The sequence below is a fragment of the Pseudoalteromonas sp. ND6B genome, assembly GCF_000764215.1.
Classification (GTDB): domain Bacteria; phylum Pseudomonadota; class Gammaproteobacteria; order Enterobacterales; family Alteromonadaceae; genus Pseudoalteromonas; species Pseudoalteromonas tetraodonis.
In genome coordinates this window covers 115,344-172,415 of record NZ_JQFL01000028.1, presented here as the reverse complement: position 1 = coordinate 172,415, position 57,072 = coordinate 115,344, and the positions used below count along the sequence as shown (strand labels likewise).

The 57,072-nt window shown below is 39.3% G+C and carries 58 protein-coding genes and 1 pseudogene (2 of these 59 running past the window's edge); 28 read left to right on the top strand and 31 right to left on the bottom strand.

What is annotated here, in order from left to right; translation table 11 throughout:
* A protein-coding gene (locus ND6B_RS11565) for a class I SAM-dependent methyltransferase (RefSeq protein WP_033103220.1) crosses the window boundary here: on the top strand, positions 1-253 show its 3' end. The gene continues 404 nt to the left of window position 1, outside the view; only the last 253 of its 657 coding nucleotides appear in the window; its start codon lies off the left edge, out of view; its stop codon occupies positions 251-253.
* Between the two features lie 102 nt (positions 254-355).
* Here the strand turns inward: ND6B_RS11565 and ND6B_RS11570 are convergent, their stop codons facing one another.
* The 3 genes from ND6B_RS11570 to ND6B_RS11580 all read right to left on the bottom strand — a co-directional run bounded on the left by ND6B_RS11570 (position 356) and on the right by ND6B_RS11580 (position 1,701).
* Complete coding sequence (locus ND6B_RS11570) at positions 356-565, bottom strand: cold-shock protein (RefSeq protein WP_007377377.1); 210 nt, start codon at positions 563-565, stop codon at positions 356-358.
* Positions 566-749: 184 nt separating this feature from the next.
* The gene (locus ND6B_RS11575) at positions 750-959 is read right to left on the bottom strand and encodes a cold-shock protein (RefSeq protein WP_008463923.1); all 210 of its coding nucleotides are present in this window, start codon (positions 957-959) and stop codon (positions 750-752) included.
* Between the two features lie 289 nt (positions 960-1,248).
* A complete protein-coding gene (locus ND6B_RS11580) occupies positions 1,249-1,701 on the bottom strand; it encodes an Lrp/AsnC family transcriptional regulator (RefSeq protein ID WP_013462814.1) in 453 nt (150 codons plus the stop codon).
* A gap of 114 nt (positions 1,702-1,815) precedes the next feature.
* Here ND6B_RS11580 and ND6B_RS11585 point away from each other — a divergent pair, with 114 nt between their 5' ends.
* Positions 1,816-2,460 (top strand): LysE family translocator, encoded by a 645-nt coding sequence (locus tag ND6B_RS11585; RefSeq protein WP_033103219.1) that lies wholly within the window; start codon positions 1,816-1,818, stop codon positions 2,458-2,460.
* Positions 2,461-2,474: 14 nt separating this feature from the next.
* Here the strand turns inward: ND6B_RS11585 and ND6B_RS11590 are convergent, their stop codons facing one another.
* Together ND6B_RS11590 and ND6B_RS11595 are read right to left on the bottom strand one after the other, a co-directional pair.
* On the bottom strand, positions 2,475-3,011 hold the full coding sequence (locus tag ND6B_RS11590; protein WP_033103218.1) for a DUF6942 family protein: 537 nt from the start codon (positions 3,009-3,011) through the stop codon (positions 2,475-2,477).
* 1 nt (position 3,012) lies between these two features.
* On the bottom strand, positions 3,013-3,468 hold the full coding sequence (locus ND6B_RS11595; protein ID WP_028834651.1) for a YaiI/YqxD family protein: 456 nt from the start codon (positions 3,466-3,468) through the stop codon (positions 3,013-3,015).
* Positions 3,469-3,536: 68 nt separating this feature from the next.
* Between ND6B_RS11595 and ND6B_RS11600 the strand changes: the two genes are divergently transcribed.
* Positions 3,537-4,070 carry a lipocalin family protein gene (locus tag ND6B_RS11600; protein WP_033103217.1) on the top strand — a complete coding sequence of 178 codons (534 nt, stop codon included), beginning with the start codon at positions 3,537-3,539 and terminating at the stop codon, positions 4,068-4,070.
* Positions 4,071-4,277: 207 nt separating this feature from the next.
* On the opposite strand, the gene ND6B_RS11605 is transcribed toward ND6B_RS11600, so the two are convergent.
* From ND6B_RS11605 to ND6B_RS11615, 3 genes are read right to left on the bottom strand one after another with little or no spacing between them, the layout of a single operon-like run.
* Positions 4,278-4,619, bottom strand: coding sequence for a DUF3325 domain-containing protein (locus ND6B_RS11605; RefSeq protein WP_016899981.1), 342 nt, complete (start codon positions 4,617-4,619; stop codon positions 4,278-4,280).
* Complete coding sequence (locus tag ND6B_RS11610; protein ID WP_033103216.1) at positions 4,616-6,205, bottom strand: PepSY-associated TM helix domain-containing protein; 1,590 nt, start codon at positions 6,203-6,205, stop codon at positions 4,616-4,618. Before ND6B_RS11610 ends, ND6B_RS11605 begins: the two co-directional genes overlap by 4 nt.
* Complete coding sequence (locus ND6B_RS11615) at positions 6,202-6,546, bottom strand: hypothetical protein (RefSeq protein WP_033103215.1); 345 nt, start codon at positions 6,544-6,546, stop codon at positions 6,202-6,204. Before ND6B_RS11615 ends, ND6B_RS11610 begins: the two co-directional genes overlap by 4 nt.
* A gap of 1,012 nt (positions 6,547-7,558) precedes the next feature.
* Here ND6B_RS11615 and ND6B_RS11620 point away from each other — a divergent pair.
* The 3 genes from ND6B_RS11620 (at position 7,559) to ND6B_RS11630 (ending at position 12,185) form a co-directional block, all read left to right on the top strand.
* Positions 7,559-8,068, top strand: coding sequence for a hypothetical protein (locus ND6B_RS11620; RefSeq protein ID WP_028834648.1), 510 nt, complete (start codon positions 7,559-7,561; stop codon positions 8,066-8,068).
* A 127-nt stretch (positions 8,069-8,195) separates the two neighbouring features.
* Positions 8,196-8,963: a hypothetical protein gene (locus tag ND6B_RS11625; protein ID WP_232311369.1), complete on the top strand. Its 768-nt coding sequence runs from the start codon at positions 8,196-8,198 to the stop codon at positions 8,961-8,963.
* 141 nt (positions 8,964-9,104) lie between these two features.
* Positions 9,105-12,185, top strand: a complete 3,081-nt coding sequence (locus tag ND6B_RS11630; protein ID WP_235420466.1) for an SdrD B-like domain-containing protein — start codon at positions 9,105-9,107, stop codon at positions 12,183-12,185.
* Here the strand turns inward: ND6B_RS11630 and ND6B_RS11635 are convergent.
* A complete protein-coding gene (locus ND6B_RS11635) occupies positions 12,172-12,465 on the bottom strand; it encodes a hypothetical protein (RefSeq protein WP_235420465.1) in 294 nt (97 codons plus the stop codon). The genes ND6B_RS11630 and ND6B_RS11635 overlap by 14 nt on opposite strands.
* A 199-nt stretch (positions 12,466-12,664) precedes the next feature.
* On the opposite strand from ND6B_RS11635, the gene arfB reads away from it, so the two are divergent.
* Positions 12,665-13,078, top strand: a complete 414-nt coding sequence (gene arfB, locus ND6B_RS11640; RefSeq protein ID WP_033103213.1) for an alternative ribosome rescue aminoacyl-tRNA hydrolase ArfB — start codon at positions 12,665-12,667, stop codon at positions 13,076-13,078.
* 58 nt (positions 13,079-13,136) lie between these two features.
* On the opposite strand, the gene ND6B_RS11645 is transcribed toward arfB, so the two are convergent.
* The 6 genes from ND6B_RS11645 to ND6B_RS11670 all read right to left on the bottom strand — a co-directional run bounded on the left by ND6B_RS11645 (position 13,137) and on the right by ND6B_RS11670 (position 18,126).
* Entirely contained in the window at positions 13,137-14,186 is a 1,050-nt protein-coding gene (locus tag ND6B_RS11645) for a DUF2955 domain-containing protein (protein ID WP_033103212.1), read from the bottom strand.
* Between the two features lie 11 nt (positions 14,187-14,197).
* Positions 14,198-15,262 (bottom strand): HlyD family secretion protein, encoded by a 1,065-nt coding sequence (locus tag ND6B_RS11650; RefSeq protein ID WP_033103211.1) that lies wholly within the window; start codon positions 15,260-15,262, stop codon positions 14,198-14,200.
* Between the two features lie 2 nt (positions 15,263-15,264).
* Positions 15,265-15,741, bottom strand: a complete 477-nt coding sequence (locus ND6B_RS11655; protein ID WP_008110790.1) for a MarR family winged helix-turn-helix transcriptional regulator — start codon at positions 15,739-15,741, stop codon at positions 15,265-15,267.
* 90 nt (positions 15,742-15,831) lie between these two features.
* Positions 15,832-16,545: a type 1 glutamine amidotransferase gene (locus ND6B_RS11660; protein WP_033103210.1), complete on the bottom strand. Its 714-nt coding sequence runs from the start codon at positions 16,543-16,545 to the stop codon at positions 15,832-15,834.
* A gap of 71 nt (positions 16,546-16,616) precedes the next feature.
* Positions 16,617-17,513, bottom strand: a complete 897-nt coding sequence (locus ND6B_RS11665) for a spermidine synthase (protein ID WP_033103209.1) — start codon at positions 17,511-17,513, stop codon at positions 16,617-16,619.
* Positions 17,506-18,126, bottom strand: coding sequence for a fused MFS/spermidine synthase (locus ND6B_RS11670; protein WP_024602440.1), 621 nt, complete (start codon positions 18,124-18,126; stop codon positions 17,506-17,508). Before ND6B_RS11670 ends, ND6B_RS11665 begins: the two co-directional genes overlap by 8 nt.
* Positions 18,127-18,288: 162 nt before the next feature.
* Between ND6B_RS11670 and ND6B_RS11675 the strand changes: the two genes are divergently transcribed.
* Both ND6B_RS11675 and ND6B_RS11680 read left to right on the top strand, forming a co-directional pair.
* Positions 18,289-20,364 carry a TonB-dependent siderophore receptor gene (locus ND6B_RS11675; RefSeq protein ID WP_033103208.1) on the top strand — a complete coding sequence of 692 codons (2,076 nt, stop codon included), beginning with the start codon at positions 18,289-18,291 and terminating at the stop codon, positions 20,362-20,364.
* A 260-nt stretch (positions 20,365-20,624) separates the two neighbouring features.
* Positions 20,625-21,233, top strand: a complete 609-nt coding sequence (locus ND6B_RS11680) for a hypothetical protein (RefSeq protein ID WP_033103207.1) — start codon at positions 20,625-20,627, stop codon at positions 21,231-21,233.
* Between the two features lie 293 nt (positions 21,234-21,526).
* Here the strand turns inward: ND6B_RS11680 and ND6B_RS11685 are convergent, their stop codons facing one another.
* On the bottom strand, positions 21,527-23,608 hold the full coding sequence (locus ND6B_RS11685; protein ID WP_033103206.1) for a TonB-dependent hemoglobin/transferrin/lactoferrin family receptor: 2,082 nt from the start codon (positions 23,606-23,608) through the stop codon (positions 21,527-21,529).
* 137 nt (positions 23,609-23,745) lie between these two features.
* Here ND6B_RS11685 and ND6B_RS11690 point away from each other — a divergent pair, with 137 nt between their 5' ends.
* The 6 genes and pseudogenes from ND6B_RS11690 to ND6B_RS19905 form a co-directional block, all read left to right on the top strand.
* On the top strand, positions 23,746-24,555 hold the full coding sequence (locus tag ND6B_RS11690; RefSeq protein WP_033103205.1) for a heme/hemin ABC transporter substrate-binding protein: 810 nt from the start codon (positions 23,746-23,748) through the stop codon (positions 24,553-24,555).
* A complete protein-coding gene (locus tag ND6B_RS11695; RefSeq protein WP_024602445.1) occupies positions 24,552-25,604 on the top strand; it encodes a FecCD family ABC transporter permease in 1,053 nt (350 codons plus the stop codon). Before ND6B_RS11690 ends, ND6B_RS11695 begins: the two co-directional genes overlap by 4 nt.
* Positions 25,601-26,389 carry a heme ABC transporter ATP-binding protein gene (locus ND6B_RS11700; RefSeq protein ID WP_051440314.1) on the top strand — a complete coding sequence of 263 codons (789 nt, stop codon included), beginning with the start codon at positions 25,601-25,603 and terminating at the stop codon, positions 26,387-26,389. Before ND6B_RS11695 ends, ND6B_RS11700 begins: the two co-directional genes overlap by 4 nt.
* Positions 26,386-27,129 carry a HugZ family pyridoxamine 5'-phosphate oxidase gene (locus ND6B_RS11705; protein WP_028834635.1) on the top strand — a complete coding sequence of 248 codons (744 nt, stop codon included), beginning with the start codon at positions 26,386-26,388 and terminating at the stop codon, positions 27,127-27,129. The genes ND6B_RS11700 and ND6B_RS11705 overlap by 4 nt, the downstream gene beginning before the upstream one ends.
* Entirely contained in the window at positions 27,126-27,299 is a 174-nt protein-coding gene (locus ND6B_RS11710) for a hypothetical protein (protein WP_235420464.1), read from the top strand. Before ND6B_RS11705 ends, ND6B_RS11710 begins: the two co-directional genes overlap by 4 nt.
* A gap of 197 nt (positions 27,300-27,496) precedes the next feature.
* Positions 27,497-27,837: pseudogene (locus tag ND6B_RS19905) on the top strand (hypothetical protein); the annotation flags it as partial.
* 42 nt (positions 27,838-27,879) lie between these two features.
* On the opposite strand, the gene ND6B_RS11715 reads toward ND6B_RS19905, so the two are convergent.
* On the bottom strand, positions 27,880-28,812 hold the full coding sequence (locus ND6B_RS11715; protein WP_033103242.1) for a ChaN family lipoprotein: 933 nt from the start codon (positions 28,810-28,812) through the stop codon (positions 27,880-27,882).
* Between the two features lie 153 nt (positions 28,813-28,965).
* On the opposite strand from ND6B_RS11715, the gene ND6B_RS11720 reads away from it, so the two are divergent.
* Positions 28,966-29,385 (top strand): hypothetical protein, encoded by a 420-nt coding sequence (locus ND6B_RS11720; RefSeq protein ID WP_033103203.1) that lies wholly within the window; start codon positions 28,966-28,968, stop codon positions 29,383-29,385.
* Between the two features lie 38 nt (positions 29,386-29,423).
* Here ND6B_RS11720 and ND6B_RS11725 read toward each other — a convergent pair whose 3' ends face one another.
* A complete protein-coding gene (locus tag ND6B_RS11725; RefSeq protein ID WP_033103202.1) occupies positions 29,424-29,867 on the bottom strand; it encodes a GNAT family N-acetyltransferase in 444 nt (147 codons plus the stop codon).
* A gap of 267 nt (positions 29,868-30,134) precedes the next feature.
* Between ND6B_RS11725 and ND6B_RS11730 the strand changes: the two genes are divergently transcribed.
* Both ND6B_RS11730 and ND6B_RS11735 read left to right on the top strand, forming a co-directional pair.
* Positions 30,135-30,968 carry a hypothetical protein gene (locus tag ND6B_RS11730; RefSeq protein ID WP_010388758.1) on the top strand — a complete coding sequence of 278 codons (834 nt, stop codon included), beginning with the start codon at positions 30,135-30,137 and terminating at the stop codon, positions 30,966-30,968.
* A gap of 12 nt (positions 30,969-30,980) precedes the next feature.
* Complete coding sequence (locus ND6B_RS11735; RefSeq protein ID WP_033103201.1) at positions 30,981-31,556, top strand: DUF6843 domain-containing protein; 576 nt, start codon at positions 30,981-30,983, stop codon at positions 31,554-31,556.
* A 138-nt stretch (positions 31,557-31,694) separates the two neighbouring features.
* Here the strand turns inward: ND6B_RS11735 and ND6B_RS11740 are convergent, their stop codons facing one another.
* Positions 31,695-32,195, bottom strand: a complete 501-nt coding sequence (locus ND6B_RS11740) for a lactoylglutathione lyase family protein (protein WP_008130525.1) — start codon at positions 32,193-32,195, stop codon at positions 31,695-31,697.
* Between the two features lie 104 nt (positions 32,196-32,299).
* On the opposite strand from ND6B_RS11740, the gene ND6B_RS11745 reads away from it, so the two are divergent.
* Entirely contained in the window at positions 32,300-33,166 is an 867-nt protein-coding gene (locus tag ND6B_RS11745; protein WP_033103200.1) for a LysR family transcriptional regulator, read from the top strand.
* A 37-nt stretch (positions 33,167-33,203) separates the two neighbouring features.
* Here the strand turns inward: ND6B_RS11745 and ND6B_RS11750 are convergent, their stop codons facing one another.
* From ND6B_RS11750 to ND6B_RS11775, 6 genes are read right to left on the bottom strand one after another with little or no spacing between them, the layout of a single operon-like run.
* Positions 33,204-34,283, bottom strand: coding sequence for a heparan-alpha-glucosaminide N-acetyltransferase domain-containing protein (locus tag ND6B_RS11750; protein WP_033103199.1), 1,080 nt, complete (start codon positions 34,281-34,283; stop codon positions 33,204-33,206).
* Complete coding sequence (locus ND6B_RS11755) at positions 34,267-34,905, bottom strand: hypothetical protein (RefSeq protein ID WP_033103198.1); 639 nt, start codon at positions 34,903-34,905, stop codon at positions 34,267-34,269. The genes ND6B_RS11750 and ND6B_RS11755 overlap by 17 nt, the downstream gene beginning before the upstream one ends.
* Positions 34,898-37,246 (bottom strand): GNAT family N-acetyltransferase, encoded by a 2,349-nt coding sequence (locus tag ND6B_RS11760; protein ID WP_033103197.1) that lies wholly within the window; start codon positions 37,244-37,246, stop codon positions 34,898-34,900. The genes ND6B_RS11755 and ND6B_RS11760 overlap by 8 nt, the downstream gene beginning before the upstream one ends.
* A 24-nt stretch (positions 37,247-37,270) precedes the next feature.
* Entirely contained in the window at positions 37,271-38,449 is a 1,179-nt protein-coding gene (locus tag ND6B_RS11765) for an MFS transporter (RefSeq protein ID WP_033103196.1), read from the bottom strand.
* Positions 38,446-39,765: a lysine N(6)-hydroxylase/L-ornithine N(5)-oxygenase family protein gene (locus ND6B_RS11770; RefSeq protein WP_033103195.1), complete on the bottom strand. Its 1,320-nt coding sequence runs from the start codon at positions 39,763-39,765 to the stop codon at positions 38,446-38,448. Before ND6B_RS11770 ends, ND6B_RS11765 begins: the two co-directional genes overlap by 4 nt.
* Positions 39,765-41,303, bottom strand: coding sequence for a pyridoxal phosphate-dependent decarboxylase family protein (locus ND6B_RS11775; protein WP_033103194.1), 1,539 nt, complete (start codon positions 41,301-41,303; stop codon positions 39,765-39,767). Before ND6B_RS11775 ends, ND6B_RS11770 begins: the two co-directional genes overlap by 1 nt.
* Positions 41,304-41,685: 382 nt before the next feature.
* On the opposite strand from ND6B_RS11775, the gene ND6B_RS11780 reads away from it, so the two are divergent.
* Complete coding sequence (locus tag ND6B_RS11780) at positions 41,686-42,135, top strand: GyrI-like domain-containing protein (protein ID WP_033103193.1); 450 nt, start codon at positions 41,686-41,688, stop codon at positions 42,133-42,135.
* 331 nt (positions 42,136-42,466) lie between these two features.
* On the opposite strand, the gene ND6B_RS11785 is transcribed toward ND6B_RS11780, so the two are convergent.
* Entirely contained in the window at positions 42,467-43,147 is a 681-nt protein-coding gene (locus tag ND6B_RS11785) for a haloacid dehalogenase type II (protein WP_033103192.1), read from the bottom strand.
* A gap of 455 nt (positions 43,148-43,602) precedes the next feature.
* Here ND6B_RS11785 and ND6B_RS11790 point away from each other — a divergent pair, with 455 nt between their 5' ends.
* The 4 genes from ND6B_RS11790 to ND6B_RS11805 all read left to right on the top strand — a co-directional run bounded on the left by ND6B_RS11790 (position 43,603) and on the right by ND6B_RS11805 (position 47,152).
* Entirely contained in the window at positions 43,603-44,466 is an 864-nt protein-coding gene (locus ND6B_RS11790) for a hypothetical protein (protein WP_033103191.1), read from the top strand.
* An 887-nt stretch (positions 44,467-45,353) separates the two neighbouring features.
* Positions 45,354-45,770, top strand: coding sequence for a hypothetical protein (locus tag ND6B_RS11795; protein WP_033103190.1), 417 nt, complete (start codon positions 45,354-45,356; stop codon positions 45,768-45,770).
* 117 nt (positions 45,771-45,887) lie between these two features.
* A complete protein-coding gene (locus tag ND6B_RS11800; protein WP_033103189.1) occupies positions 45,888-46,886 on the top strand; it encodes a hypothetical protein in 999 nt (332 codons plus the stop codon).
* Positions 46,887-46,912: 26 nt separating this feature from the next.
* Positions 46,913-47,152, top strand: a complete 240-nt coding sequence (locus ND6B_RS11805) for a hypothetical protein (RefSeq protein ID WP_033103188.1) — start codon at positions 46,913-46,915, stop codon at positions 47,150-47,152.
* 341 nt (positions 47,153-47,493) lie between these two features.
* On the opposite strand, the gene ND6B_RS11810 is transcribed toward ND6B_RS11805, so the two are convergent.
* Positions 47,494-48,531 (bottom strand): methionine synthase, encoded by a 1,038-nt coding sequence (locus tag ND6B_RS11810; RefSeq protein WP_033103187.1) that lies wholly within the window; start codon positions 48,529-48,531, stop codon positions 47,494-47,496.
* Between the two features lie 31 nt (positions 48,532-48,562).
* Positions 48,563-49,537, bottom strand: a complete 975-nt coding sequence (locus ND6B_RS11815) for a DUF1852 domain-containing protein (RefSeq protein ID WP_033103186.1) — start codon at positions 49,535-49,537, stop codon at positions 48,563-48,565.
* A gap of 463 nt (positions 49,538-50,000) precedes the next feature.
* Between ND6B_RS11815 and ND6B_RS11820 the strand changes: the two genes are divergently transcribed.
* Complete coding sequence (locus tag ND6B_RS11820) at positions 50,001-50,810, top strand: sulfite exporter TauE/SafE family protein (RefSeq protein WP_033103185.1); 810 nt, start codon at positions 50,001-50,003, stop codon at positions 50,808-50,810.
* A 65-nt stretch (positions 50,811-50,875) separates the two neighbouring features.
* Positions 50,876-51,250: a hypothetical protein gene (locus tag ND6B_RS11825; protein ID WP_033103184.1), complete on the top strand. Its 375-nt coding sequence runs from the start codon at positions 50,876-50,878 to the stop codon at positions 51,248-51,250.
* Between the two features lie 69 nt (positions 51,251-51,319).
* On the opposite strand, the gene nhaR is transcribed toward ND6B_RS11825, so the two are convergent.
* Positions 51,320-52,213, bottom strand: a complete 894-nt coding sequence (gene nhaR / locus ND6B_RS11830) for a transcriptional activator NhaR (protein ID WP_033103183.1) — start codon at positions 52,211-52,213, stop codon at positions 51,320-51,322.
* A gap of 109 nt (positions 52,214-52,322) precedes the next feature.
* Here nhaR and ND6B_RS11835 point away from each other — a divergent pair, with 109 nt between their 5' ends.
* Positions 52,323-52,634 (top strand): hypothetical protein, encoded by a 312-nt coding sequence (locus ND6B_RS11835; RefSeq protein WP_008110823.1) that lies wholly within the window; start codon positions 52,323-52,325, stop codon positions 52,632-52,634.
* 450 nt (positions 52,635-53,084) lie between these two features.
* Complete coding sequence (locus ND6B_RS11840) at positions 53,085-54,059, top strand: alpha/beta hydrolase (protein ID WP_013462777.1); 975 nt, start codon at positions 53,085-53,087, stop codon at positions 54,057-54,059.
* A 169-nt stretch (positions 54,060-54,228) separates the two neighbouring features.
* Here the strand turns inward: ND6B_RS11840 and ND6B_RS11845 are convergent, their stop codons facing one another.
* Together ND6B_RS11845 and ND6B_RS11850 are read right to left on the bottom strand one after the other, a co-directional pair.
* Complete coding sequence (locus ND6B_RS11845; RefSeq protein WP_033103182.1) at positions 54,229-56,565, bottom strand: S9 family peptidase; 2,337 nt, start codon at positions 56,563-56,565, stop codon at positions 54,229-54,231.
* Positions 56,566-56,699: 134 nt separating this feature from the next.
* Positions 56,700-57,072, bottom strand: partial view of a LysR family transcriptional regulator gene (locus tag ND6B_RS11850; protein ID WP_033103181.1) — the 3' end only. The gene runs 515 nt beyond the window's last position; 373 of the gene's 888 nt are visible here — the last part of the coding sequence; its start codon lies beyond the right edge, outside the window; it ends in the stop codon at positions 56,700-56,702.

Sequence of the window (57,072 nt, the reverse complement as noted above, 5' to 3'; positions counted from 1 at the left end):
CCTTAAAAAAGGAGCGAATCTTTACATTGCTGATTTAATGCGCCCAGAAACAACATTTGAGCGTGAGTCACAATTAAACACCTGTGCTCAATTAGGCTTAACTGAAGCTGGCAAAACTCAAATGGGGCATAACCTCGAAAGAGAGTTTTACCCCCTAGATCGTATGCGCTTTAGTGAACTACTGAATGAATGTGGATTTGGTATTCCAAAGCTTTATTTTAAAGCACTTGGCTTTAGCGGTTACGTTGTATAAATTTTTGTCAAAAAAAAAGCTAATATCATAATGATATTAGCTTTATTGCTTAACACTAGTTTAAGCGGAGTGAGTGCGCTTTAAAGCCCACTCCCTCTATAATTAGATGCAAACGATGTTTTCAGCTTGCGGGCCTTTTTGACCTTGAGTAACAGTAAACTGTACACGTTGGCCTTCAGCTAATGTTTTAAAACCGTCGCCAGAGATAGCACTGAAATGTGCGAAAACGTCTGCGCCAGATTCTTGCTCGATAAAACCAAAACCTTTTGCTTCGTTAAACCATTTTACTGAACCAGTAGTTGTATTAGACATAATATGTATCCTAAAAATTAATTAAAGTGTGCCTGAAAAGAGGCGATTGAGCCGAAAAAATAGTTAACTTGAGGATATCGCGTAGGATTATTACTAAAACAACGGGGTACTAACAAATAAAACAAAACTTCTTTCAAACTTATAAATATTGATGGGTTAACACTAACCCATCAATTAAAACTATTTAGATGCAAACGATGTTTTCAGCTTGCGGGCCTTTTTGACCTTGCGTTACAGTAAACTGTACTTTTTGGCCTTCGGCTAATGTTTTGAAACCGTCGCCAGAGATAGCACTGAAATGTGCGAAAACGTCTGCGCCAGATTCTTGCTCAATAAAACCAAAACCTTTTGCTTCATTGAAAAATTTTACTGTACCAGTAGTTGTATTAGACATAATAATATCCTAAAAAAATAATAAAAAATTTGCCTTAAAATAGGCGTTTAACAGGAAGAAAACAAACATTTAACTTGAGGATATCGCGAAGGATTATTACTAATAACAACGAGGTACTTACAAATAAACAGGGCTTTCTATCAACCCGATGGCAAGCAGAATAACAGCAATACACTTTATAACAAGCTTTATTTACACTTTATTTTTACCTATTTAGGCAAAGCGCGCTGCCATGGGCTTTGCAGCGTCATCGCCTTAACTTTTTAAAGTTCGTGTAAAACATAACCTGTTAAAAGTGCAAGTTACGCGCTCTTACAATATCTTTCATCACAATGGTTGAGGTTAAACGTTGTACACCCGGTAAGGCTGATAGCTTGTCATCGTAGAGTTGCTGAAACGCGGCTAAATCTTTAGTTACAACATGTAACAGGTAATCAGGGGTGCCAAATAAGCGTTGTGCATTGGTGATCTGAGGGATAGCATCGACTGCTTGCTCTAATTTGCTTAATGACGCTTTATCACCTTCTTTAATAGTAATAAATACTAACGCAGAAAAGTTTAAACCCACTTTTTCAGGTGATATTTCAGTTCTGTAGCCAACAATTGCTTTGCTTTTCTCAAGCTCTTTTACACGACGATGACAAGGTGACACGCTTAGCCCAACACGATCAGCCAATTCAGAAAGGGTGAGCCTGCCATCAACTTGCAACTCAGCAAGAATTTTCCTATCTATGGTATCCATAGTTGATTATTTCCTAAAATGAACGCTTATGTCAGTAAAATACAGTAACTTTTACTCATCAGAAAGAAATAAAATAGCAGCTCACTTATTTTGGGTTTTAGCGCATGGATACGTATGGATATTAATATTATTTTTTCTTTTTGGCTGGTATCAATCTTGTTTGTACTTACCCCCGGTGCCGATTGGGCTTATACAATCAGTGCAGGTATAGCGGGTGATAAAATCATTCCTGCGGTGTCAGGATTAATACTTGGGCATTTAATGGCTAGTTTGATTGTGGTGATAGGGTTAGGCGCGTTATTAGCGTCGCATGCCATTTTTATAAAGCTGTTAACCTTATTTGGTGCTTTGTACATAATTTGGATTGCCGTATCACTGTACCGATTTCCTCCAATGCCTGCAGCATATAACGATGGCCAAGAACACACCTCAGACACGCCCCTAAAGTGGATGAGAAAGGGCTTTATAATTAGTGGCTTGAATCCCAAAGTGATGCTGTTATTTTTAGCCTTATTGCCGCAGTTTGTTTTACCAACACTGTCATTTTCTATTACTGAACAATTGCTGGTACTTAGCATTATTCATTTAGTTGGCTGTGCGCTGGTATATTGGTTAATAGGGCTAAGTGCCAGAAAAATCCTCAGCAATAATCCGGCGCTCTCACTAAAATTTGGCCGTGCATCGGCCTGCATCCTATTTATTTTGGGCTCGCTCATGCTAGTTGATAGCGCTAACACACTGAGCGTAACACTTACCTAAAAAACGAAAGTGGCTTAGATTATTCGCAACTGAGCCACTAATTCACTCAAACGGGCAATTTTAATATTACTCAGCTGCCTATAATCAAAATAGGGGCATACAATAATATTCTGGCTTTTATCTATAGCAAACTCATCATCAAGCCAATCAAGTTGGGCGTTTAACTTACCTTGTTGTATCAAGTTTTTAGCGTGAGTTCTTCCTGCAATAATGTGCAATTGATTTTTATGCTCAGTAAGCACCGGCGCACTAAAGAGTAATGCAGTCCCGCTATGCTGCTGTAACAACAGCTCATCTCGATATGCTTGCCAGCTCTCTGCTTGTTTAGCAAATGAGTAATACTCGCTTGGCAGCGCAAATAACACCTTGGCGTACACATTAAAGACTTTTCGCCAGCCATTGCCACAGTGCTGATTTATACTGTTTATTTGCCCACTAACCACAGGATCTAGCTGCGCAAGTGTTTCAAAGTAAGGCATAGGGGGCGCTTTTGCTACATACACAGCAACACTGAATGAATTATCACCTAACCCTATTAACTGGCTGCTCACCTTAATTGCTCTTATTTTGCGCTAAAATACGATCAAGATTATTAGCAAAGTTTTGTCTGTCACTTTGGCTTAATGGAGGCGGCCCACCACTCATTTCTACACCACTTGAGCGCATAGTATCCATAAAATCGCGTACATTTAGTAATGAACGAATGTTTTCAGTGGTGTAAAGCTCACCGCGCGGATTAAGCGCTTGGCCGCCATTATCAATCACTTCACTTGCCAGTGGAATATCTCCAGTGATCACTAAATCGCCTTTTTCTATTCGTTTTACTATTTCATCATCAGCCACATCAAAGCCCGATGACACTTGTAGTCGGCTAATAAATTTTGACGGTGGGATGCGCATGGCATGATTTGCAACCAGTATAGTTTCTGTTTGCGTACGCTCTGCGGCTCTAAATAAAATTTCTTTTATTACCACCGGACAAGCGTCAGCATCAACCCAAATTTTCATGCTAAGTTCTTTAAATTGCTTTAGTATTAAAGCGATCCTATAGCAATTTCTAAAGAAAAGGAAACAACATGAAACTCGCTTTTAAAACCGCATTATTTATTACCACCGTGTTTTTACTCAGTGCCTGTACCAGCGCACCCGAAGGAATAACTCCTGTTAAAAACTTTGATTTAGAGAATTACCAAGGCAAGTGGTATGAAATAGCACGATTAGACCACTCTTTTGAACAAGGGATGGAGCAAGTAACAGCCACTTATTCAATTAACGATGATGGAACGGTAAAGGTATTAAACAAAGGGTTTATTAGTAAAGAACAAAAATGGGACGAAGCTGAAGGCTTAGCTAAATTTGTAGAAAACGCCGATACAGGGCATTTTAAAGTGTCATTTTTTGGCCCGTTTTATGGTGCCTATATTATTTTTGAGCTCGACCAACCTGATTATCAATATGCCTTTATTACCAGTTATAGCAAAGATTACTTATGGTTTTTATCGAGAACACCTACAGTGAGTAAAGAGCTCAAGCAGCACTTTTTAAGCCAAGTAAAAACGCTTGGTTTTGCAACAGATGAGATTATTTGGGTAAATCAAAAATCGCTGTAAAGGGGGTTTACATGCCCCTAGGTTGTAATAAAACGTTCACCTTACTGTAAGGTAAACTAAATAAAGAGGGGCTATATTAGCCTCACTTGCAAAGAGACAGGCAAGTACAAGACATAATGACAATCCCCCTTTTTTATTGGCAAGCCTGATGGCTTGCCATTTTTTTACCTCAATTTAGCCTATTCTTTGGGATCAGGTTTTTACTAACTAAAGCCCATTTAAACCAAAAAATAACGTACTCGTGGCTAATATCAATAATACAAGCAAGTTAAAAAGCTTAGTTAAATTGACTAAAAAACTATAAAAAATCATTATAATTAAAGCACTTAACGACATAAACCCGCAAAACTGTAGAGCGCCATAGCCGTGTAATTCGCTAACACAAAGCAGTAAACTTAGTAAAATACTGATCCAAGCAACACTCAATAAAATTAAACGCTGCTGATCAGTAGGGCGCTTGTTAAAAACATCCTTAAAATGATTAAACTTAGCCAGTGCAAAGCAGTTAAAAGCCACCAAACATAAACTAAAAGGGAGCAATGCCATCATACTTTTTGCTCCTGAGTGTTTATCGGACTAGGTTTTTTAGCTTGCAGCGTAGTACGTAATTTTTCGGTTTGTAACAAAAACAGCAAACCAAACAGTAAAAAGAGACTATCAAACATAAATAAAGCCCACTGTTCATTACGTAAATAACTGATTATATTCCCTTGTGTTGTTAGCGCATTAACCACAGGCACACTAAAACAAGCAATGCTGTTTATGGCAGCCATAACACACCACTGCAACTTGTCACGCTTTACAAAAGCGATAATAAGTACACACAGCCAAGTTAAAAAGAAGGCAAGTATCTCTTTATCCGCGCGCTCCATTGCGCGTGTGCTGATTAATCGGTTTGCTAAAAAGAACGCAGACGTTGCCAAGGGTAACCCCATTAAAGTTCCTAAATTAAGCGCTTCGACGAGTTTTAAACCCCATGATGGCTGGGCATTTTTTTTCATTCGCTCCCGAATACGCTTCGCCCACATAATACAGCCCGTGGCTATCATTATGCAGCCAGCAATGCCGCCTAAAAAGTATAAAACACGTAATAATGGCTCTGCTAAACGCCCAGTGTGCATTGAATTTAGTGACTCATACAGCGCTTTACTGCCGGTGAGTTCATCATCAGTTTGAGCAACAAGCTCACCACTCGCTCCACTAAATATCAAACGCGGTGCTTGATCCCTTAATGTTTTTCCAGGACTGACCAAAACCATAATAGTCGCAGCGGCCTTATTCGGCTTATTTATAATCACCCGAGTTATATCAGCCTCTGGCCACTTAGTATAAACCTGATCCAAAACAGTATTGATAGGCACTAACGGTGCAGTGCCTTGCAACGACTCTGTTGCAGAACTACTTGGCGAAACATCATTAAAAAAGCCTCGTATTCCATCCTCATAAACGGTTTGCGCGGGGTAGGGGAAAATCATAAATATCAGGGTAATAATGCCCGTATAAGTAATCATTAAATGAAACGGTAAGGCAAATACCGAACTTAAATTATGCACATCTAACCAGCTACGGCTGCCTTTATTAGCTCTAAAAACAAACATATCTTTAAAAATACGTTTGTGAATAACGACGCCAGATATCAGCGCAATGAGCATAAATAAACTAGCAAAGCAGACAATCCAACGCGCCGTTTTTACATCAATATAATGCAAATCAAAATGCAGGCGATAAAAGAAATTCCCCCCTCGAGTATCTACAAAGGGTGCTAAAGGCTGCATATTATTTGGATCTAAACGGGTATTTTCGAACTGCGCTCTGCGCTGTCCAGGCTCTTTTGGTTTTGCATAACCATACGTTAAATAAGGTATACGCTCCTCAGGAAGCGTTATACGCCAATTAGGCGCATTAGGTGCTTGCGCATTTAAGTACTCAACACCCGACACGATTTGTTGCTTTTGCGCGCCAATACGATCTGCCTGCTGCTCAATATTATGGACACTTGGCTGATTCCATAAGCTCACTTCATCTCTAAAAAAGCTAATAGTGCCTGCAAAAAATATTAAATACAGTAACCAACACACGAGCAAACCCACCCATGTATGTAACCACGTCATTGAACGAAAAAAACTCCCTTTCATAACCATCCCTTCAATAGCGATAACACGACAAGTTGCGCTGCAATACTTAGTAAAATACTGATCCAAACAGTTTTTAATGAATGAATATAAAAGCTATAAATAAACACCAGGGCATAAATTAAAATACTCGCAGACACACTAAGCAAAACCGCGTCAACTTTAGGCACAGGCACTACTGCACTTAATAGCGACACACTTACGGCTGTAAAAAAATACCCGCCAACAATGGCAATAAAAAAACGCGATAAAACCGCTAATTCATAGCTAAAGCGTTGCATAAATTGCCATAACATAGAAAAAACGGGTTTGGGAAAGTCTAAAAGACGGTTGGAGGCCTGCATAAACTGCAAATTCCTTTTAAACATAGCTAAAAAAGATGGCGATATTATAACGCCAACAAATACAAAAGATAGTAATTCTTATTTGTATTTGAATGCAGTAATAGGCATTTAATTGAGTTAGTTAAATAGTGATCTATATAAAGATTAAAAGTCAGCTATAAAATAACCTATCTAAGTGAATGCTTACTCTGGATGCGTTGCTGTTACCGGCTAAATACATAAAGACACAGTAAACACACGTCCGTGTATGAAATTAAAAGTTAAATAAAGCACTCTATTTAATAAGTTTTTCCATAGCCTTAACAGGTAATTTTGATATAAGAAGCTAATAATTAGAGACCTTTTAAGCTATAAATTTCTCTCAAATAACACTGGATCAGTATTTTACCAACAAGGCATAAAATACCGCTGGCATAAACCGATTTTTTACTAACTTATTACCAAAGAAAGCTAAAAAACAACCAAAACGATGAAAAAACAGGCTTGAAAAATTAAATTTTATACTTTTAAACCGACATGTTAGTAAAAATCTGATCTTTGATAAATGCAGTTTAATCCGTAATGATTTTAACTGGGAAGGTAACAATAGAGATACAACGCGTAAATTATGCTCAAAAAATAAACATTTCGCATAGATGTTGCAGTCACTTTATTTCACCGCTTAAGCACAGAGCGACTGCCATAAAAAACTACAAAGTGGTTATGAAAGATTAAAAATAGTTTATAAACATTCATATAGGCTCAACATCAATTAAGTCGCTTTGACTATGCCTTAAAATAACTCCCTCTAGCGTTAAAAAATAATTAACATCGGTGCTATTTTTCTTGTTGCATTTTGCTGGTCAAAATTAATAACTTCATACTAATTATCTCTTTTAAAAAGCCTTAATGTTAACAAAAGATTTCATTTTGATAACAATTGTGTTTAAATCCGAAACAATGGACTGAGATAACCCTCAAAACTAATTTGCACGGAAGTAAAAAAATAATAATTTTTAAAAATGGAAAAACTATGAATAAAAAAATCTTTGCTGCTTCCGCTTTGCTAGCAATTTCATCAACTTCTTTACTTGCATCTAACCAAACATTTCAAGCAAGTGTAAATGGTTGGACTGAGCCTACTTTTGCAGAAGATAGCCCACTGCACTTTGGTAAAATTCGCTTATCTACAAGCTCAACCTGTACGATGGATAATGCTGGCGTTGTATCGGGTGACTGTGATGCGTCAGATGCAAACATTCAATTAGGTGGAATTACTGTATCTGGTTTAGCGCCAAATTCAGCAATGAATATTACTGTATCTGGAAGCACAGGCACTAACTTAACTTTTGTTCCAGTAACAACGGCTACAGATGGCACAACCAGTGTAACAACTGCTGACAATGTTGCGTCTGCTTTCACTACTGATGCAAGTGCAACCGATATTACTGTTAGTGTATATGGTGATATGACAGTTGATTCTACACTGACAGCGGGCGCTGCTTACACTGTAGATTACACTGTAGATGTGTCTTTCCAATAAGACTATGAAAGCTGAGGCTAACTTACTAAGTTAGCCTCAGTTTATTTTTTTGCGCAATTGCGCATTAAAAATAAAATGTGTGGAGCAACGCGCTCCACTTTTTATTATCATGTTGTTGAGTTGTCCCATGATTCTTAAACTTTTTTGTTGGGCCGCCCTTTGCCTAACTCTTTTACTACCTGAAATTTGTAGTGCCAACCTTGCGCTGTCTGAATACCGTTTATACTTTGATGGACGTACTAAAAATAATTCACTACTTATCAGAAATACCTCTAATAAAAATCTCGATTTTAAACTTGTTGTTACCCATAAAGATATGACCGAAGAAGGAGCACTTATAGATGTTACTCCGCAACAAGTTGAAGGACGCTCTGCCAAAAACATGCTACGGTTTTCTCCACGTCGCGGCACTATTGCCCCAAAAGGGATGCAAGCTATCAGAATGACCGTTCGCAAAAAAGCTGAGCTTGCTGTAGGCGAATACAGGGCGGTGCTTAAAATCATAGCCTCTGAGTCACAAAACCCCGACATTGATGGAATAAGCATTAGACCTAAAGTTGCTTACAGTGTGCCTGTTATTGTTCGTCATGGCCAATTAGAGGCTGACTCAGAATTAATAAACCCGCAATTAATTACTCAAAATGGGCGTCCGACTCTAACATTTTGGCAAACACTCACAGGGAATCGCTCTGTGTATGGAAACTTTGAATTAGTCGATGAGAATAATGTAATGATTGGTGAAATAGCCAATGTGGCCGTTTATACCCCTTTATCACGTCGCAAGGTATACATCACTTTACAAGCCCCTGTGACAGGGCCTGTGACACTCAATTACAAAGAAAACGAGCTTTACGGCGGTAAAATCGAGTTAGCGATCCCTATTAATATCAAATAACAAATGCTACACATTAATGCCTTATACTATGGTATAACGGCTCGCTTGTTACTTTGTACATTACTGTTAATTGTACCCAAAGCAATCATCGCAAAGCAGTTACCGACTCTTTATCAATGGCCTATTGATGAGGAGTCTTTTGTGATTATAAATGTAAGAGTTAATGGCCGTTCTGTTGTCTCCGACTTAGAAGCTTACTACTCAAAATCAAATAAGTTGCTACTTCCCATAAGCGCCCTGAAATCGACCATGGGAATTAGCTTAAACGTGTCACAAAATACACTGTCTGCTAACGTTGACTCAAGTGAGCAGGTGCTGAATGCTGAGCTTTCCTCAACTTTAGCCCCCTCAGAAAATGTTTCATTGTGGGCTATCGATGACTACGACCACTATGTTGATTTATCTGTTATAAATACACTTTTAAATACCGACTCGCGCTTTGATTACTCACTGATGCAGGTTTCATTTTCTAGTAACTTGCTTACTTATAATAACAACCAAGTAACGAGTGGTATTACAAAAAAAATTAAGTACAAAGCACTGCAATACGACCACTTTATAGACGACCAATACCAAGCGCTAACCTACCCCGTGTCTGAATATTCGCTATCAGCAAGCTATAAATCGTCTAATAATCGTTATAAGGGACTACTCAGGCTTAATAGCTACTTTGACTTATTTCATCATCGAGCTGAACTACGATTCAACAAAAACGAAAACACCACTAATACCTTTTTAAAAATAACTAAAGACTTTAACTTAAGTGAACAAGATCACTCACTGGCACGCATTCACTACCAATTGGGAGATATTCAATCTCAGTCAGATCAGCTTATTACTAGCTCAAACCAAGGCCGGGGATTTTATATTTCAAATGCTAACCCGCATTCGGCACAAAATTTTTCAACTATCACCATTGAAGAACCGGCACTACCGGGCTGGCAAGCAGAGCTGCATCGAAATGGCCAATTTATTGCCACGACTCAAGCTAACGACGAAAATTTGGTTCGATTTACCGATGTTGAAACTTTTTACGGCAACAATATCTTTGAAATTAAACTTTTTGGCTCACAGGGTGAGCAAATTACACGCACTCAAAAATATACAATAGGGCAAGACGCACTATCGCACGGAAAAATAAGCTATCAGGTGGAGTTTTTAGAAACAGATAAAAGCTTTTTTAATCAATCCAGTAACTCCTCAACGGCGATGAGTAATGCCTTTAAAAGTAATCTCTCTTATGGCATTAGTGAGTTTATTACTTATGACGCTCAAATTACTCATTTGCAAACTGAACAAAATAACAGCAGCTACCTATCATCTGGGCTAAACACACTTACAGATCACGGCAGTTACCGTTTTTTAGCCACAAAACAACTCGATGCTGGCTATGCTTATTTTGCCGGTTTTAGAGGCCTACTTTCTGATACACTTTTTAACGACATCAGTGTTAATGTTGAATACAGTGCCCTTAATGACTTTTCTAGCGCTTTATTTGTAGCACAAGAGAACTCACTCAAAAATAGGCTGTTATTGAGCCTAAATGGTCGGACTGATTTCTTTAACTCCCTTAACTGGAATATGAGATGGAGCAATGAAGTACGTGAAAATACCAACACTAAAAACCGACTCTCATTAGGTATCAATAAAAGTTATGTCGCAGGAACATGGTCAAGCCAACTATTTTATGATGACGATACGAATAACCTAATAAACCGGCTTTATTCTTCAATGGATATTGCCTCTTGGAAATGGACCAACACCTTAGATTGGCAGACTAATAATGGCGCAGAACTTACTCGTTTGAGAAGTAGTTTACGTTGGCCACAAACACAAAGCACCTTCAATCAAACACAGCTGACTTATCAGTCTAACTCTGCAGCAAATACGCTTTTAAGTCATCAGTATACATACCGCCATGAGATATTTAATATACAAGTATCAGGGCAAGTCGATAATCAAGGTGATTGGCGCTTTTCTTTAGGTTTAAATGGCACATTTAGTTTTGATCATTTAGAAGCAAACTTTAACTTTGACACTCCTCGCTCATTAAATTCCGGGCAAATAGAAGTTAGTTCGTTCATAGATTGGAATGAAAATGAAATCTTTGACCAAGGCGATGAGCCAATTCAAGACGTTAATTTTACTGGCAACTACCTATGGCGAGATAAATACACCAATAATGACGGAAAGGTCTTGCTACCAAGCAGTTACGGTGGCCAGGTTTTAGATGTTAATTTACGCTCGTTGTCTAATCCTTACTTGCAGCCCTCTTTAGGAAAAATTAAAACATTGGCTCATAGAGGCGGACAAACTAAAGTAAATATTCCTTTAGTGGTCTACAACGAGGTTGAGGGGACTATTTATCTATCGAGCAATGAAAAGAGTAAACCTATCGCAGGACTCACGGTTGTACTTAAAGAAAAAGACGGCGAAAAGCATTATTCAACGGTCACTGAATATGATGGTTATTATTATTTCCCCAATGTTTCTCAAGGAAATTATATGCTTGAAATAGAAAAAAATGAGCAACTCTCAGAAAACATAACTATAAAAAATCTTCCTGAGCAGGTCATCACTGAAAAAAGCGGCGATACCATAATATTGCAAGATATTATTGTATACACAAATAACGCTGATACCTTAACTGAACGAGCTACAATAGCGGCTGAATCAAACCAACAAACACCTTATTTTGTGCAATTAGGCGTATTCAAAAAGTTTCAATCGGCACTTACTGTTGCGAATAAAATTGATAAAGCCGCCTATGCTTTGCAGTTATATAAGCATGAACGTCGTGATAGCTATTACCTCGTTGCAGGCCCATATAACAATGCAGCTAAAGCACAACAAACCATTAATGATGTTTATTCAATACCAGCGCTTCATGGTAGCTTTATGGTTGATGCAAGGCGATATGCCTCACCACAGTGGCGAAAAATAGGGGAGTGGAGCGATATGCAAACCAAAAATACTGAGACTTATTTTTGCCAGTATGGTGCATATACCTCTAAAAAATCCGTTAACAAAAAACTGCTAAGGGAAAACCCATCACTGTTCATAGCAGAACGAGCAATAAAAGGTAAAGCCCACTATTTGATGCTGTCAGGACCTCATAATGCAAAGCAAACAGCTTGTGATACGCAAGTGATTAAACAAATAAAAGGGCTCACCACCGCGATAAAGAAACCTTGGCACAGCATTTTTACTATAAATCAGTAGTAAAGTACTGCGCCTGTGTTTTGCCATCACTGTTTAAATGCGACTCACATTTTATTTCACAACGCGCTCCCGCAGATTCAGCAACCCAAATCGATTGCGCGCTCTTTTTGATATAACACGCAGAATACAGAGCATCTTCTTTTTGCGCAGCAACAACAAAGCAACGCTGAAAATCACCCAAAGCTAATACTTTGATTGGATAAACTTGTTCTTGTGCAATTACACCAGCACTAAATGTTTGTGATGATTTAGCATAAACAGCATATGAAATAGCGAGCATACACACCAAAAACATTAAAATAGATATTTGTTTCATATAATTAAAGCGAATTAAAAAGCAATATAGTAAGTGTAGAATAAATTAGTTTTTATGTGTTTATTTAACAAATATTAGACTGTAAATAGCAATGACCGCTTGATTCACCACAAGTCAATGTACTGATGATATAATACATTTTTTGCAAAAAGAGCGGGGCACTATGTTAACTATTTCAAACAGCGTAACCATTGATGAATGGGAAGTAGAGCTCAGCGCTATTCGCTCGCAAGGCGCAGGCGGGCAAAATGTTAATAAAGTAGCCAGTGCTATACATTTACGCTTTGATATTAATCGCTCTAAATTACCTGACTTTTATAAAGAACGATTACTTGCTTTAAAAGATTCAAGGATCACCAAAGAAGGGGTATTGGTTATTAAAGCGCAAAGCCATCGCACCCAAGAGCTCAACAGGGAAGATGCATTAAAACGGCTAAAAGATTTAATTTTAAGCGCGACTAAAGTTAATAAAGCACGCCGTGCCACCAAACCTAGCCGTAACTCACAGCGTAAACGCATGGACAAAAAAACCAAACACGGCCAAACCAAAGCCCTACGCGGTAATATTAAGCTATAACTTAAGTAACCTGTACTGTGGTTAAGTATATAAAAAGGCTGCGGATGCAGCCTTTAATTTAATCATAAGTATGATGGCGGGTGACGCTAAATCGGTTTAGGATTCGATGCACTACATACACTGCACTTAAGCTTACTGTTACTGCAACAGCCACCGAGCTAAATCGATACATGGCGCTGTATATTAAATCTTGCCCTGGGCCTAACGACTGACCAAATAAAATGCCAAACGTGGTCAATACCCCAAACCCAACCCCCGGTGGACCACCGCCTAAAATATGAAAACGACTGAATATAAAAGACAAAATCCATAATATAGCCACCGGAAAAAGCAAAACGTCAGTATGGTTATACAAAAACAATTGCGCAACTAAAGCAGCATTACAGCCTATCAGTGTACCAATAATACGTTGCCAACTTGCGGTGCCCGCAGCCTTAAAACACAACGAAAACAAAATTAAAATAGACGCCGCTTGCGCCGAAATTGAATCTTGTAAATCAAGTACCTGAAAAACCACAAACGACAAAGTCGCAACGCTAGCGCATAACAACACCTCGTGACGAATACTTTCTTTATCCTTGTGCGGTACAGCGCGCATGGGTCGCGCTGTCACATCAGGAAACAAGCCATGCATCAAGAGCGCAATAATAATAGTAATAAAAATAGCCACACCATTACTTAAAATAAGCGGGTAAATGCTGCTTCCTTGATCAACATGGCTGGCAAAGTGCAACTGAATCGATAAACTCACCGCCCCCAAAGCACCAAATAAAAATGCGCCACCAGAGCTCATTAAGTAAAACAATATACAAAAGCTGGCAAAAATAATGAGCGTCATTAACACCGGCAAGTGTGAAAATAAGCCCTGTAAAATAAGCACTATAAACGCACTGTAGGCAGCACTGGCAACAAATTGACGGATCACGCCTTTGTTAATACTTGGCACTAAACCGAGTAATAACATAGGGTAAACTGTAAAAAATATTCCATTGGGCCAATTCATTAACTTGCACAAAGTAAAACCAATAGTGCAGCCGCCAGCAATCCGTAGCGCTTGGCGTAAACCATTTGAATCGAGTTGTGGCGCTTGGCTAACATGTTGTGTCATTACTCGCCCCACTAATAAATGTAATGTAACCAACTAATAAAGCGGATCTGTACTGATCCCAACCATTGACCTATAGCCGATTGTGGAAGTAACTGCACAGTGGCACGCGCACCACTGGGCATATTATTTATAAGCTGAGTGTTATTTGGCAGCACTAAATGAATACGTTGACGCTGCGCGTCACGAACCCAGCGGTTGCTGGTTTCGGTGGTGCTAAGTAATCCATTCGCACTAAGTTGCCCGTCACTAACACCTGCTTCGAAGGTTTCAATTTTAGCGTCGAATACTTCACCTGGTCGGCTGTCAAACACTACTTTTGCTAAACTGCCTGGCTGCATATTTAATAGTGACTTTTCACGAAAATCAGCCACTAAATCTGCTTTTCTTGCCACAATAGCAAGTAATGGCTTACCCGCAACAGCATAGGAACCCTCAAGTAACTGTAAATTAGCCACTACACCATCACTTAAAGCACGCACTTGCGTATAGGATAAGTTAAGCTCGGCTTGCGCTAACTGATTGGCCGCATGGCGCAGCGCTAAATTATTTTGCCCCGAGTCGCCTCGCGCCAAAACAGCTTCTGCCAACTGTGCTTCAAAGGCGGCTAAATTAGATTGGCTTGCTGCAAAATTTGCACGAATGCTTTCAAGCTCTTGTTCCGAAATAGAGTTTTGTTTATAAAGCGTTTCGCCACGCTTTTTTAATAGCTGCTGCTCATGCAATTTAGCGTTAGCTGCACTTATTTGTGCCTCAAGCGCTTTTACATTGGTATCAAGGCGTTTATTTTGCAGTTTAGCATCGTCAAGGGCAAGCTGTGCTTGCTCAAGTGCTAGTTGGTAAGTATTTTTATCTATCTCAAATAATACATCACCCGCTTTAACCGCTTGGTTATTACTGACCAATACATCGGTAACACGGCCATTTATTTGCGGTGATATTTGCACAACCGGATGATAAACCCGTGCTTGTGGCGTAACCGGCAACCACACATCGGCAACAATATAATAAAAAAAGACAACAATAAAACCAACAAGCGAAACTTTAACGTAGCGGGAAAATTTTTGATCAGGTGTCATACTTATTTATCTCCAGATAAGCTTGCAATACAACGCCGCGCGTTTTCTTCCATTTGCACTAAACTGTGCGCCATACCATCAAGTTGCTCAGTACTTAAACCGGCATATAAACGCTGTTTAATATCGCTTGTTAGCTCTTTTAAGTGTTCTAATAACTTTATACCCTCATCGGTAAAGTACAATTTTTTACTGCGTTTATCGTGTTCATCAACTTGTCGAATAACCAGATTTTGCTGCTCTAATTGCTTAATGGTGCGCGTTAATGAGGGCATTTCAATACCTAAACTGGTCGCCAATGCTTGCTGTGTTGCCCCTAAAGGTAAATGATGTAAGTGAATCATTGCCGTCCAGCGCGACTGAGTTAAACCTAAGGGTTCAACCGCCAGTGTCACCGCTTCTCGACATAAGCGGTGCACTCGGCCCATATTGCCGCATAAGGTTAAATCGAGTGTTTCATGAAAAGGAATAGTGCTACTCATAGGAACTCTTACTTGTGAATATCAGCAAATTTTAGCATTAGTTAGCAGGCTAAGTAAATATTTGGTATTTTAACTTCACGTAAATAAGTATTATTTAGATAAATAGTGTACGGCAAGCTTATCTAAGAAAGTATAAAGCTTATTGTTCATTTCACTATAGTCGTGACTTAAGAGCTTTTCGGGATTTTCTACAAAGCGATGGTTTTGGGCATTGCTTAAATCATCGTTGGCAATGAGGAGGGTAACCACCTCGGTGGTCAATTCCATGTGGCATTGAAAACCAAATACTAAATCGCTATAAGCGACTATTTGCCTTGGACAACCTTCGCTATAGGCAATAATACTGGCTGTAGTAGTCAGCCCTGGCATATCGTTATGCCAATGCCCCACATTAAGCTCACTGCCAAAATGGCTAAATAACGGATGATTCAAACCTGCATCAGTGAGGGTAATAGCAAACTTACCAATTTCCTTTTCTGGACTAGGTTGATAAGCCGCGCCTAACGCTTCACCAATTAATTGCGACCCCAAACAAACGCCCAACACTACTTTGTTTGCCGTGATCGCACTGGCAATAAAGGCTTGTTCTTTTTTGCTATCAAAATAAGCGCATTCTGCAAGCGATGTAGCGGGCGATTGTGGCCCACCCATTACGATTAAAAAGTCTATATCATCAGCATGTTGCGGTAAGTTTCCAGCTAAATAAATACGGGTATAAGACAGCGTATGACCATTCATTTTAGCCCAGGTTTCATAAGCGCCTGGCGCTTCAAAATGTTCATGAATAATAAAGTGAATGTGCATTATCGCTTCCTTAAAATATTATCTTTTTAATAAGTAATGGTCACCGGATATAAGTGACCATGTAACAGCTACTAAAAGTTAAGTAAATTTGCTGGAGAGTATTGATCGGTTAGCACCTTAGTATCACTTGGCCAATCTTGGCCATCTTTAGTGAAAAACATACGCTGGCTAATTGCCTTTATATCTACGTCATAAGGGGCAAGTAACGGAGCTAGCTGCGTCACCCGCTGCGCTATTTGTTGCTCTGTAGGGATATTGCTATAACCAGCTAAAATAATACGATTACTATTATTATTGGCTGTTACATTAATAAAATCGCCAAATACCGCATGATAGGTTGCCGACTCATGCTCATAGAGTTTACTTGATGAAAACGTGTTAGCAGCCACAATTCCGCCTTCTGCTAATACGCTTTTTATCTCTTCAAAAAACTCTTTTGTGAGTAAGTGCTCAGGAATGTAATCGCCATTAAACGCATCTAAAATAATCCAATCAAATTGCTGTTTTTTAAGCGCCGCACGTTTAATAAAAATACGCCCATCTTGCACTTTAGCAGTTACGTTATCGGTTTCTATAAAGTTAAAATAATCGCGCGCCACTTTAATTACCGCAGGATCTATTTCTACATTTTCAATATGCGCACTCGGGTATAGCTCGTGAATCATATTAGAAAGCGTACCGCCACCTAAACCAATAATGAGCACATTTTTAGGGTTATCAATCAGTAACAAACTAGAAAAAGCCAGCTTAGTGTAGTTAAACACGAGTTTTTTAGGGTCGCTAATGTACATGCAACTTTGGCTGCTTTGTCGGTTTTTTTCATCAAACTTTAAACAGCGTAAATCGCCAGTTTCTTCAACGAGTAGATTTCGATACAAGGAGCGCTCTTTATGCACAACATTAGCTGCACTGTATGATGAAAGCAGTAGCGCCGTAATACAAACAAACAGGGATTTAAACTTAAGCATAAACGGCCTCTCGTACTTTAAGTTTGTCAAAGGTAATAGCAATTAGCCCAAGCGTGCCCAATACACCAGCAAAACCTAAAATAATCGCGTTAACATCAAACGCCAGTACCATATAAAAAGAGGTAATAATGGTGCCCAGTGCGCTGCCTAAGGTACTTACAAAATAAAGGCCACCTGCTACTTGGCCGCTGCGCTCACTATTTGTGACCAGTAAACGTACGGAGTAGGGCGAGATCATGCCTAAAATAATGGTGGGTATAAAAAATAACGCGGTTGAGGCGAGTAACGAGCCATAGCGACTGTCTTCAATATGCGAAAAAATAAATGCCATAATTGGCTCAGCAAACAAAGCAATGGGTAGTACCATAATACTGGCAACTAAAAAGATTAACCCATATTTGGTCAACGAAGGATGACGAATAGACAGCTTACCCCCCAGTAAATACCCAAATGATAAGCTAAGCATAAATACCGTAATAATACTGCCCCAGATATGCACACTACTGCCAAAGTAAGGCGCTAAAATTCGCCCACCTAATAGCTCTATTCCCATAATACTAAAGCCACTACTAAACGCTAAAAAGTAAATTAATGCATTTGTTTTTGTTAACATTATATTGTTCTTATTGTGTTATTTTTATCCATCTTAACGTGATAGCTGCATAGTCGCTAGTGTAAAAATTAGACGCACACATAGAGCGCAAAAAAACATTTTGTTATAAAGTAACACATGCTATAGTTTTGGTTATAATATAACGTTACTAAAAAGCATTTTATGAAGTACTCATTAATTTACTTAGCCTGCTTAAGTGCAAGCGCACAAAGCCTTGCCCAAAGTCAACCAATAGAGAAAATTGCGGTTACATATAAACAAGCTTACCGAGGCGATATTCCTCAAAAGCAAATGCCACAATCAATCGAAACCCTCGATAACGCGATACTTGATCAAAAAGGAATAACTCAATTACAAGATGCGCTGGATTTTTCTGCCAGTATTTCACGTAAAAATAACAGTGGCGCATTATGGGATAGCTTTTCGATTCGTGGATTATCGGGTAACGAAAACATGCCATCGGGTTACTTAATTAATGGTTTTAGCGGTGGGCGCGGATTCAGCGGCCCTCGTGATGTATCAAACATTGAGTACATTGAAGTATTAAAAGGCCCAGGCTCCGCACTTTATGGCCGCTCAGAGCCCGGCGGTACAGTTAATATCGTGACCAAAAAACCTCAGTTTGAGCAACAGGGTGAGCTAAAGCTCAGCTTAGGTAGTGATAATTTTAATCGCGTTGAAGGTGACTATACAAACGGCATTAACGATAACACTGCATTTAGAATAAATGGCGCATGGCAAGATAGCGACAGCTACCGCGATGACGTGTACACCCATAAAAAGGTGGTTACACCATCGATTTATCATCAAATAAACGCTTCAACCAGCATCACTTATGAATTTGAATACGTTGATTTAGCCCAGCTATTTGACCGTGGGGTTGTTGTACTTAATGATAATTTTAATACTGTCCCTAACTCGCGCTATTTAGGTAATCCAAACGATGGTGACACGCAAGTATATTCTCGTGGTCACCAAGTGACTTTAAATCATGATATAAACAATGAATGGTCACTCGTTGTAGGCGCAAACTACCGCAGCTCTACACTAACTGGGTTTTCGTCTGATGCTGAACTTGCACCCTCGCGCCAATCATTATTCGATGATGGCCGCACACTTACCCGCCAACAGCGCTACCGCGATTATGAAGTTGATGATACCAGCCTTAAATTTGAGCTAAGCGGGCATTTTGATACCGCAGGCATTACCCATCATTTATTAATGGGAGCCGATGCATACAAATACGACTTACGCACTGGACTTTATCGTTATCGCGGCGGTAACGGCACCTACACAATTGATATTTATCAACCTAATTATAACGTTGCGCGTCCTGAAGTAGGTTTACTCTACGAAAACAACGAACAACAAGATGCTTATGGTATATACGTTCAAGATCAAATGGATCTGACTGATAAATTTAAGCTATTAGTTGGCCTTAGGTTCGATAGCGTAGATCAAGACATTTTAGAAACCAAAAGTGCTGTGCTTTCAAGCAGTTCACAAAGCCAGGTAAGTCCACGAATAGGCTTAGTATACGAGCTAAACAACGCTGTAACCTTATACAGCAGTTACTCTGAAGGCTTTTTACCATTAAGTGGCACAGATGCAAGTGGCGACCCATTTGGCTTTGAATACAGTGACTCAATTGAAGTAGGCGCTAAATTTAGCTACCAAGGCATAGCGGGTACCCTGGCATTATTTGATGCCACTAAAAGTAATATGTTAGTAGCCGACCCTGTAAACGTTGGCTTTTCAGCGCCTATTGGTAAAGCAAACAGTAAAGGTGTTGAACTCGATTTAAGTACTTACATTACTGATGATACAAAGTTTAATTTATCTTACGCTTATATAGATGCCAGTACGGCAAACGACATAATAAATGCTGATTGGGGCGTGCCAATCAAAAAAGGCAGCCCATTAGTCAATGTGCCTAAAAATAACTTAAACCTAACGCTTAGCCATCAAACGGTCGTTCTTGGCAAAGAGCTAGAACTAGGTGCCAGTTATCAGTACACCAGTGAACGATTAGGCGATGCCGCCGATTTAAAATTTAACTTACCGAGCTATCAACTAGTTGGTATTTTTGGGCAGGTAAACTTAACCGAGCACACCAAGTTAAATATCAGTGTTAACAATATTTTTGATGAAGAATATGCTCAAAGTAGCTACAACGCATTATGGGTTTACCCAGGTGCGCCTACTCAATTTAAGATGTCACTGGCCTATCAATTCTAACAATTTCATAGTCCCGATTAGCTATTTTAACGTCTAGTTATTTATAGTTTTTCATCCAAAGCGTCTTAATGTAGTGGTTAAGGCGCTTTTTTTATTTTTTTGTATAATACATAGCCTCTGTTAACCCCCTTTACAATCACTTTCATCTTATAAAATAGCTGTCTGCATTATGACATTTTAGGTACGCTGTATTTTAAAACATGTTATAAATATCACACTAAAATACAGCGACTCCGGTTAGATTTAAAGGACAAGAATAAATGGATACAAGCAGCAATAATAGCTCGTTAATTATTTTTCTTATTTCAGTATGTTTATTGTTACCATTCCTAGAAAGCATGCACGGGGGAACGCTATGGGGTTTAAATTGGCACTCACCACGGCTTATGGATACATTAAGCCATAATCTACTTTATATAAAATTAGTGTTGGTAATTACGGGTTTAATACTGCTTTTCACCAAACCTAAAAAAATTAAAAGCATAATTAAAAATAAAATAGCCCAGTGGTTGTTCTATATCATTCTTACATTAGTCGGTGTAATACAAATTCCTTTTTTGTGTTTAGGGATTTTAGTCAATGGTTCTTCATTATCAACGCCTGATTATATTCACAAACAAAGCACGTTTACTGATCGTACTATTTATATTTATACCGCAGACCCTGGGGCAATGGGGAAAGCCTATCATTATGCGTATTTAAATTGCCCGCTAGCATTTGGCCGTTATGAGCTAAAGCGAATTGCTAAACTCAATTGGATGCGCGAATACACGTTTTACATTGAAAAGAATAATCTGATAGTAATTGATAAAAATTCTGATGGTTTAACGCATACTTTTGATATGAGTGATGTAACCTGTTCGAGCTGATACCTCCTTTTTATAATTAGCTTAAGTTTCTGGTGTTGAATACGCATGCCATAAGTGCCTTTAGTAAACCAATATTGATTTAAACGCACTCTTTTGAAAATGTATGCATAGTGCTATTGAAATATATGAGCAGTACAAAAATTATAGAGACGTAAACCCCCTTTACACTATGGTGCAATACGCAGTGTTTTCTAGTGCTTTATATACCAATCAGCTTAGACATAAAAAAATTCAATCCGTTAAATTATTCAGATATTTATGCCGATTGGTATATATACAACTTTTAATATTAATTAAAACTGATAGCTTATCCGAGCCGAAACATTACGTCCTGGTTGGCTATATTGGCTAAAATCAGTACCTTTGGATTGACCAGCAATAAGTTCAAACGGTACGTACTCTTTATCGAGTAGGTTAAGTAAACCTACATTCATTTGCCATGCTTGCCACTGATAATTTGCATATAAATCAACAACACCATAACCGTTACCTTGTGTTGTTTTATTACCATTAGTATCAAGTACTACATCAGACTGCGCCTTAGCTAAACGCCAAGCAGCGGTCCAATTAACATTGCCAAACTCAGTGCTTACTAATATAGAACCATTTAACGGGCTAATACTAGTGAGTGGCTGGTCAGAGTCTTTGTTTTCACCATCTACGTAAGCAACATTGGCTTCTAATAAAATATCGTCGGTAACATACATAGCAATACCAGCTTCTACACCGCTGATCTGGGTTTCGCTAATATTTTGATATTGGTAAAATGTTTTATTTACATTAGGAATATAAGTTGGTTCAACACCCGCGATTGTTGTTTCGATAAAGTCATCATAGGCAGCATAAAAAGTACTTAGATTTACACTAATATCGCTACTTGCGTATCTTAATCCGATCTCGAATGAGTCACTGCTTTCAGGGTCTAAATCTGCGTTTGGTAATATTTGATAAAATGGCTCAACACCATGGCTTTGATAAGCTTGGTCATGTGGCGGTATTTTAAAGCCTCGAACATATTGCCCATACCAAGATAAATTATCGTCTACCTGATAAATCACACCCAGCTTTGGTGAAAACGCAGACTCGGTAATATCATCAAGCTCGATGTCAGCGTATAGCGCATCTTTTTTTGCTTCAAGTGCATAATAATCGTAACGAATACCCGCAACTAACGACCAATCAGTCTCATTAAATTTAATACTGTCTTGCATATATACACCAACTAAAGAAGTATCGGCGCCAGGAAATGCTTTTTGTTTTTCATTCGTAAAATCAACAGTACCATCATTTAATACACGGGTTTTTAAGCGTGGTCGTGTAGTATCATATAAATCAATATCGATTCCATAAACAAATTCATGCTCGGTATTTTCTCCTTTAACTTCCTTACTAAATACCGCTTTTAAGCCTAAAATATCTTGCTCAAACCCGTAGTCATTATAATCAATGTAATTTCTAGCTGCGCTTATTTGGTCACTTTGTTGCTCGTATCGACTATAAGATAGTTGCCCATACCATTTATCAAATATAGCTGTTGCCATATCTGAATCATAATCGAGTGCAAATGAGATATTTGTGTCTTCGTCTTCGGTTTCTTGAATGGATGGAGTGATTACTTGTTCTGTTGTTTGATTAAAGTAATCTAAGGTATACTTAAGGGTGCGTTTTTCATCAAGTTTTTGCTCAACTTTAAGCAGCAAAGCGTCCGAGCGGGCATCGTAACCTGGTAAATCTTCAACGTAGTTTTGTACTTCTTCACTATCGCGATGGCTATAAACAGCGCTAATAGCAAAGTCACCTAAATCTTTTGCGGCTGTAATATCAGCAGCAACCTGATTGCTTTGGCCTTGGTAGCCTAACGCTACTTTTATCAAGCTTTGTTGATCCACTAAATAATCACTCGGGTCTTTAGTTGTTATTACTACAATTCCCCCTAGTGCATCAGAACCATATAGCGATGATGCCGCCCCTTTTGCAACTTCAACTTGTTTAACACCCGCAACATCAAAGTAGTTTCGACCCACTAAATAACCGCCGCCGCCAGCGTAGCCATCGTTTGTGCGTCTTCCATCTTTAATAAAAACAACTCTGTTGCCACCAACACCTCGTACAGTTAATGTTTGCGCGCCTGCGCCACTGCCAGTACTTGAGATACTTGGATCGTATTTAAACATAGTTTGTAAATCTACAGCGAGTTGACGCTCAATATCTTGTTCGGTAATAACCGTTACTGAGCCAGTCACATCTTCAAGCTTTTGTTCAAAACGAGAGCCACTAACCACAATATGATCGTCAATAACATTTTCGGCCAGTGCGCTACCAGAGCTAATTAACAAAGAGGCTAATGCTGTAAATTTAAAAGAAAAGGGATTCATCTCCACTCCAAATGATAATAGTTATTATTTACTCTTAAATGGTACAACTAACCCAAAATAAGATCAATTGATTATGATAATCATTTTCATTTAGATTAAAGTGGTTATAATACTAAAAAATAAAATCGGAGTTTGTTATGAAGTACCTAATTTTTTTTCTGGCTTTAGCCACTCAATCAGCACTCGCTAAAGAGCGTGTGATCAGTGCTGGCGGTACATTAACTGAAATAATCTACGCACTAGATAAACAAAATAGTTTAGTCGCGGTTGACCAATCAAGTATGTATCCGCAACAAGCAACACAGTTGCCACAGGTAGGCTACTATCGAGATCTAGCCGCTGAGGGAGTACTTTCAATGCGCCCAACTACGTTACTTGCACTTGAAGGTGCGGGAAGAGAGCAGGCACTCAAGCAAATAGAAGCGACCGGAGTGAAGGTTATTCACTATAAAAAGCCGACTTCTGTAAATGAACTACTTGAACTAATTAAGCACCTTGGTAGTGATTTAGATGCAAACCTAAAAGCTCAAAATCTGATTACTAAAATAAAAAAATCGTTACCTACTAAAGCAAAAACACAGACCCACAACGCTTTGTTTTTACTTTCAGCTAATGAGCGTGGGCTCGTCGCAGCAGGACAAGAAACGGTGCCCAACTTGCTGTTTAATTATGCGGGCATTACCAATATAGCTGCTACGCATACAGGCTTTAAAGCAATTAACAGTGAAGTACTGGCTGTAAATCAGCCCGATTTTTTAGTGGCGCCAGCGCATGTTGTGCAAAGCCTTGGTGGGAAACAAGCCTTTTGTAAACAGCCTACACTTCGTTTATTAAAAGCAGCGCAAGAGTGTCAGTTACTGGTCATGGACAGCTTACTTTCACTGGGCATGTCGCCGCGTATTTCAACTGCGATTCAAGCATTACATGAGTATAAAACACGCTTATGAGCACGTTAACTTTGAATCGTTTTAACGCCATAACACTGAGTAACCCGCATAAGTGGATGCTATTAAGTTATGGCTGCATTTTTGCTTTAGCATTACTTAGCATAGGCTATGGGGCCGCAGGATGGGATTGGCGCTTAGCTATTGCATGGCTAGCTCCTGAACATTTTAGTCAATTTGATGCGCTACAAATCAATGTGGTTACACAAATACGCCTGCCTCGTTTTGTCCTTGCAGTGATGGTAGGTTTAGTACTTGCACAAACAGGGGCTGCAACCCAAGCGCTATGTCGTAACCCGCTTGCTGATCCCTCTATTATTGGTATAAGCGCAGGCGCTGCAATGGTTGCGGTTGCTTTTATTGCCCTTAGTGCACAATTTAATTTTAACGCTCAACACTACTTACCTTATGCCTCATTTTTGGGCGCATTATCAGTAACGTCGCTGGTATATTTAGTCTCAAAACAACAAAAACAAATTAATATCAATACGCTTATATTAGTCGGTGTCGCTATTAATGCATTGGCATTTGCTGTTATTGGGTTATTAAGTTTTTATGCTGATGACAGCGCACTGCGGTTAATTAACTATTGGACCATGGGCTCATTAGGCGGTGCGAGCTGGGATAATATAAAACAGGCGAGTCCTTTGCTTTTGCTGAGCCTTATCGGGCTATGGCGATTAAAAGAGCCAATGAATCTACTCCTTATCGGTGAATCACAAGCTCAATACTTAGGCGTCGATACCAGCAAGCTTAAATTATACGTCATTATATTAGTTGCATTGGGCGTAGGTGCGGTAGTTGCGCTAACAGGTTTAATTGGCTTTGTTGGTTTAGTTGTCCCTCATATCGCACGCCTCATGGTTGGGCCTCATTTACGAAATATGCTACCACTTTGTATGCTTTTAGGTGTCATTGTGTTGCTACTTTCAGATTGGTTGGCACGCTTGGTTGTTATGCCTGCGGAGCTGCCAATTGGCATTATAACGGCGTTACTTGGCGCTCCACTATTTATATATTTGATCATTAAAAATAAGCGAGATTGGTCATGATCACGTTTAACAACCTCAATATAGGCTTTAACACGCATCGTGTTTTAGAGGGTATTAGCGGCAATATCCAAGCAGGACAACTTGTCGCACTGATAGGCGAAAATGGCGCAGGTAAATCAACCTTACTGCATACTTTGGCAGGCATGCATCCCTTTGAGGGAGATATACTATTTAATACCAAGCCTTTGCATTCATTTTCTAAAGAGCAATTAGCTAGCAAGCGCGCTGTAATGATGCAAAGTAACCATGTTGGCTTTGATTTTAGTGTATTTGAACTCATTGCTATGGGTCGCTATCCCTATACAGAGTCTCTTAAAGCACAAGCCAATAAAGTTCAAAAATATGCCTCACTTATGGATTTAACCCATTACCTAACACGTCGAATGAGTGCGCTTTCGGGCGGCGAACAGCAGCGTGTTCATATGGCGCGCACATTAGCCCAGTTAGATGCTTTTACTGCGCAAACTGAGCCTAAATTAATGTTGCTCGATGAGCCAACATCAGCGCTAGATATGCGTCATCAACACACTTTACTTAGCTGTGTTAGAACCTTTGTAGAGCAAGGAAACAGCGCCATTATTGCTATACACGATCTTAATTTAGCAAGCCTTTATGCAACCAACGCTATTTTATTACACAACCAAAAAGTGCTGCAAAGCGGGTCTATAAATACCGTTTTAACAGCACAAAACTTACAACAAATGTACGCCATGAAATTGCACGTTAACCCTCATCCTTATAACGATGCGCCCATGGTTTTTTCTCAACGTCAGGAGTTTTCATGAGAGAGCAAGCATTAAACGACGCACGTACGCTCGTTTTTAAAACCCATGCCGGCGTAATGTCGACCATTTCAAATAATTTACGCGGCTATCCGTTTGGCTCTGTTACACCTTATATGTGTGACGAACAAGGTCGCATCTACTTTTTTATTAGTGACATAGCTCAGCACACCAAAAATTTAAAACAGGACTCACGCATGAGTCTGACTATTTTTGATGCCGCCGATTATGGCGATCAAAACGAACATGGGCGAGTAACACTTGTAGGTGATGGCTCTATTGTGACAAAGGATCGATGCGAAGTACTACTTGATAAATATATAGCTTTGTATCCTGAGGCTGCAGGCTATCGCAATGCGCATGATTTTCAGCTTTGGCAATTAGATGTAGTCCGTGTACGTTATATTGGCGGCTTTGGAAAAATATTTTGGCTTGAACAAAACGAGTGGCAAGCTCAGCCTAAAAAGTGGGATGAAAGCCAGCAGCAAAGCATGATCACTCATATGAATGAAGATCATCAAGATGCTATGTCGCTGATATTAATGCAGCACTACAGCGTAGCTGATAACACCCCAATAATGAGCGGCCTACTACCCACAGGCTTTTATATACAAAGCCACAAGCGTAATTACTTTATTAATTTTGCGAACGAGTGCGATAGCCCAATAGCCGTGCGAAAAGCACTTGTAGCCTTAACAAATCAAGCACGAAACAGCTCAAACCAACTAGCAGAGACAGTATGAAAAAATTAATAGCCTTACTAAGTACTTCACTGCTACTGAGTACCAATGCTGCATATGCAGACGAATGCACACTAAATATAGATGCAAACGATATGATGCAGTTTTCAACTAAAACACTAAGCGCCCCTAAAAGCTGTAAGCAAGTGACCGTAAAGCATAGGGCGTGTTGAACTTTGCGGATTGGAATTTGTTCAATCTAGGGGCGATTAAGTCGCGGCGCGAGATTTGTAACCTAGTGGGCTAAGTAAAAATCGAGCAACAAAGAGTTTATCGCCCCTAGGCAGAACCCGAAGGGCAGCGCATGTTTGGTATTTATGCTGCGTTATCGCCTATTTATGTGGAATAACCACACTTCAAAGGCTCTGCCTTGCCTAAAAACCAAACACACTGCTGTAAATTCAACCATCAAAGATCAACACGCCCTTGCCACACCGGTAAATTACCTGCCAATGTAATGGGTCATAACTGGGTGCTATCTACGATTAAAACATGCAAGGTATTATCACAGATGGCAACGCAGCAGGGCTTAGCAACCACTACATAAAGCCTAATGATAGTCGTGTGATTGGTGCTACAGACATTATTGGCGGCGGCAAAACAACCGAAGTTACTTTTAAAACCAGAGGCTTAACCGCCGGAACCGATTACACTTTCTTTTGCTCTTTTCCTGGCCATTACGCCATGATGAAAGGCACATTTACGCTTAAGTAAATATTAAAAAGTGTATTACACAAACACAGTGCCAACCTATTATTGGCACTGTGTTTTCTCCCCTCGTTTGGCTAAAGCTTTAAATGCAGCTTGTTGATGTGCTTTTTGCACATAGCGAGCAGGCAAAGCGTTAACTTCTAATTGATAACCACTTTGCTCAGATTGTACTTTTGATACTGGCGAAACCCATACAACATTAAGCTCTGGGGCAATTCGCTTAATTACCCGCGCTATGCCTTCACCATTTCTCACATGAAAGTCACCAGCTAAATGTATAACCTGCGTGCCCTTATTTTGACTAATATAGTTAACGATAGACTCAGCCATGGTTTCGTCCCAAGTAACTTGCGCGGCGTAAAGTTTTTCGTTTTTACTCGCCGTTCCATGATGCATGGATTGCATAAAGCGTTCTTTATAAAGGCTTGGAGAAATATCTATCTCTTTTGCAATAAAACTACGCTGTTGTGGGTCGAGTTTATTAATATAATTAATACCTTGGCGACCAATACAGGTAACAATATGCTTAGGCGCATTTGAAGCTATTACATCGCTATTTTGTATCTTCGCCAATTCCACTAACGCACGATAATCGCTCTTATAATTAGGCCAAGCCTTAGTATTATCAATTAGGTATTGTTCACCTATTTTACTCTCAAGATAAAGGTTTAGTGTTTGCTGATCAGCGCGACTAAATTGCTCAAGCGATAAGGCAATAGGCTTATTTTGTGTGCTTAATTGCTGAAATAGCTGAGCCTGAAATAAGTGCACACCGGAGTGTGTATGCCATTCACCGACTAAAACAACATCGGCATTCAAAAGCGTGGATTCTGACAATATTGAATTAACTCGCTGGCCCTTTGCATTATAAAGCCCGTAATTATACAAGGATGAATTTTGAGATACTGATACTGTGTTTGTACTGCAGCCTGATAATCCACTGAGTAAAACAAGTGCTAAAAATGGTTTTTTCATATCGGTTTTTATAAAAATAAGAATCAAAACAATGAAGTTAGTATACACAACAAACTGCTTTAAACCCATAAATGCAAATAAAAACAATTATCATTTGATGCTTTGGGATTTCTGTTTTACAGTCTTAAAAAATAAACATATATGGAACGTACCATGGCCTTACCTTTTTTATGTGCTCGACACAAACAGCATGTTTTATGTCAACCAGAGCAAGCAATTATAGATATTCAAAATGCGCAGTTAAGTGGCGAAGCGCTGTTTAAACGATACCAATTTGCACAAGCATTGCCGTATTTGGGGTGTGCACTTGAAAGTGCGTCCTTATTAGCTCAAATGTATAATTGTGCAAATAATCAGCAAATCATACAAATTACCTCTCTTACAGAGCGCCTTTATTCCACACTTCACTTTTTAGGCGAACAAAGTGCTGCGCACAATGCACTCATACAATCTATTAATCTGTTAAACGAGATATTGTATAGTGACGATGAATATCATGATTTAGCGCTTTCATGTATTACACAGCTAAAAAAATTAGCACTGCAACATCCTCCACATCTTACTCAGCACTAATTTTTATGGCAATAAGCAACGCGCTAAACAAAATTGGGTTAACTTTTTATATTAATAATGGCCAACATATCTTCTTCATCTTCATCTAGGCCAACTTCTTCAAACCCAAAACTAGAATAAAAATCCTTAGCAACAGGGTTTTTCGGGTTATAACAAATCTCGATTTGTTCAAGCTTAGAAGTCGTTTTAATCTCTGCAATTGCCATGGTAAGTGCTTGGCGGCCAATACCTTTATTTTGATGATGTTCATCTACCATAAAACGCCAAATAGAAACTTTTGTAGGGGTTTCTTGCACCCACATAAAAAAGCCTACAGGCTCATTATTTTGGTAAATAGCTTTACAGGTATGCCCAACATTATAATGAGACTCAACAAGCGACCACATATTACACGCTACATATTCTTGTTGCGCTTCGGTAACGTCTAAATCGCATACCTCTTCGTAATTAGCAGAGGTGATATCTTCCAATAAAATGTTCATTATTGTCCTTAATTTCAAACATGGAGTTATAAGTAGTTTTGTTTTATCACGTTATCAGCACTAACATATCTAGGCAATGTATTCTTTTTAGGCACAAAAAGCCGCAGTAATAAATACTGCGGCTTTGTTTACATAACACGTGTAATTCTTTATTGATAACAAACAATAGTACTGTGCTTTTGAAGCTTTTCAGAATTGTTATGCTCTTAAGCTGGTGTTACTATTATCGAAACGGATTTTTAATTATCAATAAATGGAATTAAGGTTATGGCTATTCAATTAGCAAACTACGAAATTAATATACGCTCATTTCACCCTGAAAAAGACTTTGGCTGGTCTGGACTAATGTTTGAAGGAGATAATCGAGGGTTTTCGCTAAAACCTAGTGGTATTAAACCTACGACCTCAAGGATTTGGCATCGTCTACGGCTTTCTACAAAAAATAGTAAAATTAGTTCTATTGATACAATATCAGATCCATCAAAAGCACCGTGGGAAGATAAGAAAAGAATATATTCTGGTAACCTTGCACCAAAAGGGCGTGTTACCCTCAAAGAAAAACCTCCAACTAATAATAGTATTTATCAGTATCAGTTAGACGGCCAATACGGAGGAGTTAATCACGCAATGCCAGGTTCTCCTCAGATGCAAGAAAGATTAGACTTTTCATACGTGCCAACTTTAAATGTTAAGTATAAAATTATTATAGACATTGATACTGTTAGCGGTCACATGGATATAGTTACTTATATCACTGGCGATGCTTTTCCTAATTGTGAAGCATTTATTGTTGGTCCTGGTGGGCAATCTATCTCCCTTGGTATACATGTTCGCAAAGGTGCGCCACCACTAAGCTTATCTCTTAATGCTGATTACCCAATGATTGTAAGCGCACTCCGTTTGCCTCTCAACAATAATGGTAGTTTTAAAGGGACCGTAGGCGATGAACTATTTAGACAGGCAAATAAATACCCCAAATTAAGCTTTCATAAAATAGCGGATTGGAATTATCGTTTCACTTCTATTCCAGCAAATAGCGGTCATTGTATGCTGCTTGAAAAAGCGAGTTTAGAAAACTGTTTTAATGGCTTACTTAAGTAAAAAGGCGACTCGATGAAACCCATCTTTAAAGCACACTTTTTAAAAATATTGTTTTTTGGTTCAATGATATCGTTATTATCAGCCTGTACAGAGGTAAAAAAAAGTGAACCCGTAATTTACCTTATACCTGAAAATTATGTTGGCTCTCTATACATAATATTTAATGCACCAAACGGGTATCCACCGAAATACGAAGACGGCTCTCGGGTATATGAAATACCACCATCAGGTATACTCGTTACACAAATGGATGCCAACGAGGGCTGGATTGAAAACAATCAAATACAATACTTTGAAGTGAGTAATGCGAATGAAAGAACACCCATAAGCGAAGACTCTTCATTAAAAGATAAAGATACTACAGACGATGGAGAAACAAGAACTGTGTATGTGGGTGGCCTAGGTGAATCGGGTCCAATATATGGCTGTACTGTGATTAATCAAAATTTTACCGTTGGTACAGACGCAGAACAGACCGACAGGAAAAATTTATTCAGTATATACGATGCTATTAAGCGCAAAAATATAGATGAAAAACTTTTCAAAGGTATGTGTAAGAATAGTAAAGACGTTACATCACACCAATAATAAAATGTAGTTACTTTTTCAAAATGCCAATATCCTACGTATTACTTAGCTAATTACTAAAGCTATTCAAATAAAAAAGCCGCAGTAATAAATACTGCGGCTTTTGTTTTTAGCTAAACTTTTTTAGACTAGCTAAGTTTAATAAGCACCAGCGCTGTATATAAGCTCGTAACTGTGGCTGTAAATCTCAAGGATGTTACCAAACGGGTCTTCCATGTAGATCATGCGGTACGGCTTTTCGCCAGGGTAGTAGTAACGTGGCTCTGGCATACGTTTTTTACCACCTGCAGCAACAATACGATCCGCTAAGCCTTCTACATCTGGGTCTTGTACACAGAAGTGGAAGATACCGGTTTTCCAGTATTCAAAGTTGTCTTTAGGGTTTTCTTGGTCTTTAAATTCGAAAATTTCGACACCAATACGATCGCCTGTTGAAAGGTGCGCTATTTTGAATTTTTCCCAATTTGGACCAAATACATCGGTACACATTTCGCCAATTGGGCTGTTATCTTCAGTGATCACGGTAGGCTCCATTATGGTGTACCAGCCCATCACCTTAGTGTAAAACTCTACGGCTTTTTCAACATCCGGTACTGAAATACCAATGTGCGAAAAACTACGTGGATATGTATGACTCATAATAAATACTCCTACTTAACTATGTTTAGTTGATGGAGTTAGTTTACGAATTGACCAACATTAAGTAAAATTATCATTAATCATCATTTTGAGTATATTTTGTAATGATAAATCCTACATGGCTAAATACATTTTGTACTTTAGTTGAGGTAAACCATTTTACCCAAACCGCCGAGCGCCTTTATATGACCCAGTCAGGCGTAAGCCAACATATAAAAAAGTTAGAGCAGCAAGTAGATTGCGCCTTGCTTGAGCGCCACGGTAAACAATTTACCCTTACCGTTCAGGGTCAAAATTTATATCAGCAGGGTAGTCAGTTACTCAAAGAATGGCAGTTTTTAGAGCAGCAATTAAAAGATGATTCACCGTACAGCGGTTTAGTTAAAATACAGTCGCCAGGCAGTTGCGGGCTGCAGTTTTACAATCAACTATTAGCACTGCAAGTAGAGCACAAGGAGCTAATTATAGATTACCGCTTTGCTCCAAATACCAGTGTTGAACAAGCAGTGGCAAACCATAGTGCCGATATTGGCTTTTTAACTCAAGCGCCTGCCCTTAGCGAAGTAACCAGCCATAAAATAGGCCAAGAGCCTTTACTATTGGTAACACCGGCCGCAATAAAAAGCCCAACATGGAGCGCATTAAATGAACTGGGCTTTATTAGCCACCCCGATGCAAAACATCATGCACAGCTTTTACTTAGCGAAAACTACAGTGAATTTGAACATGTTGATCAAATTAAGCAAACGGGGTTTTCTAACCAAATAAGTTTAATACTGGAACCGGTAAGTTTAGGACTGGGTTTTACGGTTTTACCCGCACACGCAGTAAGTGCTTTTAATAAACCTGCGCTTATTAAAACGCATCATTTAACAAATCCAATTAGCGAAAATATTTATGTGTGTCATCACCGAAATAGACCATTAGCAAAGCGTATGCATAGCGTTATTAACGCAATAAAAGCAGGCTAGGGCACCCAAATCAGCGCCCGTAAAGCCCCTTTACAGCTTAAGCTGTACATTTAGTTTTTTGCGTAATGTCTGTGAAGCTCTGTTTGCTTTTTAAATAAACCTTATGCACAGCAAAAGCCAGTAAAGTCATTAGTACCATCATAAAAAGTGTCGGCCAAAGGCTAAGGGTATGATAACCAAGCGCCCCCATAAACCAGCAAATAAGTACCCATTGAATAACATAGAGCGCGGTTACATGTTTACTGGCATATAAAAGAGCACGTGTAATAGGGCCATTATATTTATCAGCAAAAATATACTGTATAGCCGCTAGGGCACATAAATTTAAGCCAACTAAATAGCTAATACCGCCGCCATTTAAATGGAAAAAGTTGCCAAACTGTCCTTTAAAATCAATGGCTAACCATATGCCGCCAATAACAAGTAAAGCAGCACCAAGTTGTGCACATACTTTATATAAGTAATCGGCATTTTGTTGATTACTAAGGTATAAACGACCAAGTACATATCCCGTTAATATCGCACTTACCCAAGGAAATACCGGAAAATACACCTGATAGTTATTAGCAAAAAACAAATCGCTAATATAAGGTGAAAGCGTAAATTGCTGCCCCCTCACAAACTGGCTCATAACTGCAATTGCAATGGCTAAAACCGCAATCCATGCTGTTTTCCAACGGGCAATATTAAGTACACCAAACAGCAATAAGCTAACTCCAACCAGTTGTAAAATATCACCTGTTAACACCATAAATTGTAATTGCCCAGCACTCAAAGGGCTTTGCCAGCCATAAGCATTTATAAACGCCTCAGGCATGGTATTAAATACTTCAATAGGCAGCCAAAACTTGGCCGCATTCATTAAATAGGCAAGCAATAAAAGCTGTAAACCTCGCTTAATTAACAGTAAGGGTGTTTGCCTACGCGAAAGTGCCATAGACAGTCCCATTGCCACTAAAAACGAGGCAGTGCCTTTGCCAAGTATATGCACAACCGTACCAAATGCGCTTTCACTTTGAAGCGCTGTGGTGGCATACATCCATAAGGTATGCACAATAATCATAATGAAAACGCTCGCACCACGCGCAAGATCAATCGTTTTAAGACGTTGGTTCATTGGTTTTAATATCCTTTTTAGGGCAGGTTTGGCATTTGCTATAACCGGCTAAATAATAGCGGCAACAGGTTAAACGCTGGGGGTTTTCAGTAAATGGCGCATCAAGGCTAAAGTGCTCACAAATAAGGGTGTGTAGCTGACGATGGCAATTGTTGATATGTAAAGTGGCTGCAAGGGCTAAGCTATGAGCTCGCTCAATAGCACTACTTAATGAATCGAGTAATAACCGTGCTTGTTCTTTTTTACCCAGCGCGTAGTCGGTATTTACCCATTCACCAACTTGGCTTATAAAATGAGTAAACGCTTGGATTTGCTCAGCTTTACTTACTAACACGTCATTACTCAGGTTAAACCCACGACAATAAGCGCCATTTACCGCTAACGGCATGTTAATGGGTTCAGCCGTACTTTGCTTGCAAGCAAACCAATAGCAATAAGCGTAAATAGCTTGCCAACAAAGCTGCAAATACAAATGCCGACTAATAAATTGCTTAGGCGCAGTCGGGTACTGCGCCTTACAACGAACTGTTAAAGCGCGCACTAATAATAAGCTCGGTTTAAAAGTTCGTTGTACGGGTTGATGGCAATATAAAAACTGCGCAAGGGTAATCGGTTTAGCCATACAGCTTTGCCGATACGGGGTTGTTTAAGTTACCAGCAAACTGCAAACTACCTGCCGGATCGGTTAAATCAACCATTTGCTCATTATTACCCAGCTGTAAGCGGTTTAAACAAGAGTGAGCAAACTCATCACTAAAAAAGTCATACTCTTTAAATCGCTCATTTAAAGCAGGATTAGCATGTTGATATGCTTTAACACTTTGGGTAACACACTGCCAAAAGTCATGCTCTGTAATACGCTCTTCTCGCACTAAAATTGCTACTAAGTATCTAAAGAAGCAGTCAAATACATCGGTAAATATACTTAACAGCTCAAGCTCTTTAGGCATAGAAACATGAATACGTTCAACCCCTGCAGGCAATACTTCAGTGCTATTAAGTAAGGCAACCTCTTCACCTATGTCTTTCATATATGCGCCCACTGGCACCGAATTTTTAAGCTTTAAAATGAGGTTTTCACCGTGGGGCATAAACACTAATTTATGCGCGTAAAAGCAATGTACTAGCGGAATTAAATAGGCATTAAAGTACGCATGTAACCACTGCTGCGTGCTCAAACCACTTTGCGTTATCCATTCGCCCACTAAACTTTGGCCATTATTATCTAAGTGTAATAACGCTGCCATGGTGGTCAGTTGTTCATCACTATTTAAATTGTGATTTGGGTTTTCTCGCCATAAACAGGCAAACATTTTACGATAGGGTGTATCTCCTAGCGCGTGTTGCTCAAACGTATGATGGGCATAACCTAAGGTGGCGTATTCTCTAAGCGCTGTAAAATTAGCGCCTGCGAGTTGTTGATCTTGGCTAACCTTAGCAAATACCCAATCGTTAATGGCAGGAGTCACCGCCATGTAAGCACGCGATAGGCCACGCATAAATCCCATATTTAAAATAGACAACGCTACTTTTAAATACGGTTTATGCGGGTGAGAGCAGTTATATAAGGTCCGAATTGATTGTTGCGCTTGATATAAATCGTCACCTTCACCTAAATACACTAATCGCTGATTTGCCAACTCATTTGCAAATACCACACTCAATTTGTGTTGGTACTGCCAAGGGTGAGCAGGAATGAGTAAGTAATCATCGGCGTTTAGGTTTTGAGCTTTTAGCGCTGTGTTAAACGCATCTCGAGTGGTTAAATCTAGTTCATCACTTATATGGCTTGGGTAATCGGCAAAGTATTCACTATGGGCAAAGTCGGATACCGTTTTATGCGCTGCTAACCACAGTACTTTAAACGGTTTGCCTACTTCTGGCGCATAACGTAAAAAGTCAGCTTTACTAAAACCAATGCGGCCATTATTAGCAACAAAGGCAGGATGCCCTTCACTCATTGCAGCTTCTATTTTTTGCAGCCCTAAATTAGCTAACTGCGCCGCTGTTAAGGTGTTATTTTCGCGCTTAAAACACGCACTGGCTAAAGTAGCATTTAGCTCTTCAAGGTAAGTGGCAAGGCGCTTACCTGTTAAACCTAGCGCAGGTCCTTGCATACTAAAAAAGTGCAATACATCTAGTGGTTGCAGCTCTTCGTTAAGATTGTAAAAGCATAAGCTTGGCTCGTCTATATCAATGTGGTTTAGTGCCATAGCACGGCCATTAAAAATAAAGTAACCGCCTTCAACATTCACTTTAAAGCCTTGCTTTGTTTTCTCTGCAGACAATAAACGCTCGTGCACTAGCTCAGTCAGGGCTTTAGCTTGTAAATGTCGGTTTGCCCATTGCCAATGTGGCTGTATCACGTAATCAGTTTGCAAAGGCGCTAACGAATCAGTAAATAGTTGGCTGTGCCTATCAAAGGCTGCTTTATTACAAAAGCCTAAATAAGCGGCTTTTTCGCCCAGTTGAATTTGCTGGGTATGCACAAACCCCAAACGCTTATTTAAAGTATGAATTTTACTATTAGCAATGTCGGGCTCAACCACAACACGGGCGGCACTATTTTGAGCAAAAATACTTTGCAGCACGCACTGCATCATTTCAAAACTAAAATGGCGCTTAGGTGCCGTGTTAGGCGATAATAAAATATGCATACCCACATCATTAGGTTCAACCTCGTACGCCGCTTTCATTAAGCTTTCGTGCTCAGGGCTATAAAGCTCAACTAAAGCCAATAGGTTATTATTTTGCTCGATCACGTATGCCTGATGATGAGGCGTATCAATAATAGCTTGATACGCTTTAGTTATTTGTTGCTCGGTTTGCTGCTGCATACCCCAAAAGTGCGCATACGGTTGCTTAAGCCAATCGCAAACTGTTGGCATATCTGTTTGTTGTAATAACCGCATCGTCACTTTGCCGGTATGCTGTAGGGTGGTTACAAAAGATGAAAAATACATAAAAACTCCAATAAATCTTAAAAACTAAGACGCTGCACGCGCAGCTCGAGCAACAGCCTTAACCCGCCAAAGCAAAATAAAGGCAAGGCTTGCAAAGCCAATGGCAGCAAAGTAAAACACAACCGTAGTTGAAAGATGCTCTACGCTCATACCCACTAGTAACGACGCTAAAATAACCCCTATATTTTGAGCAATGTGCACTTTGGCAAAGTCGCTGCCGTAATGTGCTGGCTCACTTTTAGCAAATAGCATTACCTCTAGCAGTACCATCACTTGAAATAGCGCAAAGCCATATAAAACACGTGATAAAATCACTAACCCCACCGACGCCTGCGCTTGTAAATAAAGCCCAAGCGCCCCTAAAATAAGTGCACATAACAAAGTGCTAGTGCGGCTTAATGTTGGCAGTGGTAAATGTTGTCTGTAATGGTTAAAAACCAGCATAACAAGCGCTGCAAAAGCAGGAATGGCGTATACAACAGCGCTTTGCAAGGTGCTGCTTTGTGCGTTTAATGCTTGCCAATGAGTAGTAAAGAAAGGGCGAATTAAAAACGCGCTAAAATAAACCACCACACTTAAAAAGCAAAATTGCCAAATAAAATAGGGAATACGTTCTCGCGGTTTTTCAGTCGCTATTACTTGCTGATAAATACCTGTTTTTAATGAATACATTAAGTAGGCGCATAATAAAACCTGGATTAGGTCACCGGCACTACTGAGTAATAACGCGTAGCGTGGCTCTGCTAAACTAAAGAAGTAACCACCAATTAAAGCACCACCAATCGCACCAAAATGCATCAATACAGAAAACAAACCAATAATAGATAAATGCTTGGTTTGTTGCTCTAATCGCAGTGCAAATGGGTATATAAGAAGGTAGCTTGCCTTGAGCACCAACATAAGTTGGTAGTAAATCCAAAACTCCCACACATTGGTAGCAAAGTAGCAAAGCAGGCCAAAACCAGCGGCTACTACTTGGGTTACTAACCACAAAGCCAACTCATTGTATTTTTTAGCGGCCTTAGCCCATAGCGGTAAAGCCAGCATTACAGTAATACAACAGTTAGCCACAAAGAGGCCGATTAAAGTGGCGTTACTAATAGCAAATTCACTAGCAAAAAATTGCGGATAAAACGGTAGCAGCAAGGTATCGCATACCACCGAAATAACCGTCAGCAAAATTAGCGCTAAACGAAGACTCATGCGGCGCTACTCTGCTGTTGTGTTGATAGGGTGACATCGCTTAAATCAAAGTTTTGAAAAGCAATTTTTTGCTCAACCTGATAAGGCGAATAACCTAAAATTTCACGTAAAATAATACTATTACGGTAGCAAGCCATACCTAAATCTGGAGTTACAAAACCATGAGTATGCTGCTCGGCATTTTGTACAAAAATACGTTTTTGTTCGCTATCTACCGCATATTCACGACTCACTAAATAACGACCTTGCTCATCTTGGGGTAGTTGATGGGCAATATTATTTAAAAAAGCAGGGCGCTGATATTTAAAGCCTGTAGCACAAATTAAAAAGTCGGTTTCTATTGAAAAGGGCTGCTCAAGCTCCTGATGATAAAACTCAGTCAGTAAACGCTTACCTACTTTTTGAGTGCTTGTTAGCTTGCTGTTAGTTTTAAATGTAGTGGAAATTGGCCCATCAAGGCTTTGTGCGTAGAGGGTGTCGAAAATGTCGTTAATTAAATCGCCGTTAATGCCCTTAAATAGATTTTTTTGGTTTTGATTGAGCCAATCTCGCTGCTCAGTTTTTAAATTATAAAAGTAATCTACATACTCAGGAGAGGTCATTTCAAGGGTGAGTTTAGTATACTCAAGCGGAAAATAGCGCGGTGAGCGTGCTATCCAATCTAACTGCAAGCCTTGCGGTACTGCTTGCTGCAATAAGGTGTGGTAAATTTCTGCTGCACTTTGTCCAGCCCCTACCACGGTAACCCGTTTAGCCGCTTTTAATTCATCAAGCCGATGACAAAAATCGCTACTGTGCATTACGTTATTTGAGTTACTTTGCACAGCGCAATCAGGAATATACGGTGCAGGCCCTGTGCCCAAAACAATATGGCGAGTCACATAATGTTGTATGCCATTAGGGGTGTTACAGCTAACGGTATAACACTCACTTTGCGGGCAAAACTCAACGTGAGTGACTGTTTGTTCAAAGTTAACATTTGAAAGCTGCGAGCAAACCCATTGGCAATATAAGTTGTATTCACGGCGCAATAAAAAAAAGCTTTCGCGAATATAAAACGGATATAACCGATTATTTAATTTGGCATAATTTAAAAAGCTATACTGGCTGGTTGGATCTGCCATGGTTACTAAATCCGACATAAACGGAGTTTGTAATGTAACGCCTTCTAGCATCATTCCTGGGTGCCAGTCAAATTCACTACGTTGTTCTAAAAATAAGCTTTTTACATCTTCAAGCGGTTCACTTAAACACGCTAAAGATAAGTTAAATGGGCCAAGGCCAATAGCTATAAAATCGTAAGGTTGATTATCCATTATGCAATTTCCCTATAAGTTTGCCATGCAATGTGGCTAATTTGTTCAATAACAGCGCGTACATCTGTTAATTGGCACTGCGCATTAAGCAATGTAAATTTAAGATAATGACGGCCACTTATTTTTGTACGGGCAATCATGGCTTCACCGGTTTTTAAAAACGTTTGTCGTACGTGCAGGTTTAAAGAGTCGAGTAAATCAAGGTCATGTTTTAAGTCATCAGGGGCAAATCTAAATACCAAGGCACTAAGCTCGGGGTAGTTAACTACTTCAAAGTCGGGATGGTCGTTAAGTACAATATGCGTTTGGCGCGCAAGGCCAATAACTTTATCGAACGCGCGACCCAGTGGTGCTTCTCCAGTAGTGCGCAGTGTTAGCCATAATTTTAAGGCATCAAAACGGCGGGTGGTTTGTAGGCTTTTATCAACCAAATTAGGCGTGCCATTTCCAGCCTCTGCTAATGGGTTTAAATAATCGGCATATAAAGTAATGTGGCTAAAATGGCGTTTGTCACTTAATAAAAAGGCACTACAGCTTATAGGCTGCATAAACGATTTGTGATAATCAATCGTTATTGAATCAACCAACTCAATGCCATTAAGCGCATTGCGGTGGTGTTCGCTCACCAACAAACCGCCGCCATAAGCGCCATCTACGTGGCACCATAGCTGCTCTTCTTTAGCTAGCATGGCAATATTATGGATTGGATCGATTGAGCCATAATCGGTTGTACCTGCGGTAATAACCACTGCAATGGGTAAATCGCCTTGCGCTTTGCTTGTTGCTATGGCGGTTTTAAGTGCCTGCATATCCATTTGCATTTCGCTGTTTGTAGCCACCGGCACCACAGCGTTGTAACCGAGCCCCAATAACGCCGCCGCTTTTTGAATACTAAAATGCGCCACCTCAGAGCAGTAAATTTTAAAGCGCGAGGCAACAGCTGGTAAGCCCTGAAGTTTTACCTGATGTTCTGGCGCATATCGGCTAACAGCCACTTCACGAGCAACTAACATTGCCATTAAGTTTGATTGTGTGCCGCCACTAGTAAATACTCCATCGGCAGTGCTTGGCAATGCTGCTTTTTGGCATGTCCAATCAATCAGCTTTTGCTCAATTAAGGTCGCACCTGCACTTTGATCCCACGTATCTACCGAGGTATTAATAGCAGCAATAATGTGTTCGGCCACCACAGCAGGATAGGTTACAGGGCAGTTTAAATGCGCCATGTAGCGAGGATGATGAAAATACACGGCATGATCTAAATACACGCCTTTTAGCTCTTCAAGCACCGCCGGAAAGTCAGCCAAAGGCTTTGATAAATCAACATCGTTTACTACTTTTGCTAACGCATTTACCGACACACCTGAAAATGGCTTTTGGGCTTTAGCCATCGCTTGCTGTACCGCCGACAACCCTTGCAAAGACGCTATTTGATAATTAATGAACTGCTCTAAATTGAATTGTGGGGGCAGGCCGCTTTGTTCAAATACAGCCTGTTTTTCAATGGTATTAATATTTAACACGTGAGATTGAGACACATCAACATTCCTTGAGTACACTTTTTAGGTGCAAGGATCTTAATGATAATGATTTCTATTTACAATAATAAAAAAGGATTAGATAACAACTTTTTTTAAATTAGAGCTAATAAGCTTGTCGTATATTTTTAACAAAAATCGATAAGCCATATTATTAAACGACAAGCATTACATGCAAAAATAAAGTTAAAAAAGGGGGAATTGAGCAATTATTTTAGCGGTAGCAAAGCTACGTTTAGCGATTGGCACCTATTTAAACATGAGCAATAAACACGCAATTGAGCTCAATAATCACTGTTTATGAAATATTTAATACAAAATTTAAAGTATTGGCGGTTTTTCTGTTACGTTGGTGTTTGTATTAACGCTAAAGGACGTCATGATGGAAGTAAAACAATTAGCAAGTCAGACCTTAATCGGCTTAAAAGTAAGAACCTGCAACGCCAATGAAATGAATGCTGGCACTGCAAATATAGCTGAACTTTGGCAAAAATTTGGTGAAAAGTTTGCCAACAGCCTTACAGAAAACACCAAAGTGTATGGTGTGTATACTAATTACGAAAGCGATCTCACTGGGGACTTTGACGTAATTGCCTGCTGCGATAATTTATCAATTAAACTCCCTGAAGCTAAAAAAGTAACCACCCAAGCGGGGCGTTATTTGGTATTTAAAGGTGAAGGTGAAATGCCCGATGCAGTAATCGATTTATGGGGCGAAATTTGGCAATACTTCAGCTCAGACGATTGCCGCTATGAACGTACTTACACCAGTGATTTTGAGTATTATAAAAACAGTAACGAAATAGAAATTGCCATTGCAATTGAAGACTAGGGTCTGTTGACCTTTGCGGATTAAAATTTGTTCAAACTAGGGGCGGTTTAATCGCGGCGCGAGGTTTGTAACCTAGTGGGCTAAGTAAAAACCGAGCAACAAAGAGTAAATCGCCCCTAGGCAGAACCCGAAGGGCAGCGCCTGTTTGGCATTGATGCTGCGTTATCGCCTATTTATGGGGAATAACCACACCACATAGGCTCTGCCTTGCCTAAATACCAAACAGACTGCTGCAAATTTAACCTTGAAAGATCAACAGACCCTAAAACGGCTAGGTTTGTAAGCGCAAACCTAGCCTTTCATTGGTGTAATTTAACTCCTGCCCACTAAATCATTGGTTATTACTGGCCAGCTTGGTTTTTAAATCATGTAAATCGCACGCCGTTATTGTAGGCTCAAGCTCCCAGGGATCAAAAATAGCCTCACTTGAGCGCTGTATCCACGCAGCACGCATACCGTGCGATAACGCCCCAATCACATCAAACGGATTACTCGATATCAACCATGTATTAGCACCGGTTGAATGTGCCTCGCGTAAAAAATGACTATAAACACCGGGGTTGGGTTTAAAAGTTTTAATGTCATCGGCGCTCACCACGCCTTCAAAATAATCACTTATGCCTGCCGCTTCGAGCAAGGTATTTACCGCACTGGCCGCACCATTAGAAAACGCAAATAACCGATAGTTTTGTGCTTTTAAGCTCTCAAGCCCTGCTTTTACATCATCAAATGCGGGTAGGGTTTTATAACGTGCTAATAACTGTGCTTTTTGCTCATCGCTTAAAGTTACCTTGTGCAGTAAACACGCATAATTAAGTGCCTGCTCAGTACACACTGAAAACGGCACGTAGTTTTGCATTAAGCCGCGTCTAAACGAATATTCGAGTTGTTTTTCACGCCAAGTAGTCGAAAATGCGTGCGCGTTATCACCAACCATATTTTCAAGTAACGACACCACGCCATGGGTGTTTATAAGCGTACCGTATACATCAAACGCCAGTGTGGTTGCCATTAATGACTCCTGTTTAAATCGTTTCTAAAGCGCAATTTTACTACTCAATATTAATCACTTTATCAGTTAATAAAGTACAGTAACAGCACCGACGTTTTCAGTAGCTACTGTAAACCCCCGTTACGGTTTGGTTAAAAATACCGCATGGTAAGGTTTTTAATCAAAAAATAAATCAGCAGCGCCTTCAAATCCGAAACATTCGTATTGTTTTAGAATGGATAAAAGGGTTGTTGAATTTATAAGTGCTATTCAGAAATTTAACTAAGTAATAGCTAAAAGTAGGGGGTTACTGGTTTATCTTATTGCTTTAGACTTTGTCTAATAGGCGAAATAAGGATAACGGGTCTGTCAATAAATTTGATGTCTGAAGTCAAGGTTTGACCCCTTTGGTTTTTTAATATAGGCTAAAGCTGTTGTACAAATAGGTACAGCGAATAAATTAAAGGATAAAATTTATGAAATTAAAAACAGTAAGCACTGCTGCTGCAGTTTTTTTTGCTTTGAATACAAGTACTTCTTATGCTGAAAGTATTAACATTTCTGCTTCTAAAGAGAATAGTGTACAAGTGGCTTCAAGCAGTGTGGATGTAAAGGATATTGGCAATCTCATACTAGATAAAGCCAAGAGTAAGTTTGTTAATAAGGTGGCTTCATTACTTATTGATAGTATATTCGGCTCATCAGGCCCCAGTGTTGTTGATTTAAGTGAAGCCAGTCTTCAAGCTATTGAAGACAGAATAAGCAAGGTTGTTATCAATGATGCAGTATTTGATATGCTTTCTGCACACGAATCTTTTGAGTTATCTTTAAATCACTATAGTGACACGTCCAAAAATGTGACTCCAGACCAATTCCTTCTAACTAACTTAGTGATTGAAGCCAATGATTTAATTAGTCACCGAGCTTATAATAAAAATTATAATGAAAATAATTTTTATTTGGCTGAAACTTATGCTTTATCTGCATCACTTGTTTTATCTGTCTATACAGAAAGAAATTTGCAAGGCTGGATACCAGATAGTGCTGTATCGTCAAAAGCGGATGAGCTAGCTGCCAAGTTAAATGTTCTAGTTAATGGTTTAAGAGCTGCAACTTTCCCGTTAGTCAAAGAATGTAAGCAGTCAGATCCTTACGAGCAATTCAATGAGACACATTGTACCGAAACTTCTAGGGATGGACGGTTTCTATTTGGTTATACTTACGATGGTTCTGGTTACGATGAGTATGTAGATGAATATGTTGTGTCTAAACGTGAAGAGTTGTATCAAAAACATATAGGCAACCTCGAAAGAATGATAGAAAAGCTTGAGAAGTTTTAGTCTGGATTAATCTATTAAAATTGTTCTGACAGTTACCCTTTTTTTATCCGGTAGCTGTCAATTAAAATTAAATTAATTTTTAGTCTTACCAGAACTTTGTATAAGCCTAAATTACTAAATAATTATCTACTTCATCTAAACTACTTCCGAAGTAGATAACTATCTGCGATAAAATCACACTGCAAGCCAAAGAAGTCAAAGAACCAATGTGGTTACTTATTAGTAAAGCCAGAGGATTCAAATCTTGACTTGAGACATTATAGACCCTGACAGCATACAAATAGCACTCCCCACTCAGTCATTAATGCCAAGCGGCTCGGTTAGATTTAATTACTCTGGTTTTGTTACACTCAACCCAACCAATATTCAACGAACTTAAAACCTTTTCCCTTACACCTTTAACCTTATAATTTAACTGTAAACCCCCGTTACGGTTTGGTTAAAAATACCGCATGGCGAGATGGTATTTGCTCAAGTAATTAATCAGTATCGCTTTCTAATACAGAATACTCGCTTTGTTTTAGAGTAGGCGGAAGATTTTTGAGTTTATAAATGCAATTTAGAAATCTAACTAAGTAATAGCTAAAAGTAGAATTTATTAACTTATTTTTTCGGGATAGACTTGTGAGTAGTCAGGTGTGTGCAAAAAACGATCATTGAGATTGGATAAATATAATAGTTAATCGATTAGTCAAACTGCTCTTTGCTCATATATTTATGAAAATGAGCGCTGCGCGCATATACTTCACTCAAGATTTTAGAAAACTTAATGATCGTAATACCTTAGGTTATTTGCTAAAACTATATAAATTAGAAAAATGAGCGTGACGTCGGCAGAAATATGCGCGATGAGCGTACTATTAAATTGTTAGTTCACTGAGGAAAGTATGGATTACTTTAGTCTAGCCGTTGGATTTCTCGTAGGAAGTGCTACTGGTGCTGCGGGAACTTATTTTGGCAATAAATATACGGATAAGCGCAAACAAAAAGAGCAAGTAAATGAGACTACGCGATTTTTTGATGCTTTATGGGCAAAACACCAAACTTTGTTAACTGAAATGAAGCAAGATTTGCTTAATCCTGATTATGAGTTTCACAGAGAGTTTTTTATCTTAAATAAAAGTGGCATTTTTGACCATAGTGGCAAGTACCTAGCTTATTACGTAGAAGACCACAATAATCTAGATCAACAGGTAAAAATCCTTGAGTCACATGGTCTAGTAGAAAACGTAACAGAATATGGTAAAAACGTACAGAAATACAAATGGTCAGAATTATTTGCAGAGCATTTGTGTGGAAAGTGAACTAACAAGGCGCTTAATCGGAAAAATTACAGTTGGCTCGCGCTTCGCGCATTATAGCCAAACTGTATTTTTCCGCTTAGCTTAGCGTTATGTGCTTTTCCAAATATTGTGGTAACTATGAAATCTATAGAAGAAATTAAAAAGAATTACCCAACCATATACAGCATTCTAGGTGAGTCTTATATTGAAAAATTGAAAGGCGAACAAGGTGCTTTAGCAAAGCGAGCAACAATTAATCCATTTTTTGAAATATTATATATGAATGATAAAAATGGCATTGAAAGTGTATTCTCAAAAGCAGTGAGTGCAAATGCAATTAGTATTGAGAGGCTCAAACGCTTTAGAGAAGAAAAAGATAATATAAATATCCAAAACTTCATAAATGAGATTACTGTTTTAACTCCAATGCTAGAAAGCGGAAGCTTTCTAGATGAAACTAACGAAAAAGTTACACCAGATTTTCTAGGTCAAATAAATGGTGAGGAGGTTGTATTTGAATGTGTTTCGGTAAATGAATCAAATAACTCTCAAAAACAAAGAAATTTAGATGTAAAAAACACGCAAGAACAGCTAAAAAAATGGAAAAAAACAAATCCTAATGGTGGTGTTTTTACTACTTTTCATGAAAATGCGCCATTTGATACAATTGATGTAGAAAAAATAATAGAAAAAATTAAAACTAAGAAATCATCTAGGCAAGTCAAAGGTTATCAGTACAAAGTCATGGTGATGTCTTTTCAAAATATGTCATTTTTACTTCGGTCACATGAGTGCTTACCAAATACTAGTAATCATAATGATGGTATCCACAGTGGTATAATTTTTAATGCGTTTTATGGTAGACGTGGTGACTTGATTTTTGAAAGTAATTCCTTTGAAGGTGAAAAGCATAAAATTAAACGTATTAAGAGTGATGGGCGCTTCATTAGAGATAGTGATTATAATTTATGTATTCTACAGTTTGCGACAGAAAAAAATGAAACGTACAAAAAGTATGTATTCTTTGAAAATCTTAAAAAACCTCTCCCTGAAGCAATAACTAATAGTTTATGTGATAAATTCTCACCTTATTCAACACATTCATTATTGAATAAGTACTGTGTAAACAGCACATAACAAGTCAATTAGGTCGGATTCGTAATATGGATTATCCAGAGAGATCAGAAATCTATAGTGATATGCGGGAATTATTCAAGGCTTACGCTCCTGAGAAAGATGCAGAAAGTCTACTTTCCTATCTAAACCAAGCTGAGGAGCAAGGTAACTTTCCAGCAGGAAAATGGTTTCTCCATACATTAGATACAATGATTTCAGAAAGCGGGTCATCCTTAAGCGTAGAGCACAAAAAACTCTATCAAGAAATATGTGGGTACTGTATATAAATCCCACATAACAAAAACAATCAGGCGACCTATTTGAGCTTGCTCCTAAGGTCGCAAACACAAATAGGCGCCTGTTGTTGGCGTTGCCGTTCTCTGTAAATGGGGTACTTTCCAATCAATAATACCTAGCGGCTCGGTTAGGTTTAATTACTTTTGCTAGGTTTGTTGCACTCAACCCAACCAATATTCAACGAACTTAAAACCTTTCCCCTAGCACCTTTTACCTTTCACCTTGCGGTGTAAACCCCCATGACATTTTGATTAAAAAAGCCACACTTCAACACGTGTTAAGATGTGGCTTTTTTACAGCAGCTGTAACTAAAATTAAGCAACAATCACTGCTAATAACTGGCTGCTAATAGCTCGTTACGTACTAGCTCTGCGCCTTTGCTTAGGGCGTTGAGTTTGCCGTTTGCGATTTCGCGGGGCAGGGGGGCCATGCCGCAGTTGGTGCAGGGGTATAGCTTGTCGGCATCAACATATTTGAGTGCTTCGCGTAGGGTTTTGGCCACCTCTTCGGGAGTTTCTATAGTATTGGTGGCTACATCGATTGCGCCTACCATTATTTTTTTACCGCGCACCAGTTCGAGTAGCTCTATGGGTACATGTGAGTTTTGACATTCTAGCGAAATAATATCTATATTCGATTTTTGCAGCTTAGGGAATACTTCTTCGTATTGTCGCCACTCGGTGCCGAGGGTTTTCTTCCAATCGGTGTTGGCTTTAATGCCGTAGCCGTAACAAATATGCACGGCGGTTTCGCATTTTAACCCTTCTATAGCTCGCTCTAGGCAGGCTATGCCCCAGTCGTTTACCTCGTCAAAAAACACGTTAAAAGCAGGTTCATCAAATTGAATTATATCAACCCCAGCGGCTTCTAGCTCTTTGGCTTCTTGGTTAAGTATTTTAGCAAATTCCCATGCTAGTTTTTCACGGCTTTTATAATGATCATCATACAGGGTGTCGATCATGGTCATGGGCCCAGGCAGTGCCCATTTAATTGGTTGGCTGGTTTGCTGGCGTAAAAACTTGGCGTCTTCAACAAATACCGATTTAGTACGAGACACGGGGCCAACCACTGTGGGTACGCTGGCGTCGTAACGGTCGCGAATTTTAACTGTTTTACGGTTTTCAAAATCAACGCCATTTAAGTGTTCAATAAAGGTGGTTACAAAGTGCTGGCGAGTTTGTTCGCCATCGCTGACTATATCTACGCCTGCAGTTTGTTGCTCGTGCAGGGAAATACGCAGGGCGTCGTGTTTGCCATCAACCAGCTCACTGCCTTGTAATTTCCACGGTGACCATAAGGTTTCGGGCTCAGCAAGCCATGACGGTTTTGGCAAGCTGCCTGCTGATGATGTAGGTAATAGTTTTTTCATAATAAATGCTGCCTTTAATTTTGTTGTGTGATTAAGCGATACTTGCCGAGAACTGCTGCAGCACTGACTGATAAGGCTTAATAAAATGCTGCTCGGTAAATTTGCCTTGCTCAACCGCTAATTGACCTCGCTCTGCGCGGTCATACACAATTTGCGTTAATGAATGGTCGTCATTTTTTAAATTCGGTTTATAACGACTGCCCGCGGCGGCATTGGCGTTATAAATTTCTGGGCGATAAATTTTTTGAAACGTTTCCATGGTGCTAATGGTGCTAATTAGTTCAAGGTTGCTGTAGTCATTAAGTAAGTCACCAAAAAAGTAAAACGCTAATGGTGCAACACTGTTTGGTGGCATAAAGTAGCGCACTTGTAAGCCCATTTTTTTAAAGTATTGCTCTGTTAACGACGACTCATTAGGCTGATACTCTACGCCTAAAATAGGATGTAAGTTTTCGGTTTGTTGATAGGTTTTGTTATCAGACACGCTTAAGCAAATAACCGGTGGCTTTTTAAAGTGCTGTTTATAGGTATTTGAGTTTACAAAGCATTTAAACAACTTGCCGTGTAAGTCACCAAAGTTATCAGGAATACTAAATTGCGGTTTGCTTTTGTTATGCTCAAGCAATAACACACTAAAATCGTAGTCGCGCACATACGATGAAAAGTTATTACCCACTATGCCTTCAATTCGCTCGTTCGTTTGGCGATCAATAATATTGGTTTTTAATACCTCAATTGACGGAAATGCTTGGCCACTGCCAGCAATGTCTAAATCAACCGAAATGATCTTGAGCTCAACCGCGTAACGATCCCCTTGTGGGTTATCCCAACTGGCCAGTGCATTAAAACGATTGTTGATCATTTTTAGGGTATTACGCAGGTTTTGTTGGCGGCTTTCACCCCTTGCTAAATTAGCGAAGTTGGTCGTAATACGTGTGTTATTTGACGGATGGTAGTTTTCATCCAAGTTAGTGCTTTTAATAGTAAATGTAAGATCAGTGCTCATAGCCGTATCCTTTCAATCTGAGTTGTTGCTGCTTTTATTGATGGCGCATTACTCGCTGTTAAAACCGATATAACGGGTTAGCTGTAATGGTGCTCTGCAGAGTTAATAAATTTATACGCGGTATGTAGCATGAAGAAAAACGGTATTATTTCAGGTAAAACATGAGCCAGATTCATTCTGTAGCAAAGTTAAATGGGTAAATTCAGCTAATTACCTATGACCCTCTCACAAAAAACACTTTAGAAGTCTAGGTTTCTAGATGTTTTTACGGGTGTTGTGATTTATTCATACAAAACGTGAGTATTATTCAATGCTTATAGGCACTTAAAGTGCCATTTGCATAAACGGTTGTTGATATACTCGAATAAACCTTGGTGAGCTTAGATGTTTTATTAAACGTTTTTTACACGCAACTCACCGCCACAGAGCATAACAACCCCTAACATAAAAAGAGACAAAAGGAATGAGTGATTTAATAGTGTTAATTATATACTGCGCCATACTTGGCAGTGGTGTTGGTTTTTTAGCTGGCCTATTAGGAATAGGGGGAGGGCTGGTGATTGTGCCCATACTCAGCATGATATTACTGCACTTTAATACTTTGCCACCTGAGCAAGTGGTGGTGGTTGCCATTGCTACCTCGCTGGCCTCTATTTTATTTACCTCAACATCGTCGGCTATTGCGCATCATAAAAATGGCAATGTACCCTGGGATATTGCGCCTTGGGTTATGGCGGGCGTTGCCTTTGGCGCGCTTATTAGTGGCTTTATGGCTGCGCTGTTACCCGAGCATGTGGTGCGCTTGGTGTTTGCTGTGAGTGTGGTGCTAATTGCACTAAAAATGATTTTTTCTGGTAAGAATGATTCAGCAATAGCGCGCCCGTTACCAAACAAAGGGTTACTAAGTGTTTATACGACCATAACCGGTGGCTTGTCTGCCATGATTGGCATTGGTGGCGGGGCAGTATTGGTGCCGTTACTGACGTTTTTTTCTGTTGATATGAAAAAAGCCATAGGCTGCGCCTCGGCCTCAGGCATTGTGATAGCGCTGTTTGGCTCAATGGGTTATATCAGCTCAGGCAGCCAGTTATTTAGCCTAAAAGAAGGATTTGCAGGTTTTGTGTATTTGCCCGCTTTATTGGGTATTGTATGCACCTCATGGTTTACTGCGCCACTCGGTGCCAAAGCCTCGCACTACTTACCGGTTTCAACCATTAAAAAAATATTTGCCGGCTTATTAATTGTAATGGCAATTAATATGTTTACTCGATAAGGTTAAAGTTCGCAGGCTTGCTTGCGAATATATTTTGAAATAATAAACTTTAAGGCAAGGATGCTATGAAAATAGTTAAATTAAGGGATAAAGTTGATAAAACAATCTTAAGTGTTGCTTTGTTCTTTTTGATATCACCTACTATAGGGTTAATTACAGGAACTGCTCATCAGCTTGGAACGACGGGCAGCGACTATCAACAAGCATCGTTAATTGATGACCCAGAGCAATACTGGCAAATTATTATCATGCAACTTACTATTACTTTAGCTATCGGTATCCTAGGGTTTATTACATTTCCAGCCTTAATTGCCGCACGCCAAAAAATATTAAAGTTTAGAGATAACAATAAAATAGTAGCCAATATCATATTTTATTTGCTCACTCCGATATTCTTTATCGCTTTGTTGATATTTTTAATATATTTATTTGAAGTATGAGAAGTGTAAGGTTTTAGATCCGTAACCCGCACCCCGACGCCCGTTAATCTTAAGACGGTTAACTAAAATCTACGTCATTTGCGCGTGTTTTATAAATTCATCATAAATACTGTTTTTAATTAGCCTGTCAGGCGTAAAAGCATAATAATGCTGATAAACATTATCAATTGTACCAATGTAATTAACGCCGTAATGGCGCTCTACTTCGGCTCTTACCAAAATAGGCGCAGGGAATATACCAAACCCTTGCTCACCGAGTGACTTCATTAATGCGCTGTCGTCAACATGGCCAGCTATTGTCATTTCAATCTCTTGCTCTTGCAGCCAATAATAAATAGCACGCGCGACGGGGCTTTCTTTTGCAGGGAGCACTAAAGGCTTGTTATTTAAAGACTGCGGAAACTGCTTATGTAGTTGCGAATGCCATGTTTCGTTACCAAAAAGAGCGATTTGGCTTTTACCTATTTCATGGCAAAACGCCTTAAATGGCAAAGTAGTATCGAGTGGTTTATCAGCTAACACTAAATCGAGCTTATGAATCGCCATTTGTGAAAGCAGTTCATCTTGTTGGCCGTCAATACAGTGCAAGTTGGTAATACGGTCGTTATTAATTAAAGGCGCTAGCCACTTCGACACCAGTGATTTAGGCAACACGTCTGAAATACCCACCTTTAACGTTCGTGAGTATTGCGTGGTATCACCTTGCGTGGTTTCTAGCCATTCGTGAGCAATAGCAAACATATCATCAGTGTATTGTTGGGTTACATGGCCAAACTCCGTTAACTGTAGGCCTCGCCCTTGGCGAATAAATAGCGGTTTTCCTAACCGTTGTTCTAAGTTAGTAATTTGCGAGCTGACCGTTTGCGGCGTTAAATTAAGTATTTTACTCGCCGCTGCAATACTGCCGTGCTTACTTACCTGCCAAAAATAATATAAGTGATTGTAGTTAATATTGGTAATCATTCGAAAATACCTGTTTTAAAGTAAGAAATAATCAGCTTTTTCCTTTGCCACTAAGTTAGTAGATTACAGTCATGCCTGCAACATAGTTACTATTAAAAGGTGTAATTGCATGAAGCTAAAACTTACAGTTAAAAATAAGATAATTAACGCAAGTGAAAAGATGTCGCTTTTGAAGTTGATAAAAAGCCAATTGGCAAAACATGCTTTAAATATTCGTAAAGTTGAGATTCAAATAAATGATCTTTCGAGTGAGCGCCACGGCACTTTGCAGCAATGCAAAATTAATATTCTTTTGCCTGGGCTACCCAGTATTAATGTAAATACAAAAGGAAGAAGTATGCTGCAAGCGATAAAGCGGGCTCTTAAAAGTTTGCAGCACATTCTCGTTAATAAGTATCAACCTTCGCAACCAAGCAGTTAATATCGCACTTGTAGTAGCAAGGATGCTACTTTTTTTAATGCCTCTTAAATACCAAACTTTGTTTAGCAAAAAACGATTTAATTATTGCCTATTGAGCTGTTTTCTTGTTGGGTTTCGTTGCAATCAACCCAACGAACGCTTTGTAAACCTCCGCACCATTTTGATTAAAAAGAGAGTGAAATTTCAGCCCCTAAATCCATAAAACTTTGATAAAAAAGTAACTTAAAGTCGTAACTAAGCACTAAATTTGGGTTTTGATTAATAAGCAAGTGTCTACTTAATGCCAAACAGATTTATTTACTTGAGAAAATTGAGGTGGATAGAAGATACTGTTAAGGTACTTTGAAATGATAAAAAATGCCTAACTAACGGCTAAAACCTCCTCCACCTCATAGGACGTTATCTGCTTAATTAAAGTGTTGATGTTCAAGTTTAACTAATGAAGCGAAAATGGAAAATTTCACCAAACTATTAGCAATTACACTTTATATATTTTCTTTGTCTGGCTGTACTTCAATTGGCAGTTACGTCATGTCAAACCCCGGTATCTATCTTTCTGAAGCACAGTTTATAAAAGCAAAACCTAGCGACATTGGCTTTGAAAAACAAAAGTTTTGCTCTTTTAGTACCACTCAATGCATTACATATCTGACTGCTGAACCTTATCAAGCAGCCGAATTTTCGCAAGAGAGTTCTGTTTATTACAACCTTCATGCTACTGGTAATAATGTAGAAAATACAATTTCACACAGAATGACACCAGACACATTTAATCGTTTTGAAGGCACTGCTTTATTACTTCATGGCTATGGGGGCAGTAAAGAAGCAATGATGGCTTCAGCTATCTATTTTAGAGCGCTTGGTATGAACGTTATTATTCCAGATCTTTTTGGCCATGGTGAATCAACTGAAGCATTTGTATTTGCAGCAAAAGAGCACGGCATTTTAAATGAACTGCTTGCTGAGTCACTTTTAAATCAAATAAATAACCAGACTGTTGTAGTCGGCCATTCTATGGGAGCACTTACTGCAAGTAACTTATTATCATCAGAATATGTTGACGCTGCTATTTTACTTGCCCCAATGATGAGTTTTGACGTTGCAGCTAAGGAGTACTTACCTTATAAATCGCCTTTGCTTAGTCATTTTTTTCATAGCGAGATTGATAATATTGTTAACCAGGCAATGTTTGAGGCAGGAGTAACCATTCAAGAAACAAATTTATTGCCTAAATTAACTGAGACTAAAAAGCCTGTATTGTTAATTAACTCAGATGTTGACTCTCTATCCCCCCCGGCTTACTTTTCATCTATACAAAATGAGTTAGTAAAAAAAATAACTTTTAATGCTCGCTCTCATTCAAGTTTAATGGTGTTTGATCGTGATGATGCTATCGAAATTGAAAAATGGCTAATAACATGGTGAGCCTTGGCTGTTTTAGATGACATTGAGTGTATAAGTCATTTTTTATTATTGTTGAGTTTCGTTGCACTCTATCCAACTTACGCTTTGTAAACCCCCGTTACACTTTGATTAAAAAAGCCGCACAATAATAATTAGTGTGCGGCTTTAGTATTTTATTTTTTTAAAGCGATTACTTGTTTAGTAAGTGCTTTTCAAAAAAATCAGCCATCATAGTGTGGTAATGCAAAGTGGTGCCTTTGCCTTCACGTAGGCTATGTGAGCGGTTAGGGTATGAGAAAAACTCAAACTGCTTGTTATGCTTTACAAGCTCGTCAATTAAACGCTCTGAGCCTTGGTAATGCACGTTATCATCGCCTGTGCCGTGAATAAGCAACAGCTTACCGGTTAGGTTTTTAGCAAAGGTAATAGGCGAGGTGTTATCGTAACTCTCAGGATCGGTATTTGGGTTACCCGCATAACGCTCTTGGTAAATGGTGTCGTATAAACGAATGTCTGGCACGGGTGCTGAGGCAATGCCTACTTTAAATTTATCACCGTGGCGGAACAGTAAATTAAGGGTTGAGCTACCGCCGCCTGAATGACCCCACACGCCAACGCGGTCAGTGTCTATTACATCCCAACGTTTAGCCATAGCATCTAGGGCGTCTACTTGGTCTTGCACTGTGATAGAACCAATTTTTTTATAAATCGATTTGCGCCAATCTCGGCCTTTTGGTGCACGTGTACCACGATTATCAACCGATGCCACAATAAAGCCTTTTTGCGTTAGTAACGATTTATATAAGTAACTGTTACCTTCCCAGCGGTCTTGCACGGTTGAACCCCATGGTTCGCCGTATACGTAAAACACAATTGGGTATTTTTTACTTTTATCCATGTTCTCTGGGAACATAATGTAGCCGTCAAGCTCGGTGCCATCTTGCGCGTTTACTTTAAAAAACTCATGCTTTGGTAAGCTTTGCTCAGCAAGCTTTTGTTTAAGCTTTGTATTCTCAACTAAGGTTTTTACATTACTATGATCGCTCACTTTAATGATCTCTTTAGTCGGTGGCGTACCAAATTTTGAGTAAGTATGCATTGCCCATGAGGCATCTTTTGACATGTAGTAGCTGTTTGATCCCTCAAACTCAGCAGGTGTGACCCGTACCGGTTTGCTGCTGCCATCGAGCGGTGTGCTGTATAAATAACGCTGACCAGGATCGTTTGGCGACGCAATAAAATACATTACGTTTTTATCTTCATTGATGCTCAGCATATCAATAATGTCGTAATCGCCTGGGGTTAGGTCGATAATAGTTTTGCCATCGCGCGATACACGGTAAAGATGACGCCAACCGTCGCGTTCGCTATGCCAAATAAAAAACTCGCCGTCTTTTGACCAGTTTGCTTTATAAAACCATTCGATAAACGCATCGTCTTTGTCTTCTAAAATCTTGGTCAGTTGCTGCTTTTGCCAATCAAACAACCACACTTTGTTATGGCTTTGCGGGCGGTTTAAGTCTTGAATCATTAATTCATTACCGGTGCCAGCCCAGCTAATACGCGGAATATAACGGTCGCGGTTATCGCCTTCAAGCTCAGCCCAACGGGTTTGTTTATCAGCAAGGCTTACCACACCAACACGCACGGCAGAGTTGGTTTCACCGGCCTTAGGATAAGGGAATTCTTTAAGGGTAGGGTACAGTTCGTCAGTGTTGTTGATCATAGTGAAAAATTTAACGTCACTGGTATCAAGCTGCCAATAGGCGATTGATTTGTTGTCGGGGCTCCAACGAAAACCATCGGCAATGGTGAATTCTTCTTCGTATACCCAATCAAAATTACCGTTAACTATGGTGGCGCTGCCATCGGTTGTAAGCGCGGTTACATCGTTACTGCCAACCGCTTGCATATAAATGTTGTTGTCGCGCACGTAGGCTACTTTTGAACTATCTGGCGAGAACTTAGCAAACATTAACTTAGTAGGCTCAACATCCAAGCCACCTAATTGCTGTAACTGGTTAGTCTCAAGGTTGAGTAACCAAAAATCCCCTCGACTGCGAGAGCGCCAAACTTGCTCGCTGTTGGTAAATACCATCAGCCATTTACCGTCTTTTGACCACTGATAGCTTTCGATTGCAAATGGCTCGTCTGCGCCCTCTGGCAACAGTTTTTCAAACTCAACCAGTACTTTACGGCCTGTGCCGTCAGCATTGTAAAATACAATGTCGTTGCCTTTTACGCCGTGCTCTTTTTCATCATCAACGTTGTTATCGTCTGCTTTTTCTTTTTCGCTTTCGCGCTCTTCAAGCACAGTGTAGCCGGTACCATCGTCTAGCCACTTAAAGTAAGTGCTTCGCTGGGTTTTAAATTCTTTATCTTTATAAATTTGCGCTAGGCTTAATGGATTATTCACGGTACTCATCGCTGCATTGTTGTTAGTTGTTATGCTGGTACTTGAACATGCTTGCAAGCCTAAGCCCGCAACAATGGCCAGTGCCAAGCCCGATGTTTTGATCAGATTCATTGTTATTGTTCCTTGGGTCTGTTGGCCTTTATGGATTAAGGCGCTTATTACATTTACTGTAACAAAATAACGTACACAATATCAGCATGCTTAACGCACAAAGCTATGGTTTAAACCCAAACTTTTATAATTAATTACCATGCTGGATTTTTAAATTCTTCACTGAGCGTGTCGATTAGTGCTCTTACTGTTGCTGATAAATGCTGACGAGAAGGGTAAAGCACATATATTTTCATTGGGTTTAATGTCCATGGCGCTAATACACGTTGCAAGCGACCATCCAGTATATATTGATTTGCCAAATACGTAGGCTGCACTGAAATACCACCACCGGCTATAGCTGCATGAAGTAATGTGGTGGCCTCGTTTGCACTTAAATTGCATTTAACATCAACCGATTGAAACTCATCCCCGTTGTGTAAATGCCAAATATATCGGTCGAAGTTTTTATAGCCTAAACATTGATGAGTGCTTAACTGTTGTGGTGTCGTTATTGGCGGATAATCT

Bases quoted from the DNA above. Each gene is read 5' to 3' on its own strand.
- nhaR (WP_033103183.1), bottom strand. From the start codon at position 52,213: ATGATTACCAATATTAACTACAATCACTTATATTATTTTTGGCAGGTA.
- ND6B_RS11700 (WP_051440314.1), top strand. From the start codon at position 25,601: ATGATCACGTTTAACAACCTCAATATAGGCTTTAACACGCATCGTGTT.
- ND6B_RS11845 (WP_033103182.1), bottom strand. From the start codon at position 56,565: ATGAATCTGATCAAAACATCGGGCTTGGCACTGGCCATTGTTGCGGGC.
- ND6B_RS11705 (WP_028834635.1), top strand. From the start codon at position 26,386: ATGAGAGAGCAAGCATTAAACGACGCACGTACGCTCGTTTTTAAAACC.
- ND6B_RS11805 (WP_033103188.1), top strand. From the start codon at position 46,913: ATGGATTATCCAGAGAGATCAGAAATCTATAGTGATATGCGGGAATTA.
- ND6B_RS11695 (WP_024602445.1), top strand. From the start codon at position 24,552: ATGAGCACGTTAACTTTGAATCGTTTTAACGCCATAACACTGAGTAAC.
- ND6B_RS11770 (WP_033103195.1), bottom strand. From the start codon at position 39,765: ATGGATAATCAACCTTACGATTTTATAGCTATTGGCCTTGGCCCATTT.
- ND6B_RS11615 (WP_033103215.1), bottom strand. From the start codon at position 6,546: ATGCAGGCCTCCAACCGTCTTTTAGACTTTCCCAAACCCGTTTTTTCT.
- ND6B_RS11680 (WP_033103207.1), top strand. From the start codon at position 20,625: ATGGATACAAGCAGCAATAATAGCTCGTTAATTATTTTTCTTATTTCA.
- ND6B_RS11690 (WP_033103205.1), top strand. From the start codon at position 23,746: ATGAAGTACCTAATTTTTTTTCTGGCTTTAGCCACTCAATCAGCACTC.
- ND6B_RS11715 (WP_033103242.1), bottom strand. From the start codon at position 28,812: ATGAAAAAACCATTTTTAGCACTTGTTTTACTCAGTGGATTATCAGGC.
- ND6B_RS11670 (WP_024602440.1), bottom strand. From the start codon at position 18,126: ATGTTAACAAAAACAAATGCATTAATTTACTTTTTAGCGTTTAGTAGT.
- ND6B_RS11740 (WP_008130525.1), bottom strand. From the start codon at position 32,195: ATGAGTCATACATATCCACGTAGTTTTTCGCACATTGGTATTTCAGTA.
- ND6B_RS11810 (WP_033103187.1), bottom strand. From the start codon at position 48,531: ATGAAAAAACTATTACCTACATCATCAGCAGGCAGCTTGCCAAAACCG.
- ND6B_RS11720 (WP_033103203.1), top strand. From the start codon at position 28,966: ATGGCCTTACCTTTTTTATGTGCTCGACACAAACAGCATGTTTTATGT.
- ND6B_RS11710 (WP_235420464.1), top strand. From the start codon at position 27,126: ATGAAAAAATTAATAGCCTTACTAAGTACTTCACTGCTACTGAGTACC.
- ND6B_RS11665 (WP_033103209.1), bottom strand. From the start codon at position 17,513: ATGCTTAAGTTTAAATCCCTGTTTGTTTGTATTACGGCGCTACTGCTT.
- ND6B_RS11760 (WP_033103197.1), bottom strand. From the start codon at position 37,246: ATGTATTTTTCATCTTTTGTAACCACCCTACAGCATACCGGCAAAGTG.
- ND6B_RS11730 (WP_010388758.1), top strand. From the start codon at position 30,135: ATGGCTATTCAATTAGCAAACTACGAAATTAATATACGCTCATTTCAC.
- ND6B_RS11790 (WP_033103191.1), top strand. From the start codon at position 43,603: ATGAAATTAAAAACAGTAAGCACTGCTGCTGCAGTTTTTTTTGCTTTG.
- ND6B_RS11795 (WP_033103190.1), top strand. From the start codon at position 45,354: ATGGATTACTTTAGTCTAGCCGTTGGATTTCTCGTAGGAAGTGCTACT.
- ND6B_RS11815 (WP_033103186.1), bottom strand. From the start codon at position 49,537: ATGAGCACTGATCTTACATTTACTATTAAAAGCACTAACTTGGATGAA.
- ND6B_RS11625 (WP_232311369.1), top strand. From the start codon at position 8,196: ATGATTCTTAAACTTTTTTGTTGGGCCGCCCTTTGCCTAACTCTTTTA.
- ND6B_RS11840 (WP_013462777.1), top strand. From the start codon at position 53,085: ATGGAAAATTTCACCAAACTATTAGCAATTACACTTTATATATTTTCT.
- ND6B_RS11585 (WP_033103219.1), top strand. From the start codon at position 1,816: ATGGATATTAATATTATTTTTTCTTTTTGGCTGGTATCAATCTTGTTT.
- ND6B_RS11785 (WP_033103192.1), bottom strand. From the start codon at position 43,147: ATGGCAACCACACTGGCGTTTGATGTATACGGTACGCTTATAAACACC.
- ND6B_RS11655 (WP_008110790.1), bottom strand. From the start codon at position 15,741: ATGAGTAGCACTATTCCTTTTCATGAAACACTCGATTTAACCTTATGC.
- ND6B_RS11820 (WP_033103185.1), top strand. From the start codon at position 50,001: ATGAGTGATTTAATAGTGTTAATTATATACTGCGCCATACTTGGCAGT.
- ND6B_RS11580 (WP_013462814.1), bottom strand. From the start codon at position 1,701: ATGGATACCATAGATAGGAAAATTCTTGCTGAGTTGCAAGTTGATGGC.
- ND6B_RS11645 (WP_033103212.1), bottom strand. From the start codon at position 14,186: ATGACACAACATGTTAGCCAAGCGCCACAACTCGATTCAAATGGTTTA.
- ND6B_RS11605 (WP_016899981.1), bottom strand. From the start codon at position 4,619: ATGATGGCATTGCTCCCTTTTAGTTTATGTTTGGTGGCTTTTAACTGC.
- ND6B_RS11610 (WP_033103216.1), bottom strand. From the start codon at position 6,205: ATGAAAGGGAGTTTTTTTCGTTCAATGACGTGGTTACATACATGGGTG.
- ND6B_RS11575 (WP_008463923.1), bottom strand. From the start codon at position 959: ATGTCTAATACAACTACTGGTACAGTAAAATTTTTCAATGAAGCAAAA.
- ND6B_RS11755 (WP_033103198.1), bottom strand. From the start codon at position 34,905: ATGGCTAAACCGATTACCCTTGCGCAGTTTTTATATTGCCATCAACCC.
- ND6B_RS11660 (WP_033103210.1), bottom strand. From the start codon at position 16,545: ATGCACATTCACTTTATTATTCATGAACATTTTGAAGCGCCAGGCGCT.
- arfB (WP_033103213.1), top strand. From the start codon at position 12,665: ATGTTAACTATTTCAAACAGCGTAACCATTGATGAATGGGAAGTAGAG.
- ND6B_RS11750 (WP_033103199.1), bottom strand. From the start codon at position 34,283: ATGAACCAACGTCTTAAAACGATTGATCTTGCGCGTGGTGCGAGCGTT.
- ND6B_RS11800 (WP_033103189.1), top strand. From the start codon at position 45,888: ATGAAATCTATAGAAGAAATTAAAAAGAATTACCCAACCATATACAGC.
- ND6B_RS11600 (WP_033103217.1), top strand. From the start codon at position 3,537: ATGAAACTCGCTTTTAAAACCGCATTATTTATTACCACCGTGTTTTTA.
- ND6B_RS11735 (WP_033103201.1), top strand. From the start codon at position 30,981: ATGAAACCCATCTTTAAAGCACACTTTTTAAAAATATTGTTTTTTGGT.
- ND6B_RS11570 (WP_007377377.1), bottom strand. From the start codon at position 565: ATGTCTAATACAACTACTGGTTCAGTAAAATGGTTTAACGAAGCAAAA.
- ND6B_RS11745 (WP_033103200.1), top strand. From the start codon at position 32,300: ATGATAAATCCTACATGGCTAAATACATTTTGTACTTTAGTTGAGGTA.
- ND6B_RS11685 (WP_033103206.1), bottom strand. From the start codon at position 23,608: ATGAATCCCTTTTCTTTTAAATTTACAGCATTAGCCTCTTTGTTAATT.
- ND6B_RS11595 (WP_028834651.1), bottom strand. From the start codon at position 3,468: ATGAAAATTTGGGTTGATGCTGACGCTTGTCCGGTGGTAATAAAAGAA.
- ND6B_RS11650 (WP_033103211.1), bottom strand. From the start codon at position 15,262: ATGACACCTGATCAAAAATTTTCCCGCTACGTTAAAGTTTCGCTTGTT.
- ND6B_RS11825 (WP_033103184.1), top strand. From the start codon at position 50,876: ATGAAAATAGTTAAATTAAGGGATAAAGTTGATAAAACAATCTTAAGT.
- ND6B_RS11635 (WP_235420465.1), bottom strand. From the start codon at position 12,465: ATGCTCGCTATTTCATATGCTGTTTATGCTAAATCATCACAAACATTT.
- ND6B_RS11620 (WP_028834648.1), top strand. From the start codon at position 7,559: ATGAATAAAAAAATCTTTGCTGCTTCCGCTTTGCTAGCAATTTCATCA.
- ND6B_RS11780 (WP_033103193.1), top strand. From the start codon at position 41,686: ATGGAAGTAAAACAATTAGCAAGTCAGACCTTAATCGGCTTAAAAGTA.
- ND6B_RS11725 (WP_033103202.1), bottom strand. From the start codon at position 29,867: ATGAACATTTTATTGGAAGATATCACCTCTGCTAATTACGAAGAGGTA.
- ND6B_RS11765 (WP_033103196.1), bottom strand. From the start codon at position 38,449: ATGAGTCTTCGTTTAGCGCTAATTTTGCTGACGGTTATTTCGGTGGTA.
- ND6B_RS11675 (WP_033103208.1), top strand. From the start codon at position 18,289: ATGAAGTACTCATTAATTTACTTAGCCTGCTTAAGTGCAAGCGCACAA.
- ND6B_RS11835 (WP_008110823.1), top strand. From the start codon at position 52,323: ATGAAGCTAAAACTTACAGTTAAAAATAAGATAATTAACGCAAGTGAA.